This window comes from Kitasatospora sp. NPDC056531 (assembly GCF_042794375.1).
Classification (GTDB): domain Bacteria; phylum Actinomycetota; class Actinomycetes; order Streptomycetales; family Streptomycetaceae; genus Kitasatospora.
In genome coordinates, this window is sequence record NZ_JBHTTU010000004.1 from 112,903 (window position 1) to 168,912 (window position 56,010).

Below are 56,010 nucleotides of genomic sequence, written 5' to 3' on the forward strand. Positions count from 1 at the left end.
CGCTGCCGCAGCTCGTCCACCGCCGCCCGGATGCCCGCGCTGTACACGTCCTCCGGCAGCGCGTCCAGGCTCCGCACCGCCCGTTCGAGCTGCTCGCGCGCGAGGTCCGGCTCGCCGAGCTTGAGGTGGTCCGAGGCCAGGTTGAGGTGCAGCGAGGGATAGAAGGCGCGCACCTGGAGCGCCGACTCGTACGCCTGGGCACGCTCGGCGGTCAGCGAATCGGCGGCCGCGAGGGCCCGCCGGTCCCACTCCAGCTCGGCTCGCGGGTCGTCCTGCAAGTCGGCCAGATAGTGCGCCAGGACGCAGCGGTGGAACACGTCCCGCTCGCCCAGCGCCTCCCACAGCGCCTCGAAGCTGGCCCGCGCCTCGGCCGTCCGCCCGCGCTGCGCCGCCTGCACACCGTCCAGTCCGAGCGCGATCCGGGCCAACCCCGGCTCGTCCCCGCCCGGCTCCCCCGAGGACGGACCGGGCACACCCGCACCACCGAACGGACCGGACACGCCAGACACACCAGACACATCGGACATGTCCGCAGCCTAGCCGCCCACCCGCCCCCGCGCCCGGCCCGCCGGTAGGGCCACCAGCCGACGCCCGCTCAGCGCCGGTACCCGCGCTGGGGGTCCCGTTCCTCCGCGTCCTCGTACATCAGGAACCACCCCTCCGGGTGCGTCGCCGCCAGCAGCAGTTCGGTGCGCTGTTCCGCGCCCAGCTCCGGGTCCCCGTCGTCCGGCCCGTACACGCCGAACAGCTCGTCGTGGCAGCCGTCCCAGTCGTAGTCGTACAGGTCGGCCGGCAGATCGCCCATCATGTCGGCCACCGACTCGGGCTGGGAGCCCAGCAGCGCCCGGGCGTCCACCAGCGCCATCCGCAGCGCGATCTCCTCGGCCAGGCAGCGCGGCAGCGGCCACTCGCCGAGTGCGAGGTCGTCGGCCAGGTCGTCGAAGGCCCGGGCCATCGAGCGGCGCCAGCCCCGGTGGAGGCGCCAGGTGCGCTGGGGCAGCCGGGCGAAGACCGTCCAGTCGGTGTCCTCGGCCTCGACCACCGGGTCGTCCCCGTGCTCGTCGAGGTCGTCGTACGCGGCGTCACCCAGGCCGATCAGCTGGGCGTGCAGCAGGCAGGCGGTACGCGGGGTGAGGGTCCAGTCGGTGCCCGCGCCGCCGTCCTCGTCCTCGCCGTCCAGCGGGAACAGCTCGGCGAAGTCCGGCGTGAAGTCCTCGGTGACGCTGATCTCCAGGGTGCCGCCGATCGCCTCCACGCCCGGGATGGCGGCCACCAGCCGGTCGGGGTGCAGCAGCGCGCCGAGTGCCGCGTTGGCGTCCTCGGCCACCTCGCGCAGCAGTTCCCGGCGCTGGCCGGCCGGGTCGATGCCCCCGAAGTCCAGCTCCTCGACGGCCCTGATCGCGGCCGCGCGCAGCGCCGGCCAGTCGGTGATCCGCAGGCCCAGCACCACCGTCGCCTCGATCTCCGGCGCGCCGGAGTACTCCGCCGCGCCCGGCCCCTGTGGATGATCGCTTCGCTCGCCCATGGGGCTACGGTACGGCTTTTCGGCCGCCCGATCACCGGTCTGAACCAGCTTCGCGAAGCCTTCTCGGCCACGTCCCGGCCGCGCCTCTGTCACCCGGACGCACGACCCCGGCAGGATGGGCGCCATGGCTGACATCAACGAGTACGGCGGCGGGCAGGGCCCGAACGCCGACGTCCTGGTCGTGACCACCAACGACATCCCCGGCTTCCGGGTCGACCACGTGATCGGCGAGGTCTTCGGACTGACCGTGCGCAGCCGCCACATCGGCAGCCAGATCGGCGCCGGGCTGAAGTCGCTGATCGGCGGTGAGCTGCGGGGCCTGACGAAGACCTTGGTCGAGAGCCGCAACGAGGCGATGCAGCGGCTGATCGAGCAGACCAAGGCGCGCGGCGGCAACGCGGTGCTGATGATGCGCTTCGACGTGACCGAGGCGGCGGACGTGGGCACCGAGGTCTGCGCCTACGGCACCGCCGCGGTGGTCTCCCCGATCGCCTGAACCGCCGCCGGGGCGCGGCGGCACCACGGCTCCGATGGTGCCGATGATGCGCTTCGACGTGACCGAGGCGGCGGACGTGGGCACCGGGAACAGCCGCCGGCCCCCAGATGTTTCACCGGCGTGACTGTTTACGGTGCAACCAAGAGCGCCCCGCGGCTTCCCGACGGACAGCGGCCCGACGCCCCGCAGCGGCGCGTGGACGTCCTGGTGGTGGGCGCCGGACAGGCGGGCCTGTCCGCCGCCTACCACCTGCGCCGCCGCGGCTTCGCCCCCTACCGGGATGGAGCCGACGGCGGCTTCGTCGTGCTCGACGCCAACGCCTCCCCCGGCGGCGCCTGGGCGCACCGCTCGCCGTCCCTGCGGATGGCCACCGTGCACGGCTTCCACGACCTCCCGGACGCCGAGCTCCCGCCGACCGACCCGGAGGCCCCCGCACGCGAGGTGGTGCCGGGGTACTTCGCGGCGTACGAGGCCCGGCACGCGCTCCCGGTCGTGCGCCCGGTCGCGGTCCACGCGGTGCGCGCCGAGTCCGAGCGCCCCGGCTCCCGCCTGCTGGTCGAGACCGACCGGGGCACCTGGTCCACCCGCGCCCTGATCAACGCCACCGGCACCTGGACCCGCCCCTTCCTCCCGCACTACCCGGGCCACTTCGCGGGCCGTCAGCTGCACTACGCCGACTACCACGGCCCCGAGGAGTTCGCGGGCCGGCGCGTCCTGGTGGTGGGCGGCGGCGCCTCGGCGATCCAGGTGCTGTCGGAGGTGGCGGCGGTCGGCGAGACGGTCTGGGTCACCCGCTCCGAACCCGTCTACCACGAGGGCCCGTTCACCCCCGAGTACGGGCGCGCCGTGGTCGCCAAGGTCGAGGAGCGGGTCCGCCAGGGCCTGCCCGTACGCAGCGTGGTGAGCGTGACCGGCCTCGGCCCCTCGGTCGCCTACCGGCGCGCCGAGGAGTTGGGCGCGCTGCACCGCCGGCCGATGTTCGACCGGCTCACCGAACACGGGGTCGCCTGGGGCGAGCAGGAGTTGGCGGTGGACGCGATCGTCTGGGCGACCGGCTTCCGCCCCGAGGTCGGCCACCTCGTGCCGCTCGGCCTGCGTTCCCCCGGCGGCGGCATCGCGCTCACCGGGACCCGCGCCACCGCCGACCCGCGCGTCCACCTGGTCGGCTACGGCCCCTCCGCCAGCACGGTCGGCGCCAACCGGGCCGGGCGCGCAGCCGTCAACGACCTGGTCAAACTGCTCGGGGACCCGGCGAAGGAGCTCACCACCGTCTGAAGCGCGACAGCGGCTCAGCGGTCGTAGTCGACCGTCACCCGGTCGGTGAGCGGACGGGCCTGGCAGGTGAGGACGTAGCCGGCCGCCAGCTCCTTCTCCTCCAGCGCGAAGTTGCGGCGCATCTCCACCTCGCCCTCGGTGACCAGGGCGCGGCAGGTGCCGCAGACCCCGCCCTTGCAGGCGAAGGGCAGGTCGGGGCGGGAGCGCTGGGCGCCGTCCAGGATCGAACGGTCGCGCGGGAGGGTGAGGGTGCTGCCGCGGCCGTCGAGGACGACGGTGACCTCGCTGCGCTCGCCGGGCGCGCCCTCGGCGTCGCCGTCCGCGCGGTCCCAGTCCTCGTCGCGCTCGGTGAGCGGCTCGTCCTCGGCGTGGAACAGCTCCTGGTGCACCCGCTCGCCCGGCACCGCCAGCTCGGCGAGCAGCTCCTTCGCCCCGGCGACCATGCCGAACGGGCCGCACAGCCACCAGTGCCCGACGCTGCCGACGTCCACCAGCGCCGCGAGCAGGGCCCGGACCCGCTCCGGGTCCAGCCGGCCGCTGAGCAGTTCGGCGTCCCTGGTCTCCCGGGAGAGCACGTGGACCAGCTGGAAGCGGCCGAGGTAGCGGTCCTTCAGGTCGGCCAGCTCGTCCGCGAACATCACGGTGTCACTGCGCCGGTTGCCGTAGAGCAGGGTGACGGTGGAGCGGCGGTCGGCGGCCAGCACGGAGGCGGCGATCGACAGCATCGGGGTGATGCCGGAGCCGGCCGCGAGCAGCACGTGGTCGGCGGGGACGCCGAGTTCGGGGGTGAACAGGCCGGACGGCGTCAGCACCTCCACCTCCTCGCCGGGCCGGGCCCCGCGCACCAGCCAGTGCGAGAACAGCCCGCCGGGCACCTCCCGGACGGCGATCCGCAGCGGACCGCCGACGGGGGCGCAGATCGAGTACGAGCGGCGCTCGTCGGCGCCGTCCACCACCTTGCGCAGGGTCAGGGTCTGCCCGGGGCGGAAGGCGTACTCGGCCGCCAGGCCGTCCGGCACCGCGAAGGTCACCGCCACGGCGTCGTCACAGAGCCGCTCCACCCGGTCGATCGGCAGCCGGTGGAAGCTCGGGCGGCGGGCGGGGCGCACGGTGTCCGCGGCGGAGGTGCCGGACGTGGCGGACGCGGCAGGGGTGGCTGCGGGAGAGGCGGCGGGCATTCAGATCTCCTTGACGCGTTCGAAGGGCTCACGGCAGGCGCGGCAGCGCCAGAGCGCCTTGCAGGCGGTGGAGCCGAAGCGGGACAGCTCCTCCGTGTCGGTGCCGCCGCAGAGCGGGCAGGGCACGGGGGCCGCGGCTCCGGTGCGGGTGGGCCCGAGGGTCAGTGGCACCGGACCGGCCCCGGCGGCGCCGACGGCCGAGGTCGGGCGCGGCGGGGCGATGCCGGCCTCGGCGAGCTTGCGGCGGCCCTCCGCGGTGATCAGGTCGGTGGACCACGGCGGGTCCAGTCGCAGCCGCACCCGGACGTCCAGGTACCCGGCCGCGCGCAGCCGGCGGTCGACGTCGGCGGCCATCTCGGCGACGGCCGGGCAGCCCGAGTAGGTCGGGGTCAGCCAGGCGGTCACCGCGCCGCCCGCGCCGTCCACCTCGACCTCGGCCAGCACACCCAGGTCGGCCAGGGTGAGCATGGGCAGTTCCGGGTCCGGGACGGCCGCGGCGACCGACCATGCCAGGTCTCGGGTGGTGGTCACGGTGTCCGTCACCACGTCGCCCCCGGGTGTGCGCGGGCCACCACCTGCAGTTCGGCCAGCAGCGGGCCGAGCGCCTCGGTGTGCACCCCGTCCCGGCCGGCCCGGCCGAGCACGGTGGCCAGCGGCGGCACGTCCGGCACCGTCAGCCCGGCCTCGGAGATGACGGCGCCGAGCGAGCGCAGCACGGGTTCGCGCAGCTCCGCCGGGTCGACGCCCACCCGCAGCTCCGCCGGGTGCGCGGTGAACAGTTCCTCCAGCAGCGGCCAGACCGCGTCCAGCCCGGCCTGCATCCGCTCCGCCGAGTACGGCGTGCCGTCGCCGAGGCGCAGCGTCCAGGCGGTGGCGTACTCGCGGTGGTAGGCCAGCTCCTTGACGCCCCGGGTGGCGACCGCGGCCAGCACCGGGTCGGGGTGCGCGCTCAGCGCCTCGTACAGGGCACCGCGGGCGGTGGCGAACAGCAGCAGCCGGGCGATCGAGTACGCGAAGTCGCCGTTCGGGGTCTCCACCAGGCGGACGTTGCGGAACTCGTGCTCCTCCCGCCAGTACGCCAGGTCGTCCTCGGTGCGGCCGGAGCCGTCCGCCTGCCCGGCCCGGGTGAGCAGCAGCCGGGCCTGGCCGAGCAGGTCGAGGCCGAGGTTGGCGAGCGCGACCTCCTCCTCCAGCTCGGGCGCCCGGGTGCACCACTCGATCAGCCGCTGGGCGAGGATCAGTGCGTCGTCGCCGAGCATCTGGCAGTAGTCGGCGAGGTCGGCGCCGTCCAGGCCGGCGGGCAGGGCGGTGTCCACGCCGAGCAGCGGGTCGGCGAAGCCCGTCCCGTACGCCCAGCGGCCCTCGCCCTCGGGGCCGGGCGTGGCGTCGACGAGGCTGAGGTAGACGTGGTCGTCCTCGGTGGTGGACGTGGTGTGGTCGTGCACGGTGGCTCCCCCGTCAGATGTGCGGGACATCCTCGGGGATGTCGTAGAAGGTCGGGTGGCGGTAGACCTTGTCGCCGCTGGGCTCGAAGAACGGGTCGCGCTCGTCCGGCGTGGAGGCGGTGATCGCGTCCGAGCGGACCACCCACAGGCTGACGCCCTCGTTGCGGCGGGTGTACAGGTCGCGGGCGGCCAGCAGGGCCATCCGGTCGTCGGAGGCGTGCAGCGAACCGACGTGGACGTGGTTCAGGCCGCGCCGGGGACGCACGAACACCTCGTACAGCGGCCAGCCGGCCTTGGACTCAGCCGGGGACTCAGCCTTGGGCTCGGTCACTTTCCGTTCTCCTGTTCGGTGTGCTGCTCGGCGGCTGCGGTCTGTTCGGCGGCGCGCTTGGCGGCGTAGGCGACAGCCGCCTCGCGCACCCAGGCGCCGTCCTCGTGGGCGGCCCGCCGGCGGTCGATCCGCTGGGCGTTGCAGGGGCCCTGGCCCCGGATGACCCTGGTCAGCTCGGACCAGTCCGGCTCGCCGAAGTCCCAGCCGTCGCGCTCCTCGTTCCAGCGCAGCTCGGGGTCGGGGAGGGTGACGCCCAGGTGCTCGGCCTGCGGGACGGTCATGTCGACGAAGCGCTGGCGCAGCTCGTCGTTGGTGTGGCGCTTGATCCGCCAGGCCATCGAGCGGGCGGTGTTCGGCGAGTCGGCGTCCGAGGGGCCGAACATCATCAGCGACGGCCACCACCAGCGGTCGACGGCGTCCTGGACCATCCGACGCTGCGCCTCGGTGCCGCGCATCAGGGTCATCAGGAGCTCGTAGCCCTGGCGCTGGTGGAAGGACTCCTCCTTGCAGATCCGCACCATCGCGCGGGCGTACGGACCGTAGCTGCAGCGGCAGAGCGGGACCTGGTTGCAGATCGCGGCGCCGTCCACCAGCCAGCCGATCACGCCGACGTCGGCGAAGGTGAGGGTGGGGTAGTTGAAGATCGAGGAGTACTTCTGGCGGCCGCTGATCAGCTTCTCGGTGAGCTCGGCGCGGTCGACGCCGAGGGTCTCGGCGGCGGCGTAGAGGTAGAGGCCGTGGCCGGCCTCGTCCTGGGCCTTGGCGAGCAGGATCGCCTTGCGGCGCAGCGAGGGGGCCCGCGTGAGCCAGTTACCCTCGGGCTGCATGCCGATGATCTCGGAGTGGGCGTGCTGGGCGATCTGGCGGATCAGGGTGGCCCGGTAGGCGTCGGGCATCCAGTCCCTGGGTTCGATCCGCTGCTCGGCGGCGACCACCGCCTCGAAACGGTCCTCCGGTGTCTGCGCGGGGACCGGCTCGGCCACCTCTGCTGTCACCACGGTCCCCTCTCCATGTTTCCTGCTTCGGCGATCCCTGCTTCGACGCCGGGCGCCAACCGACTGACCGTTCGGTCGGTACCATTCTGCGTGGTTGGGAGGAGGGATGGCAAGGGAGGGCGAAAGACGACGAAGGACGACGAGGCACAGGCGGGACGACTGTGGGCGCGCGCCGGGTGCGAACGGGTACAGAAACAGATGACAGCTGACAGAATCTGAAATCTGTCAGCTGTCATCTGTCAGCTACTAGCTGTGCTCTGTTAGCCGTCTCCTGTCAGCCGCCCGCCAGCCGTCGCCGTCTCGACTCACCCCTCCCCGCGGTCCCGCAGCCGCGGCAGCGGCACCGCGAGCAGCGCCGCCAGCAGCGCGATCCGCGGAGCTAGCTCGTCCAGCCGGATGTACTCGTGCCGGGCGTGGGCGCCGGCGCCCACCGCACCGAAGCCGTCCAGCGTCGGCAGGCCGCGCGAACCCGGCAGGTTGGTGTCCCCGGCCCCGCCCGCCGGGGCGCCGTCCAACTGCTGCCCGAGCACCGCGGCGAGCGAACGCACGTGCCGCAGCAGCGGGTTACCGGTCCGCTCGGGCCAGGCCGGGCGGCTGGACAGCACCTCCGTCCGCACCCGGGCACCCGGGCGCAGCGCGGTCAGCCGGGCGAGGTTGTCCAGCGTACGGCGCTGCGCCTCCGCGGTGGCGAACCGCAGGCCGAGCTCCGCCTCGGCCCGACCGGCCACCACGTTGGCCCGCGAACCCCCGCTGATCCGACCGGCGTTGAGCTCGGTACCGGGCTGGCCCGCGAGGCCGCGGACGAGCACCAGCTGGTCAACGAGCTCGTCCACCGCCGACACCCCGTCGTGGGCGTCGTTGCCAGCGTGGGCCTCCCGCCCGGTCACGGTGAGCCGGACCCGGGTACTGCCGCGCCGCGCGGTCTTCAGCCGACCGTCCGGATGCGGCGGTTCCAGCCCCACCGCCGCCGCCGCGCCGCGCAGCTGGCGCTCGACCAGGCGACGTCCATCCGGGCTGCCGACCTCCTCGTCGGAGACCACGACCAGCCGCACGGTGCGGTGCGGCCGCTCCCCCAGGTCCGCGAGCAGCGCCAACGCGCCTTCCAAGATGGCGAGTCCGCCCTTCATGTCGACCACGCCGGGCCCGGTGAGCCGCCCGTCCTGCTCGGCCACCGGCCAGTCGGCCAGGGTGCCGACCGGCCAGACGGTGTCGTGGTGGCCGACGATCAGCAGGTGCGGCAGCGTCTCGTCGCACCCCTCCCACTCCAGGACGAGATGGTCACCGGCCGGCCCGGGTTCGCGGCGGGCAGTGGCCCCGGTGGCCCGGAAGCCAGCCGTCAACTCCTCGGCCAGCGCGTCGAGTCTGGGCGCGTCCCCGCTCGGCGACTCGATCCGCGCCAAGTCGGCGCAGCGCCGCCGGACGGCACCGGCGAGGGTACGGGCACGAGCACTGAGCGCCTGCGGCAGGCCGGGCAGCGCCGCAGTGGCGCCGGCGGCGGCGGACTTGGCCGTCGCGGAGGTGGTGGAAGTGCTGGAAGCCGCAGAACTGGCGGACTTGGCAGACGTGACAGACGTGGCGGTAGCGGAAGCGGTTCCGGACACAGTGCCGGAAGCGGCACCGGCGGCGACGACGAGGGCCTCGCCATCGGCGGCGGCCGGAACGGTCAGCGGTACGCGGTCGGGTTCGGCGGCGGCACCCGGCGCGGCCGGCGACCCGACGATCTGGGGACTCAACGCTCGCCTCCGCGGCCGCCGCCGGTATTCAGCGGCCGTACCGGCCGACCGCTCCCGCCCGGGCACCAGGCCCGCCCGGACCGCACCGGTCGGCCGGGATGATTCACGGCCGGTCGGAACGGCCCGTCTGGCCCAAGTGCGGTGGAACGGCTGGGCGGCGTGCTTGGCATTGCGTCCTCCTCGCTCGATCCGGTGCCCCGGTCCGCCCGGAGCCCCGTGCACGGCGGTCGCCTGGCAGCGGGCGCGGAAGCCGGACCGCCGCAGGGAAGCCGAGATGTGAGCCTAGAAGAACCGTTCGGTTTCCTGCGAGGTGGCCCTGCTCCCAGCGTGCCGGTACCGGCCCCGACCTGGGACACCCGTCGGACGACGGCGACGGGCGCTCGGCGCGCGGGCCCGGATCGGCACGCGGGCGCGGTCGCCGGATCGCGCCCATCTCCACCATGGACCCGCCGCCCGGGTTCGGCAGCGCAAACCGCCAAGGCACGGCATTTCCAGGCCGGATGGGTGACAACGGCTCAGCAGGCGGTACGAACCGGGGGCACGCGGCGGCTCAGGGAAGCCCGCCGCGACGCCCGGCCTGACCTCCGGGGAACGTCCGTGTGAACACCGTCCGACACTGCGCCCCGCCCCGCCCTCGCGCGCGCCCGTCGTCAGGCACCGTCCCCGACCACCCCCGCGTCCCGTGCGAGCAGCGCGGCCTGGACCCGGTTGCCCACGCCGAGCGCGGTCAGGATCCGACTGACGTGCGCCTTGACGGTGCTCTCCCGCATCCCCAGCACGCCCGCGATCTCGGCGTTGGACAGCCCGTCGGCGAGTTCGCGCAGCACGTCGGTCTCACGCGGGGTGAGCCCGGCGACCCGACTGCGGGCGGCTACCGACCGGGGCGCGCCGACCCGGTGGTACCGGTCGATCAGCCGCCGCGCGGCCGCCGGGTGCAGCATCCCCTGGCCCCCGGCGACCACGTGGACGGCCCGGGCGATCTCGGCGGGCGGGGTGTCCTTGAGCAGGAAGCCGTCGGCCCCGGCCGCGAGCGCCCGGTACACGTACTCGTCCAGGTCGAAGGTGGTGAGCGCGATCACCCGCGGGCCGTCGGGCAGTTCGCGCAGCCGCCGGGTGGCGGCGATGCCGTCGAGCCGGGGCATCCGGATGTCCATCAGCGCGACGTCGATCCGGTGGCCGCGGGCGAGCTCGACGGCCTGCAGCCCGTCGGCGGCCTCGGCGACCACGGTCAGGGCCGGGTCCTGGGCGAGGAGGTCGACCAGACCGAGGCGCACCAGCGCGTCGTCGTCGACCACCATCGTGCGGATCATGAGACGTCCTTCGGCTGCGAGATCTTTGGCTCCGGGGTCGGTGGCTGCGGGATCGATGGCTCCGAAGTCGGGGGCGCCGGGGTCGGACCACCGCCGGGGGCGGCGAACGGCTGCGACGGGCGGTCCGGCACGGGTAACCGGGCGGAGAGCCGGAAGCCGCCGGTGCCGTCCGGGCCCGCGTCAAGGTGACCACCCAGTGCGCCGACCCGTTCACCGAGCCCGACCAGGCCGTACCCGCCGCCGGCGCCCGACCCGTTCGGCGACGCCCCACCCGGACCGTTGCGGACCTCCACGGTGGTCGCGGGACCGCCGTAGCCGACCCGGACCGTGACGGGCGCGGCGTGCGCGTGCTTGCGGGCGTTCGTCAGCGCCTCCTGGACGACCCGGTGCACGGCCAGCCGGTGGGTGGTCGGTACGGCCTCCGGGTCGCCGGAGAGGGCGAGTTCGACCTGCTGCCCGGCCTGGATCGCCTCGCCGACCAGCTCGGTGAGGTCGCGCAGGGCGGGCGCCGGGACGCGGGTCGTGTCGGTCGGCTCGGGCCGATCGTCCCCGGCGGCGGGCCACTCCGGCGGGTCGGCACGCAGGGCGCCGAGGACGTCACGCAGGTCGTCGAGCGAGCGGGCGGCGGCGGTGCGCAGCAGTTCGAGGCGGTGGGTGAGCCGGTCCGGGTCGGCGGCGGCGGTCCCGGCGCAGGCCTGGTCGCGCAGCACCCCGGCGTGCAGCACCAGCAGACTGAGGCGGTGGGCGAGCACGTCGTGCATCTCCCGGGCGATCCGGGCGCGTTCGGCGGATCTGGCCTGCTCGGCGCGCAGCTTCCGCTCGCGGCGCAGCGTTTCGACCTGCTCGTGCAGGGTGCGGATCAGCACCCGGCGGCCGTGCAGCCACAGCCCGACGGCCAGGACGGCAGCCTGGAGGAGGAGTTGGGAGCCGGTGGTGCCCGCCCAGCCGATCAGCGAGTCGGCGCCGGTCGCGCTGAGCACCGCAAGCGCCGCACCGCCGGCCACTGCCGGTCCGATCCGGCCGAGGGAGGCGAGGTAGTAGACGCTGAACAGGGCCGGGAACGCCCGGTTGAACAGGCCGCCGGTGAGCACCGGCAGGACGGCGGAGGCCGCCGGGTAGCGGTGGGCGAACAGCAGGGACAGCGCGGCGAGCGAGGCCACGACCGTCCGGGGCAGGCGCAGCGGGTCGTCGGTGTTCAGCCACTGGACGAGGCCCTCCTCGACGGTGAGGGCGAGGACGCCGAGCAGCAGCAGTGTGTCGATCCAGGGCCGGCGGTCCGGGCCGAACCAGCCGAACAGGCCTGTGCGCATCAGGCTCCTCTCCTCCCACCCCGTCCGTCTGTCCGTCCGCCTGCCCGTCCGTCCATCCATCCGTCCATTCGCTCGCTCGATGCTAGTGCGGGCGGCGCCGCGGCGCCCCCGTCTCCCGGGTAGCCGCACCCTCGACTTTGGTCGGGGGGCGATGCCGCTCACCGGCCGATTCCCGGCCCGCGCGGCCTCCCTAACGTCGACGGCATGACGAACGGACAGCTCCGCCACCGCCCCGACTCCCTTCCGCCGCAGACCAGTTCGCACGGCGCACTCGGCTCGCCGCCCGGCGGGGACCACTTGCTGTTCCTCGCCGAGGCGCTGCGCACCTTCCACGACACCGGCGCGCTGGCACCGAGCGGCGCGGAGCTGGTGAACGCGCTGGTAGTGCCGGTGACCAGCCGTCCGGACCGGCCGATCTCGGTGCTGGAGGTGGGCGCCGGGACGGGCGTGGTGACCCGGCGGCTGGCCCAGGTGCTGCGTCCGGGCGACCGGCTGCACGTGGTCGAGGCGAACCCGCGGTTCGCAGAGCGGCTGCGGGAGGACCCGGTCCTGGCGGCGCGCCGACCGGGGGTGGGGCTGCGGCTCTCGGCCTGCCGAGTGGAGGAGCTGCCGAAGGCGGGGGCCGAGGGCGCGGGGGCCGCCCCTGGCTCCGAGGAGCGGTACGACGTGATCGTGTCCGGCCTGCCGTTCACGAACTTCGAGCCGACCCAGGTCCGGGACCTCCTCGACCTCTACCTTCGACTGCTGGCACCCGGCGGCGAGCTGACCTACTTCGGCTACCTCGGCACCACGACGGCACGCACGCTCGTCTCCGGGCCCCGCCAGAGCGCCCACCACCGGGTGGTGGCACGGCTGCTGCGACGCTTCGAGGCGACGTACGGGCTGGGCGAGCGCACGGTGTGGCGAAACCTGCCGCCCGCCCGGGCCTACCTGCTGCGCCCGCCGGGCGGACGGGAGAACTGGGCGCCGCCCCCGACCCCGACCCCGGCCCCGTCCGTCTCCGTCGCTGCCCCTGCCCCTGCCCCTGCCCTCACCCCCGCACCTGACCCGAACAGATGACAACCGACAGATTTCAGATAACAGACGACAGCGAACAGATTTTGAAATCTGTTCGCCGTCATGCCATAGTGAGACTCGGGTCACACCACCCGCGCCACGCGGCGCCGCATCCGTACCTGGAGTACTCATGGCCTCGACCACCCGCCCCGCACAGCGCGCGCTCGGCACCTCCGGGCCCGCCACCTCCGCCCTCGGCCTCGGCTGCATGGGCATGTCCGACCTCTACGGTCCGGCCGACGAGGCCGAGGGCATCGCCACCATCCACGCCGCCCTGGACGCCGGAATCACCCTCCTCGACACCGGCGACTTCTACGGCATGGGCCACAACGAGCTGCTGATCCACGAGGCGCTGCGCGGCCGCGACCGCGAGAGCGTGCAGATCAGCGTGAAGTTCGGCGCCCAGCGCGACCCGAACGGCCAGTGGCTCGGCTACGACGCGAGCCCGGCGGCCACCAAGACCGCGCTGTCCTACACCCTGCGCCGCCTGCGCACCGACCACATCGACATCTACCGCCCGGCCCGCCTCGACCCGAAGGTGCCCATCGAGGAGACCGTCGGCGCCATCGCCGACCTGGTGAAGGCCGGTTACGTCCGCCACATCGGCCTGTCCGAGGTGGGCGCCGACACCCTGCGCCGCGCCTCCGCCGTCCACCCGATCAGCGACCTGCAGATCGAGTACTCGCTGCTCTCCCGCTCGATCGAGGCCGCCGTGCTGCCCGCCGCCCGTGAACTCGGCATCGGCATCACCGCGTACGGCGTGCTCTCCCGCGGCCTGCTCAGCGGCCACTGGGACCAGGACCGCCCGCTGGCCGGCTCCGACTTCCGCGGCCAGAGCCCGCGTTTCCAGGGCGACAACCTGACCCACAACCTCACCCTCGTCGAGGCGCTGCGCCAGGTCGCCACCGCCAAGGGCGCGAGCGTCGCCCAGGTCGCCATCGCCTGGGTCGCCTCGCGCGGAGAGGACATCGTCCCGCTGGTCGGCGCCCGTCGCCGGGAGCGTCTGACCGAGGCCCTCGGCGCGCTGGACATCACGCTGACCGCACAGGACCTCGCCGCCATCGAGGCGGCCGTCCCCGCCGGTGCCGCCGCTGGCGACCGGTACGCTGCCGCGCAGATGGCGAACCTGGACAGCGAGCGCTGACCAGCGGAAACCTCCGCACCACCTGACCGCACGACCCTAAGGACGGCCCTCCCCGTGACCACGGACACCGCACTCACCGCCGAGCAGATCCTGATCGCGGCGGAGGAGGTCCTGCGTCGGTTCGGCCCGGCCAAGGCCACCGTCGTGGACGTCGCCCGCGAACTCGGCGTCAGCCACAGCAGCGTCTACCGCCACTTCCCCAGCAAGGCCGCCCTGCGCGAGGCGGTCACCCAGCGCTGGCTCGACCAGGCGCACCACGAGCTGGAGACCATCTCGACCGACGCCGGCGGCGCCGCCGAGCGCCTCAAGCGCTGGCTGAGCACGCTGTTCGCGGCCAAGCGGAAGAAGGCGCTGGACGATCCGGAGCTGTTCGCCACCTACATGGTGCTGGTCGACGAGAACAGCGGCACCGTGGCGGCACACATCGACACCCTGGTCAAGCAGATCGCGCAGATCGTCCAGGACGGCATGGACAGCAAGGAGTTCAAGCTCGCCCACATCCTCACCACCGCCCGCGCGGTCTTCGACGCCACCGCCCCCTTCCACGACCCGGCCTACGCGCCCACCTGGTCCGAGCCGACCGCGGACGAGCGCTTCGAGGCCGTCTGGAAGCTCGTTCTCGGTGGCCTGAAGGCGAAGTGACGCACGTCATCGGATCCAGGCGCCGGCCTCCGGAGTGAAATCCGGTCGCCGGCGCCTCGGCCGTCGGGCAGACTGCCACGCACAGTTGATCTCACCCGGAGGATGACATGCGTGCGGCCGGCCCGGTCCTGGACAGCCTGCGGGGGCTCTCCCTCGGCGACGCCTTCGGCGACCGCTGGTTCTCGGTCCCGGCCGACGAAACCTCCGCCGCCCCGGCCGCCCGGCTGGCCCGCCCGGCGCCCTGGCACTGGACCGACGACACCGCGATGGCCCTCGTCCTGGTCCGCCACCTGACCACCCGCGGCGAGGTCCGACAGGACGCGCTGGCCGAGGAGTTCGCGGCGGAGTACACCCGCGAGTACGCACGCAAGTACGGTCCCTCGATGCACCGGGTGCTGCGCGGGATCGGCTCCGGCGGGGACTGGCGCGCCGTCACCTCGGGCCAGTTCGAGGGCCAGGGCTCGTACGGGAACGGCGCGGCGATGCGGGTCGCCCCGCTGGGCGCCTGGTTCGCCGACGACCTGGACGAGACGGCCCGGCAGGCCGAACTCCAGGCGCTCACCACGCACTTCCACCCCGAGGCGGTCGCCGGGGCGGTGGCGGTCGCGCTCGCCGCGGCGCTCGCCGTCCGCAGCCGGGGGCAAACCCCGCCCGACCGGGCCGAGTTGCTGAGCGAGGTGGCCGGGCGACTGCCGGACAGCGAGGTCCGCTCCGGTCTGCGGATCGCCGCCCGGATGCCGGGGCACACCAGTGTCCGGCACGCCGCCGCCGTACTCGGCTCGGGGCTGATGATCTCCGCCCCGGACACCGTCCCGTTCGCCCTCTGGTCCGCCGCCGGGCACCTGGACTCGCTGCCCGAGGCGATCTGGCACACCCTGGAGGGCGGCGGCGACATGGACACCACCTGCGCCATCGCCTCCGGGGTGGTCGCCGCCCGCACCGGGCTGGCGGACGTCCCGCCCGGCTGGCTCGCCGCCCGCGAGAAGCTGCCGGACTGGGTCGCCGAGGTGTCGACCGGGCCCTGAACCGAACGGCGCCCGGACATCCAGGGAAGACGTCCGGGACGGCGCCCTCCCCGGCGGGCCGACCCGCCGGATCCGAGGCAACTCCGCGATCAGCGCCGCGAGTTGCCGAACAGCAGTCGGTAGGCGATCAGCAGCACCAGCGCGCCGCCGATCGCCGACACCCAGGTCGGCCCGTCGAAGAAACGCGCCGTGATCGACCTGTGCAGGAAGTGCGACGCGATCCAGCCGCCGACGAAGGAGCCGGCGATGCCGATCAGGGTCGTCACGATCAGGCCGCCCGGATCCCTCCCGGGCAGCAGCAGCTTGGCCAGGGCGCCTGCCACCAGGCCCAGCACGATCCACGCGATGACGCTCATCCGTCCGTCCCTCCCGTCCGCGGCGCGACGGCCCCGTCCGCCCGCCCTGCCCCGAAGGACGCCGCCTCCCGCGGGCCCGGTTCCGCCGTCCGGGCGGGGCGCGCGATCCGGCAGTCCCGAGCCGACCGGCCCACGCGTAGCGCGCCCTTCCGGAGCGCCGTCCACCTCGAAACACCGCGGCCGCCCGCATCCTGGTCGCCGATCACCCACCCGCCGCGTGGCGCCCCGCGCCCGCGCGCGGCCACCCACCGGACACCGCGCTGAGCCCCAGGTACAGCACCGACGCCGCCGCGAAGCCCACCGCCCAGCCGTAGTCGGCGAGCGGCTTGAGGAAGGGGACCAACCCGTCCACTGGGAACGGACCCTGTTTGACCCCGTGCCCGTCGACGGCCGAGTACGAGCCGCCGACCGCCAGCAGGCCGCCGAGCAGCAGTGCGGCGGCTGCCCGCCAGTTCCACCCGGCGGTGTACCAGTACGCGCCGAACGGCCGGTAGAGCTCGGCGAGTTGGAGGCGGGCACGGCGCACCACCCAGTAGTCCGCGATCAGCACCCCGGCGACCGTCCCGAGCAGGCCGCCGACCACGCCCAGCCAGACGTAGATGTAGACGTGCGGGTCGGCGGTCAGCTTCCAGGGGAAGATCGCGATCCCGACCACGCCGGTGATCAGCGCCCCGGTGCGGAAGTTGACGAACCTGGGCAACAGGTTGGCCAGGTCGTAGGCCGGGGAGACGACGTTGGCGGCGATGTTGACCGACAGCGTCGCGATCAGGACGGTCAGCAGCGCGAACAGGACGGCGACCGGGTTCTCCATCTTCGCGGCCAGCTTGATCGGGTCCCACACCGGTTCACCGTAGACCGCCTCGGAGCCCGAGGTGACCAGCACCGACAGCAGCGCGAAGAGCGTCATCGTCGTCGGCAGGCCGAGCGCCTGGCCACGGATCTGGGCCCGCTGGCTGCCGCCGAAACGGGTGAAGTCGGGGATGTTCAGCGACAGGGTGGACCAGAAACCGATCATCCCCATCAGCGACGGGAAGAAGACCTTCCAGAACCCGCCGTTCCAGCCGAGTCGGGAGGGCTGGGAGAGCAGGGGCCCCAGCCCGCCCGCCTTGACGGTGATCCACACCAGCAGGGCGAGCGCGCCGACGATGACGAACGGCGCCGCCCAGTTCTCGAAGCGCCGCAGCGTCTCCATCCCGCGGGCGATGATGGCCATCTCGATCAGCCAGAACAGTAGGAAGGAGAGCCACTGCGTCCACGGGTAGCCGCCGAACTCCGATGCCGTGCGCCAGGATTCGCCGAACAGCTTGCCCGCCAGCAGGAAGATGCCCTCGCCCCCGATCCAGGTCTGGATGCCGAACCAGGCACAGGCCACCGCCGCCCGGATCAGCGCGGGCAGGTTCGCGCCGCGGAGCCCGAAGGAGGCCCGGGCGAACACCGGGAAGGGAATGCCGTACTTGGTGCCGGCGTGCCCGGTGAGCAGCATGGGGAAGAGCACGATCAGGTTGGCGAGCGCGATGGTCAGCACCGCCTGTTTCCAGTCCATGCCGATCGCGACCAGGCCCGAAGCCAGCGTCCAGGACGGGATGTTGTGGGCCATGCCGACCCAGAGCGCCAGGAAGTTGTACGTGGTCCAGGTGCGCTGCCGTACCGGGACCGGCCGCAGGTCGTCGCTGGTGAAACCGTTGAGGGGCAACGCCCCGTCGGCCGGGTCGAGTTCGACCCGGCCGTCGGGGTGCTGCCGCTGTCTGCCGCCGCCGGTCGCGCTGTCGGCCATGGGCAACTCCCGTCTTGCGCGAAGGGATCAGAGGTGGGGGATGACGTCCGTTCCGTAGGCGTCGATGGTGGACTCGACCGCGTCGTGCATGGCGTAGACGGCGAACTGGTCGACGCCGAGCGAGCGGAGTTCCGCCAGCCGGGCACGCTGGGCCTCCACCGGCCCGATGAGGCAGAAGCGGTCGACGATCTCGTCCGGGACGAAGGCCGTGTCGGGGTTCCCGGCCCGGCCGTGGTGGCTGTAGTCGTAGCCCTGGCGGCCCTTGATGTAGTCGGTGAGCGCTTCGGGCACCAGGTCGGAGTGCTCGCCGTAGTGGCTGACCAGGTCGGCGACGTGGTTGCCGACCATTCCGCCGAACCAGCGGCACTGTTCCCGGGCGTGGGCCAGCGCGGCGGGCGAGTCGTCGGCGGTGACGTACGCGGGGGCGGCGACGCAGATGGTGAGCGAGGACGGGTCCCGGCCCGCCTCGGCGGCCGCGGCCCGGACCGCCTTGACCATGTACTCGGTGAGGTACGGGTCGGCCAACTGCAGGATGAAGCCGTCGGCCTGACGTCCGGTCAGTGCGAGCGCCCTCGGGCCGTACGCGGCCATCCAGATCGGCAGCGCCGCGCCGGGTCCCACCCACGGCAGGTGCATCTCGGTGCCGTCCACCTCGGTGGCGCGCCCCTCGGCCAACTCCTTGATGGCGTGCATGGCTTGGGAGAGCCGGTCGAGGGTGGCGGGCCGGCGTCCGGCGACCCGCATGGCGGAGTCGCCACGGCCGATGCCGCAGACGGTGCGGTTGCCGTACATGTCGTTGAGCGTGGCGAACAGGGAGGCGGTGACCTCCCAGGTGCGGGTGGAGGGGTTGGTGACCATCGGGCCGACGGTCAACCGCTCGGTCTCGGCGAGGATGCGGCTGTAGATGACGAACGGCTCCTGCCACAGCACGCAGGAGTCGAAGGTCCAGCCATGGCTGAACCCGGCCCGTTCGGCGCGGATCATCCGGTCGATGAGCAGGCGGGCGGGCGGGTCGGTCTGCAGGACGAGGCCGATGTCCATGGATGGCTCCGGGAGGGGTGGGAGGGCGACCCGGGGCCGGCGTGCGCCGCGCGGCCCCGGGCGGGAGGGGGAGGGTTCAGGTCAGGTACTGGCAGGTGTCGCGACGCAGGAAGGCGCCGTGCCCGGCCCGGCCGAGCCAGCTGCCGTCGTCCACCACGACGGCGCCGCGGGAGAGCACCGTCCGTGCCCGGCCGTTGAGTCGGCGGCCCTCGTAGGCCGAGTAGTCCACGTTCATGTGGTGGGTGGCGGCGGAGACGGTCTGCACCGCAGTGGGGTCGTAGACGACCAGGTCGGCGTCAGCACCCGGCGCGATGGTGCCCTTGCGCGGGTGCAGCCCGAACATCCGGGCCGGGGTGGTGCACGCGATCTCGACCCAGCGCCGCCGGCTGATGCGCCCGTCCACCACCGCCTGGTGGAGCAGGTCCATCCGGTTCTCCACGCCGGGAAGGCCGTTGGGGATCTTCGAGAAGTCGCCTCGGCCGAGTTCCTTCTGCCCGACGTAGCAGAACGGGCAGTGGTCGGTGGAGACCACCTGGAGGTCGTTGGTGCGCAGCCCGCGCCAGAGCGCGTCCTGGTGCTCGCGGGGCCGAAGCGGCGTGCTGCACACGTACTTGGCGCCCTCGAAGCCGTCCGTTCCCTCCTCGGCGAGGTTGTCGGTGGAGAGGAAGAGGTACTGCGGGCAGGTCTCGCCGAAGACGTTGAGCCCGGCATCGCGGGCCTGGGCGAGTTCGGCGAGGGCGGAGGCGGCGGAGACGTGCACCACGTAGAGCGGACTGCCGGCCACCTGGGCGAGCTTGATGGCCCGGTGGGTGGCCTCGGCCTCCAGCAGTTCGCGCCGGACCTCGCCGTGGTAGCGCGGGGCGGTGTGCCCGGCGGCGAGGGCCTGTTCGACCAGGACGTCGATGGCGATGCCGTTCTCGGCGTGCATCATGGTCAACCCGCCGTTGGCGGCGCCGCGTTGCATGGCGCGCAGGATGCGGCCGTCGTCGCTGTAGAAGACGCCGGGGTAGGCCATGAACAGCTTGAAGGAGGTGGACTCGCCGGAGTCGACGAGCGTGTCCATCTCCTTGAGGACGGCGTCGTTGACGTCGGAGACGATGGTGTGGAAGGCGTAGTCGATCGCGCAGTTGCCCTCGGCCTTGGCGTGCCAGGTGTCCAGGCCCTCGCGCAGCGAGCCGCCGACGGGCTGGACGGCGAAGTCGACGATGGTGGTGGTGCCTCCCCAGGCGGCGGCGCGGGTGCCGGTCTCGAAGGTGTCGGAGGCCGCGGTGCCGCCGAAGGGCAGCTCCATGTGGGTGTGGGCGTCGACGCCGCCCGGGATCACGTAGTGGCCGGTGGCGTCGATGACGGTGTCGGCGGTCCAGGCCTCGGCGGCGGCGCTGCCGGTGGCGGCGAGCGCGACGATGCGTTCGCCCTCGATGAGGACGTCGGCGTGGAGTTCGTCGGTGGCGGTGATGACGAGGCCGCCGCGGACGACGGTGCGCTGCTGCGGGTCGCGGGTGGTCATCGCGGTGCTCCTCAGGCCTCGGCGAGCGGTCCGTAGGCGTCGGGCCGGCGGTCGCGGTAGAACGCCCACTGCTGGCGGACCTGTCCGATCAGGTCGAGGTCGAGGTCACGGACGACGAGTTCCTCCTCCTTGTCGGAGGCGACGTCGCCGACGAACTGGCCACGCGGGTCCACGAAGTAGGAGGTGCCGTAGAAGTCGTTGTCGCCGTACTCCTCGGTGCCGACCCGGTTGATGGCGGCGACGAAGTACTCGTTGGCGACGGCGGCGGCGGGCTGTTCGAGCTGCCACAGGTAGGCGGACAGGCCGCGGCTGGTGGCCGAGGGGTTGTAGACGATCTGCGCGCCGGCCAGGCCCAGGGCGCGCCAGCCCTCGGGGAAGTGGCGGTCGTAGCAAATGTAGACACCGACCTTGCCGACGGCGGTGTCGAAGACGGGCCAGCCGAGGTTGCCGGGCTTGAAGTAGTACTTCTCCCAGAAGCCCTTGACCTGCGGGATGTGGTGCTTGCGGTACTTGCCGAGGTAGGTGCCGTCCGCGTCGATCACGGCGGCCGTGTTGTAGTAGACGCCGGTCTGCTCCTCCTCGTAGACCGGTACGACCATGACCAGGCCGAGTTCGCGGGCGAGTTCCCGCATCCGGCGCACGGTCGGACCGTCCGGGACGGCCTCGGCCCAGCGGTAGTGCTCGGGCTCCTGGACCTGACAGAAGTACGGGGAGTTGAAGACCTCCTGGAAGCCGATGATCTGCGCGCCCTGGGCGGCGGCCTCGCGGGCGTACCGCTCGTGGAGCGCGATCATGCTCTCCTGGTCGCCGGTCCAGCGGGTCTGGACGAGCGCGGCACGGACGATCTGCGACATGGGTACCTCCGCAACTCCGCGGTCCGGCCGTGCGGTCGGGCCCGCGGTCTGAGGGTTGACGGGGCGGGTCTCTCCTGCGGTCCGCTCAGGGAGCCGCAGGGGTCTACGTGCGTAGAAAGCGATCTGTAGACGGTAGGCCTGGCCTCGGTGGCCTGACAATACGTTGGCGGTAACGCGTCTGGGGCGATCTTGTTACGCGGACACGCGGGTGGCCCTGGGTGGGGTGAAACGCTGATCTACCCCGCACACGCGTTCCTTACTCATTCGAGTGAAAGCGGGCGCCCTGGGTGCGGAATCGGCCACCACCGGGTAAGACGCCGATGGACGTCACGACGGGCCGCCGCGTCGGCACCCGGCGGCGTGAACTCGTGGATCTGGCAGGCGAATCGAACGACGACACGGCGACGACTCGGAGTGGCATCGGGACCAAGGGGGTGGTGTGGATGGCAGCGCTCGGCAAGCGCGCGGAGCGCGCTTCGGATACGGCGGGTGCGACGGGTACTTCGAGTACTTCGGCTACGGCCGTGGGCGACGGCCCGGTGGCGGCGGGGCGCCCGCCCGCCCTGCCAGCCTGGGCCGGCCTACTGCTCGCCCTCGGAGCGGTGCTGCCGCTCGCCCTCGGCTGGCTGCTGCACCACCGCCAGGCACCGCGGGTGCCGGAGGTCGCCCTGCGGCTGGCCGGTTCCCGCACCGCCGCCGAGGCGCTGGTCGGCGGGCGCACCGGGGACTACACGGCCGCCCTGCGCGCCGAGCTCTGGCCGGTCGCCGGGTACGGGCTGACGCTGGTGGCCGCTGCGCTGCTCGGTCGGTACGTGTTCGGCCGGCGGCGCGGGCGCGCCCTGGCGCTGGCGGTCGGCGAGGCCGGTCTGCTCGCGGCCGGCTGCGACCTCACCGGCAACCTGCTGCTGCGCGTCGCGCTCGACCACCACGGCTCCGACACCCCCTTCGCGGTGGCGGCCGCGCTCGCCACCGTCGCGTGGCTGCTGCTCCTGCCCGCCGGGGTGACGGCGGCGGGCGTGCTGCTGGTGACGGCCGCGCGGGCGGTGCGCGGACTGCTGTCCTCCGTGTCGAAGCCCGCGGTCGAGACGGACAGGACGGACGAGACGGACGAGGCGGAACGCCCGGCGCTGATCCCGCCCTGGCCGACGGCCGCCCGGCACGACGGGGACGCCCGGCACGACGGCGACGGCGGGCAGTCAGCTGAGGAGCCGCCGCCCGACGCCCACACCCACTGGCGCGACGCCGCGCGGGTGCCGCCCGGCCGCGAGCCCGCCGAGCTGGGCTTCTGCGCCTCGGGCGGCGGCATCCGCTCGGCCTGCGTCACGCTCGGCGCGCTCCAGGCGCTGCGCCCATGGCTCAAACGGGCCCGGTACCTGGTCTCCGTCTCGGGCGGCGGGTACACCGTGGGCGCGCTGCAGCTCGCGCTCAGCGACTCCGCCCCCGGCAGCCCGGTGCACGCCGTCTCGGGCCTGACGGCCGACACCGTGCTGGAGCCCGGCTCCCCGGAGGAGGACCACCTCCGTCGGCACGGCAAGTTCATCGCCGACGGCGCCGGCGAGTGGCTGGTCGCCCTCGGGACGCTGCTGCGCGGTGTGCTGTCGGCGCTCACCCTGCTGCTGGCCGCCGTTCTGGTGCTCGGCCTCGGACTCAGCCGCTTCTACCGCGCCGTCCCGCTCACCGATCTGCACGCCCTGGCGGCCGTCGGTCTGCGCCACGCGGGCGCCGTGCCGGGCGAGTTGGCCTTCCGGACGCCCGCGCTGGCCGCCCTCGCGGCACTACTGGCCGCGGCGGCCGGGTGCTGGCTGCTGTGGCTACTGGCCTTCCCGCCGCTCGGCTGGCACGCGCTGCTGCCGCGCACCCTGCGCCGGCTCTACTCCGCCGCGCTCGCGCTGGCCGCCCTGCTGGTCGTCGGGGTGCTGGCGATCCCCGGGCTGGCCTGGGGCGCCGTCCGGCTCCAACAGGCCCTGGCCGCCGGTCCGCAGCTGACCGGCGCCGGGCTCAGCCTGACCGTGGTGCTCAGCTACCTCGCCCTGTTGCTCGGCATACTCTGGCGCGACCGCCGGACGATCCGCAGCGGCGCGGCCGCGTTCGCCGGGGCGCTACGCGGCGCCGGCCGGTTCGGCGGCGGCCTGACCGCCAACCTGCCGCAGTACATCGTGGTGTGGGCGGCCCTCACCACACTGACGGCCGGCGCGCTGCTGGCCCTCGGCTGGGCGGTCGCCACCGGGTACGCCTGGCCGACGGCCGTGCAGGTACTGCTGCCGCTGGTGCTCACCGCGGTCGGGCTCAACCTCGACCAGACCTGGATGAGCCTGCACCCGTTCTACCGGCTGCGGCTGGCCTCCGCGTTCGCGGTCCGCCGGGTCACCGACGGCAGCCGGTCGTTCGCCCGCCGGTACGACTTCTACCGGGAGCAGACCTGGCTGAGCCACTACGCGGCCCGGCACCCCGACTTCCCACAGGTGATCTTCTCGGCGGCGGCCAACCTCTCCGGCAACTCCCGCACGCCGCCGGGCCGTCGGGCGGTCTCCTTCTCGCTCTCCCACGACTACGTGGGTGGTCCGGACGTCGGGTACGCCCGCACCGACCTGCTGGAGCGGCGCACCCGGCGACACATCGCCCGGGACCTCACCGTGCAGTCGGCGATGGCCGTCTCCGGGGCCGCCTTCTCCTCCGCCATGGGGCGCCAATCCCGCGTCTACCAGGGGCTGTTCGCTGTGACCAACGCCCGGCTCGGGACGTGGCTGCCCAACCCCGCGGTGCTCGGGCCGGCCTGGTCCGGCACCCCGGACTGGCGCCGCGCCGCGCAGCCAGCCGTCCGCCGGCTCCCGTACCAACTGCGGGAGCTGACGGGCCGGTTCCCGGAGGACGACCGCTTCCTGCTCACCACCGACGGCGGCCACTACGAGAACCTCGGACTGGTCGAGCTGCTGCGGCACCGGGTGCGGACGGCGGTGTGCATCGACGCCAGCGGGGATTCGGGCTACGCCGCCAACCTGGCCGCCGCGATCACGCTGGCCCGCGAGGAGCTGGGCATCGTGATCACCCTGCACCGGCCGGAGCTGCTGATCCCGGGCAGCACCACCGCCGACCGGAACGGCGGCGGAGCGCCCCTGCGCGGTCTGGCGGCCCAGCTCTCCGACCGGCTCTCCGCCCGCGGGGTGATCACCGGCGACATCCTCTACCCCCGCACCGACGGCCTCCCGGAGTCCGACCGGCACGGCACGCTGATCGTCCTCCAGGCTGTGCTGACCGCTGACATGCCGTACGAGCTGCACTCCTACGCGGTGGCCAACCAGGCCTTCCCGAACGACGGCACCAGCGACCAGTGGTTCAACCACCAGCAGTTCGACGCCTACCAGACGCTCGGCCGCTACCTGGGCGAGCAGGCCGGGCCGGTGATCGAGCAGGCCCTGTCGGCCGCCGCGGACGACTCCGCGGCGCCCGTCCCCGCACAGTCGCCGGGCGGCGCGTCCTCGGCGTCGGGCGGCGCGTCCTCGGCGCCGTCCGAGCACTCGGCTGCGGCGCCGCCGGCCGCGGCTCCCCTGGCTCCGCGCCGTCCTGCCGAGAGTTAACAGGGCGCAACAGACGGGCGCCCCGGCTTGACTTCGTCCGACCGGCTCGGAAAAGATCCGGTGCATGGACTCCGGCGCCACTCTGGTCTGCCGCCTGCACGTCGATCTGCGACGCCAGGCGAGTTCCATCTGTTCCTGTTGACCTTGCTCCTCCCCGCCGGTCCCGCCCTGTGACGTCTGCCAGGGCCCGCGCCGCGCACCCGTACCCGCAGTTCTGACTCCTGTCGTACTCCCGCCTCGCCCGACGGCACCGTGCGCGCCGTGCCGGGTCGCTCCGCCGACTCGCGCCCGCCCGGCACCACCGCAGCCGCCGGACCCGGCCACACCCCGCCGACGTTCCCGCCGCACCCGAGGACGCCCCATGAGCCTGGACCTCGTCTCCGAGACCTCGACGCACACCCCCGAGACATCCACCACCGAGCGCGCCCGCGCTCCACTGACCCCGAACTCCCTGCGGAGCATCGTCCGCGAGCTGGCCGAGCAACCCGAGCAGTGGATCCACCTGGTCCGCCTCTCCACCGAGGAGCGCTGGTACCAGCGCCTGGTGGCCGAGGACGACCACGAGGTGTGGCTGATCAGCTGGCTGCCCGGTCAGTCCACCGGCTTCCACGACCACGGCGGCTCGCGCGGCGCTTTCACCGTCGCGCTCGGCGAGTTGGAGGAGCTGTCACTCGGCGGCCCGGAGCAGGGCCTGCTGATCCGCCGGGTCCCGGTCGGCACCGCCCGCGCCTTCGGCCCCGAGTACGTGCACGACGTCCGCAACACCGCCTCCGGCCCGGCCGTCACCCTGCACGCCTACTCGCCCCCGCTCAGCTCGATGGCGCACTACGACCTGCGGGCCGGCGGGCTCGTCCGTACCTCGGAGGAAGGACCGGAGCAGTGGTGACCACGATCGACGACCTGGTGGCACGGGCCCGCGAGGGCGTCCACCGCCCCCGCGCCCAGGAGGCGTACCGGGCCCAGCTGGCGGGCGCGCTGCTGGTGGACATCCGTCCGGCGGCGCAGCGGGCGGCCGAGGGCGAGATCCCCGGCTCACTGATCATCGAGCGCAACGTCCTGGAGTGGCGGCTCGACCCGACCGGCAGTCACCGCATCCCCGAGGCCTCGGGTTACGACGTCGAGCTGATCGTGCTCTGCTCCGAGGGCTACGCCTCCAGCCTGGCCGCCGCCTCGCTGCGTGAGCTGGGGCTGTACCGGGCGACCGACCTGGACGGCGGCTTCGTCGGCTGGGCCGCTGCCGGGCTGCCGACCCGTCCGGGCGGCTGACGCCGAGGCCCCGACAGGGGCGGGTACGAAGGGCTCAAGCCGGGCCTGAGCCGGGCTCCACGGCGCGTGCCGGACGGTAAATCACAGACAGGAGATGATGCAGGTCATAGTCTTATCGGAGTTTCCGCCGGTCCGAAGCTGGGCAGCCACGCGGGCGGAAGAACGCCCGGGCGGTTGGACCCGCCGTCATACGAACGACCCGACCGAACGACCGACCGACACAGGCGCCGCCTCCCCGGGACGCCCTGACGAGGAAACACCCCGTGATCAGATTCGAGGGCGCAGGCAAGCGCCACCCCGACGGCACGATCGCCGTCGAGGGCCTGGACCTGGAGGTCCCGACCGGTCGGATAACCGTCCTGGTCGGACCGTCCGGCTGTGGAAAGACCACGCTGCTGCGCATGGTCAACCGGATGGTCGAGCCCACCTCCGGCCGGGTGCTGCTGGACGACACCGACGTCGCCCAGCTGGAACCCGCCAAACTGCGCCGCGGCATCGGGTACGTGATCCAGCAGGCCGGGCTCTTCCCGCACCGCAAGGTGATCGACAACATCGCCACCGTCCCCTACCTGCTCGGCTGGGACCGCAAGAGGGCCCGCGCCCGAGCCGCCGAACTGCTGGAACTCGTCGGACTCGCCCCGGAGACCGCCAGGCGCTACCCGTTCCAGCTGTCCGGCGGCCAGCAGCAGCGGGTCGGAGTGGCCCGCGCGCTGGCCGCCGACCCACCCGTGCTGCTGATGGACGAGCCGTTCAGCGCGGTCGACCCGGTGGTGCGCGCCGGGCTCCAGGACGAGCTGCTGCGGCTGCAGTCCGAGCTGCACAAGACGGTGCTGTTCGTCACCCACGACATCGAGGAGGCCGTCCGGCTCGGCGACCAGGTCGTGGTGCTGCGCGAGCACGGCCGGATCGCCCAGCTGGCCGACCCGCACACCTTGCTGACCACACCCGCCGACGACGGCGTGGCCGCCTTCCTCGGCCGCGACCGGGGCCTGCGCGGCCTCGGGCTGCGCCCCGCCAGCGCCGTCCCGCTGCGCCCGGTGGGCGAGGGAGTCCGTTACGGGGGCTGGGAGTTGGCCCTGGACGACGAGCGCCGCCCGATCGGCTGGATCGACCGCAACGCCGTCACCGCCGAGCTGCAGCCGGTGGCCGGATACCGCCCGGACACCGACACCCTGCGCACCGCCCTGGACGCCGCCGTCCTCTCCCCCGCCGGGGTCGCGGTCGCGCTGGACGGCGAGGGCCGGGCCGTAGGCACCGCGAGCCGCGAGGTGATCCTCGCCGCTCTCGCGCCGGCCGACCGAACCACCGACGCCCTCAAGAAGCGCGTCAGCCCCGACAAAACCCTCGACACCGACAAGACCCAAGGCAGCGGCAAGACCCTCAGCACCGACCGGACGGACGGAGCCGACGGTGGACGATGAACCGATCGTCCGCTGGTACTGGATCGGCGACCACCTCGGCTACCTCGGCCACCTGCTCGCCGACCACGCCCTGATCGCGCTGCTCCCGGTGCTCATCGGCCTGCTACTGGCCGTCCCGCTCGGACTGGCCTGCGCCCGGTTCCCCCGGCTGTACCAGCCGCTGTCGGCCGTGTTCAACATTGTCTACGCGCTGCCCTCGCTGGCCGTGTTCGTGGTGCTGATCCCCTACACCGGGCTCGCCACCCAGGCGACCGTGATGATCCCGCTCGCCTTCTACGCCCTCGCCGTCCTCCTGCCGACCACCGTGGACGGGCTGCGCGCCGTCCCGGAGTCCGTCCGGCAGGCCGCCACCGCGATGGGGTACGGGCCGTGGCACCGGCTGACCTCGGTCGAACTGCCCGCCGCCGTGCCGTACCTGATCGCCGGATTGCGGGTCGCCGCGGTGTCCAGCATCTCGCTGGCCAGTGTCGGCGCGCTGGTCGGGCGCGGCGGGCTCGGCTACCTGTTCATCGACGGCTTCCAGCGCACCTTCCCGACCCCGATCGTGGCCGGCATCGTGCTGATCGCCGCGCTCGCGCTGGTCGTCGACCTGCTGCTGGTGGCCGCCCGGCGGCTGCTCGCGCCGTGGGCCGTCCGGGAGAAGGGAGCGGGCTCGTGAACTGGCTCAACTGGCTGAGCGACTTCTTCTCCGCCCCGGACCGCCGCAGCGGCCCGGACTCGATCGTGCACCGGGTCTCCGAGCACCTGCTGCTCTCCGGCGAGGCCCTGCTGTTCGCGACCGTCCTGGCCGTGCCGGTCGGGCTGCTGATCGGCTACACCGGGCGCGGCGTCACCGCGGTCACCGCGCTGGCCGGTGCCGCCCGCGCCCTGCCCACCCTCGGGCTGGTGACACTCGCGGTGCTGCTCGCCGGGGTCGGCGACACCGCCGTGCTGATCCCGCTGGTCGCGCTCGCCGCGCCGCCGTTGCTGGTGGCGGCCGTCGAGGGGGTGCGGGGCACCGACCCGGACGTCCGGGACGCCGCGCGCGGCATCGGGCTGACCCACCCCCAGGTGCTCTTCCAGGTCTGCCTGCCGTCGGCCGCGCCGACCCTGCTGGCGGGCTTCCGCACCGCGACCGTCCAGGTGATCGCGACCGCCACGGTGGCCGCCTACGTCGGGCTGGGCGGCCTCGGCCGCTACGTCATCGACGGCCTGGCCACCCGCCAGTACGCGGTGACCGTGGGCGGCGCGCTGCTGGTGGTGCTGCTCGCGGTCGGCGCCCAGCTGTTCTTCGCCCTGCTCGCCCGGTTCGCGCTCCCGCCCGGGATGCGCGCCCAGCGCCGGGCCCGCTGAAGCCCTCCTCTCCCATCCGCTCCGGAAGGACAACTGTCACCATGTCGACATTGAAGAGAAGCAGGCGTGCCGTCCTCCTCGGCACCCTCGCCGCGCTCGCCCTGGGTGCGACCGCCTGCAGCTCCTCCAGCAGCAACCCGCTCGACGGGGGTTCGACCGTCGCGGCGGGCACCAGCGCCTCCGGGGGCGCCACGGCGGCCGGCGGCGGCTCCGGGTCGACGGTCGTCGTCGGCTCGGCGAACTTCCCGGAGAACGTCCTGCTCGGCTCGATCTACTCGCAGGCGCTCAAGGCCAAGGGCGTCAAGGTCGAGGAGAAGTTCAACATCGGCAGCCGCGAGGTGCTCTACGGGCAGCTGCAGAGCGGCAACCTGACGGTCCTGCCCGAGTACAACGGCGCGCTGCTCGCCTACCTGGACTCCAAGGCCACCGCCGTCACCACCCAGGACGTGAACGCGGCGCTGACCAAGACGCTGCCCGCCTCGCTGGCGATCCTCGACTCCTCGCCCGCCGAGGACAAGGACTCGCTCAGCGTCACCCAGGAGACCGCCGACAAGTACGGCCTCAAGAGCATCTCCGACCTGACCGCCAAGGCCGGCGAGTTCACCATCGGCGGCCAGCCGGAGTTCAAGTCCCGCCGCGAGCAGCAGTTCAAGGACGTCTACGGGCTTACCTTCAAGGAGTGGAAGCCCACCGCAGACACCACCGCGAACGCGCTCAAGGACGGCAGCATCCAGGTCGGCAACGTGTTCACCACCGACCCGAAGATCGTCCAGTACAAGCTCGTCCCGCTGACCGACCCGAAGAACGTCTTCGGCGCACAGAACATCACCCCGCTGGTCAACAAGGCGGGCGTGGACGCCACCGCGACGGCGGCGCTCAACGCGGTGTCGGCCAAGCTGGACACCGCCGGGCTGACGGGGCTGATGAAGCGCGTCGCGATCGACAAGGAGGACCCGTCGGCGGTGGCCAAGGACTGGCTGAAGGCCAACGGGCTCGGCTGACGACCCGTACGACGAATGAGCCGGACGGCGAACGGCTCGTGCGGTGGACGGCGGCGCGGAGGCAACGGCTTCCGGGCCGCCGTCCGCCGTCAGGCGGGACCTTCCCTTCGGCGCCGCGAACATGACAGTGTGGCGCCATGCGCACTCGTCTCCTCGCCGCCACCCTCACGGCACTCGCCGCGGTGAGCCTCGCTGCCTGCTCCAGCTCGGGATCGAGCTCGAGCAAGGCCACCACTGCGGCCGGCTCCCCCACCACCGCCGCCGCCACCGCCACCCCCTCCGACGCCTCGACCGGTTCGGCCGCCGCAACGCCCGCCGCCTCCGCGCCCGCCGCGACTGCTACCGCCGACGGCGCCACCGGCGCGCCCGCGGGCTCCTCGCCCGGCACGGACGGGTCGGCCCCCGCCAAGCCCGCACCGCCCGTCGATGCCGGACTGCCCGCCAAGCCGGACGCCGACCTGACCGGCAAGGTGGTCGCCGCGCTGAACGCCATCGACCCGGCGATCGTCGGCGGCAAGCCCGACCAGGTGGTGGAACAGGCCCGCAAGCAGTGCCAGTCGATGTACCAGTTCCCCAAGGACAAAGCAAAGCTGATCGAGCTGGCCAACCAGCACTTCACCTCGCCCGACCACCCGCAGGGCTTCGGCCCCGACACCGCCGCGAAGATCAACGACGCGCTGCGCACCACGCTCTGCCCGTCGCCGCGCTAGCGCGATCCGCACCCCCGAACCGCCCGGCGTCCTGAGCTCCGGGCAGCCGTGGCCGCGCCCCGCCCGTCGGGAGCGCGGCCATCGGCGTTCACGGACTCGGACTCACGGTTCACCCACCATCACGCCCAATACCCCGGCGGCCAATCCGTTCCCTTCGGCAGCCTGGGCCGTATGCTGACGAACAGTTAGGACCCTTGACAGACCAGTGGTCTAGTCCAAACATAAGCATGTCGATCCGACCGGGATGCACTGTGGGGGTGTGACCACCGGCGGCTGAGGCACCGCCCTGCCCTGCTCCGCTCCACCCCCGCTCCGTACGGCGTGCGCACGTCCACACCGTCGCCCGCCTCCACGCGAGTCGGTGGGTTCCGCACGCCCTTGTGTCCGCACCGCACTCCCCGGACCAGGGCCCACGCGGCCGACCCCACACGGCCGCCGATGCCCCGGACCGCTCCGACCTCCCCAACATCCCTCCCCACCACTCCTGTTGGAGAATCCATGCGTCTTCGCAGAACCGTCCAGGCCGTGCTGACAGCCTGTGTCACCCTGGCCGCCTCGGCCGGCCTGGTCGCCGCCGGGACGGGCACCGCCCAGGCCGCGACCCCGCTGCCCAGCCGGGTGTTCGCCCCCTACTTCGAGTCCTGGACGGGCCAGAGCCCCGCCACGCTGGCCGCGCAGTCCGGCGCCAAGTACCTGACCATGGCCTTCCTGCAGGCCGCCACCAAGGGCTCCTGCACCCCGTACTGGAACGGCGACACCTCCAAGCCGGTCTCCTCCTCTACCTTCGGCGCCGACATCGCCACCATCCGGGCCAACGGCGGGGACGTGATCCCCTCCTTCGGCGGCTACACCGCCGACAACACCGGCACCGAACTGGCCGACAGCTGCACCGACGTCAACCAGATCGCGGCCGCCTACGAGAACCTCATCACCACCTACGACATCAGCCGGATCGACCTCGACATCGAGGACAACTCGCTGACCAACATGGCCGGGATCGACCGCCGCAACAAGGCGATCAAGACCGTGCAGGACTGGGCCGCCGCCAACGGGCGCAACGTCCAGTTCTCCTACACGCTGCCGACCACCACCAGCGGGCTGGCCGACAACGGCCTCGCGGTGCTGCGCAACGCGGTCAGCAACAACGCGCGGATCGACGTCGTCAACATGATGACCTTCGACTACTACGACGGCGCCACCCACGACATGGCCGCCGACACCCAGACCTCCGCGCAGGGCCTGCACGACCAGCTGGCCAAGCTCTACCCGTCCAAGACCCCGGCACAGCTGTGGGGCTCGATCGGGATCACCGAGATGGTCGGCATCGACGACTACGGCGCGGCCGAGACCTTCACCGTGGCGAACGCCACCACGGTCTACAACTGGGCGGTGTCGAAGGGCATCAACACCCTTTCCTTCTGGGCGCTCCAGCGCGACAACGGCGGCTGCGTCGGCAAGGGCGGGGACGACTCCTGCTCCGGCGTCGCCCAGAACACCTGGGACTTCAGCCACATCTTCGCGCCGTTCACCAGCGGCTCGACGGTGACCAACGACTTCTCCGTCGCGGTGAACCCGAACTCCGGTACGGTGTCGCCCGGTTCGTCCACCTCAGCGAGCATCGCGACGGCGGTGACCGCCGGTTCGGCGCAGAGCGTCAACCTCTCGGTCAGCGGCGCCCCGGCGGGCGTCACCGCCACCGTCACCCCCGGCAGCGTCACCGCCGACGGCAGCGCCACGCTCGACATCTCCACCACCTCGGCGGTGGCGCCCGGGAGTTACCCGCTGACCGTGACCGCCACCGCGCCCTCCGGCACCCACACCGCGACCTACTCGCTGGCCGTCACCGGGACGGCTCCGTCGACCGGCCTGGTCAACGGCGACCTGGAGACCGGGAGCCTGGCCCCGTGGACCTGCCAGAGCGGCGGCGCCGTGGTCTCCACCCCGGCCCACTCCGGCTCCCACGCGCTGCAGGCCGCGCCCGGCGCGAGCCGGACCGGCGAATGCACCCAGACCGTGACGCTGAAGCCCAACACCAGCTACACCCTGAGCGGCTGGGTGCAGGGCAACTACGCCTACATCGGCGTCAGCGGCGGTGCCACCGCGAGCACCTGGGCCAGTTCCTCGGGCTGGACCAAGCTGTCCGCCCCCTTCACCACCGGCACCTCCGGCACCGTGACGGTGTACCTGCACGGCTGGTACGGGCAGGGCAATGTCTACGGGGACGACTTCTCGATCTCCTAGTGGCTGTGGACTGACGGCAAACGCGCAACAGATAACGGCTGACAGATTTCAACATCTGTCAGCCGTTATCTGTTCGCCGACAGCCGTCACCCCGCCGTGGTCCGCAGGCGCCCCGGCCGGCACATCGTCACGTACGCCACCAGCGCCAGCACCCCGCACCCCAGCACCACCACCGCCAGCAGCACCGCCGACGGCCGTCCGCCGAGGCTGCTCAGCGGCGCGACCAGCGCGCCGCTGAGGAAGTTGCCGGTGCCCAGCAGCGCCGAGGCCGTACCCGCGACCTGCGGCTCGACCAGGCTCAACGCCTGGGCCGCCGTGTTCGGCAGGACCACCCCGAGGCTGCCCATCAGCACGAACAGCGGCGGGCAGAACCCGGCCAGCCCGAAGTCCCAGACCGTTGTCAGCAGCACCAGCGCCACCCCCGCCGCGACCGCCGTGGCGAGTCCGCCCAGCATCAGTGCCCGTGCCGTGAAGCGCGGGGCCAGCACCCGCCCGTTCAGCTGGGTCATCACCACGATCGACAGCGAGTTCAGCCCGAACAGCAGACTGTAGGTCTGCGGCGAGACCTGGTACACGTGCTGCAGCACCGTCGACGACCCACTGATGTAGCCGAACAGCGCACCGAAGGACAGCGAGCTGGTCAACGCCAGCCCCAGGAAGGGCAGCCGGCGCAGCAGCCGCCCCATGGTGCGCAGCGCCGCGCCCGCCCCGCCGCCGTTCCGGGCCTGCGGCGGCAGCGTCTCGCGCAGCGCGCCGAACGCGGCCAGAGTGAGCAGCAGTCCGAGCGCGGTCAGCGCGCCGAAGGTGCCGCGCCACGAGGTGAACCGCATCAGCTGCGCGCCGATGATCGGGGCGAGGATCGGCGCCAGCCCTGATATCAGCGCGATCGAGGCGAGGAAGCGCAGCATCGCCACGCCCTGGAAGCGGTCCCGGGCGACGGCGCGCCCGATGACCAGCCCCGCCGACCCGGCCGCGCCCTGGACGAAGCGGGCGGCGATCAGCACCGACAGGTTGGGCGAGAACACGCACACCACGCTCGAGACGGTGTAGACGACCAGCCCCACCAGCAGCGGCGGGCGGCGCCCGAAGCGGTCACTGAGCGGCCCGAAGAGCAGCTGACCGGCCGCGACCCCGAACATCGAGAAGGTGAGGGTGAGCTGAACGGCCGCCGGTTCGGCCGTCAGATCCTGGGCGATCGCCGGCAGACCGGGGAGGTAGAGGTCGGTGGTGAGTGGGCCGAGCGCGGTGAGTCCGCCGAGGACCGCGATCGTCGCCCGGCCGGCACCGGCCCGGCCGACGACGGGCGAGGTGCCGGATGCCGGTGCGGTCGATACGGGTGCGGTCGATGCCGGGACGGTCGATGTGGGAGCGGTCGACGTGTCGTCGGCGGGGCCGACGGTCGGGCCGGGCATGGCTCTCCTAACGGACGCGGTGACGTGGGTTCGTTCGCGCTCCGTCCTATCGCAGCCCGACGAGGGGAACGACGGCAGGGGTGCGCCCGGGCGGATCCGCCCACCGGTCGGTCGCGGCGCGCGCACGACTCTCGACACGCGCACGACGACGGCCCGCCCGCACCTTCCGGTGCCCGGCGGGCCGTTCCACTCCCTGGTCAGGACGGCTGATCCGGGATCAGCGCCCGGTCAGCACCCTCAGTGCTTGGCGACGTGCTCGGCTCGAAGGGCCGCCTGCAGCGCCGCGCCGTCCTGCCACGCGTAGAGCTGGTTGCCGGTGAGCGTCACATTGTAGTGCCCGCAGGTGCCGCTCGCCTTGGTCGCGATGCTCTCCGGGAACCAGCCCGCCTTCAGCGAGAGCGGCACCGGGTGCGGGCCCTTGCCCGGCAGCCCGGCGGTGCAGCCGGCGGGCAGTCGGCCCTCGGGGAGGGTGGCGCGCAGCAGGCGGTCGTCGCCCGAGGTGGACATCACGTACTTCACCGAGGAGGCGTTGTCGGGCAGCCAGGTGGGCATCGAACGGCGGTCGGCCTTGGCCTGGGACCCGCTCTCGTACGAGGCCTGCTCCTGATGACGCCCGTCCCACCACTCGGACACCCGCGGGCCGATTGCCACGGCGGCCACGGCAACGGCCATGCCGGTGCCCGCGACTCCCAGCGCGACCTTGCTCACGATGCCCTTCATACCCGACTTCCCTCTCCGTGTCCGGTGCCGATGTGTCGGTTGCCGGAGCGACCGTGCTCGGTCCGTCCGGACCGTCCGGCGGAGCGGTCCGCCGTCCGGGTGTATCCATCCTGGCCCGGACCGCCCCGTCGGATCGTCACCACGAGGTCGCGATCTTGCACCCAACCCACGGGGTACCGTCTCCACCTTCAGGCGTATGTCCGGCGGCCCGGTCCCCGAGGTAGTGGGTTCGGGCCTGCGATCGAGCGTGACTCAATCGCGGGCCCGCCGCAGTACGGCCTGCTGCACCCGGGGGGAACGGACCGCCCCGAACGGACCGCCCCGGACACGCTGCCGGACGGTGCAGCGGCAGGTCAGACCGTTGCGGGCACCGGCCGAGCGACCGGGAAGGGGCGCCCGTCGAGGGTCCAGTGCGGGTCGATGGGACGCAGCAGCGAGGCGTACACCTGGGCGGCGACGTCGGGGTGCCGGATCTCGCCGGTGGGCGGGCCGGCCGGGATGTCGTGGCCGGCGCAGGCGACCCAGGCGGTCCGCTCCTCGACGGTGCGGCCGCCGTGACCGCCGGCGTCGACGTGCCCGTGGTCGGTGACGACGATGACGGTCCACTGCTCCTCGGCGTAGCTCGCCCGGCCGCGGACGGCGTCGAGCAGACGGCCGAGGCGCTCGTCGGCGGTGCGCATCGAGGCGCGGTACTCCTCGCCGCAGCCGAGGAAGTGGGCGGTCTCGTCCACGGCGCCGAGGTAGACGAAGGAGGCCTCGGGGTCGGCGGTGGAGAGGACGTGGACGGCCTCCCGGGTGACCTCCTCGTCGACGGTCTCCCAGGCCTCGGGGGTGTCCTCGGCCGGGGCTGTGTAGGAGAGCCGACCGGGGGCGCGGAAGAGCGGGCCGCCGGACTCGTTGATCATCAGCGGGTCCCAGCCGGCCGCGACGAAGGTGCGGCGGCGGTCGCCGCGGTTGAGGCGGGTGGCGAAGTCGGGGAAGACGTCGAGCCGGTTGCCGCCCAGGTGGTTGCCCCAGACACCGTGCTTGGCGGGCTCGACGCCGGTCACGATGGTGGCCCAGCACGGCCCGGACATGGTGGGCGTGGTGTCCGCGACGGTGACCGGCACCAGGAACCCGGCTTCGGCGACCTCCTGGAGGCGCGGCATCGCCACCTCGGCCAGGTAGTCGTGGCGGACTCCGTCGATCCCGACGACGAGCACGCGGGGGCGGGGCCACTGAGCTGGGGACATGGCGGGGCTTCCTTTCGGTCGTGCGCACCCGGCCGCGCCCGCCGAGGGCGCCGCCGACCGCGCCATGCTTCACCGCCCGCCGTACCGTTCGGCGTCGTCCCGTCGAACGGAGGGTGTCTGCGAGGTGTCGGGGTCTGTCGCGTCAGCTTTCGGTCGGCCGTCGGTCGGCCGTCGGTCAGGCCGGCTTTCGGTCAGCCGTCGGTCGGCGGGCGGACGAAGCGGCGGTCGGCCTCGGCGAGTTCGGCGGCCGGTCCGGCGGCACGCAGCACCACGTCGAGCACCCGCTCCGGGTCGGCGGCGTAGCAGTGCGCGAACCAGGGCAGGTTGGCCTCGACCACGGCCCAGTGCTCGGCCGGGTCGTACGGGTCGGCGACCGGACCGACGTCCAGGGCGACGGCGCTGGGCAGGGTGTCGCCGATGGCGTCGAGCAGGCGGCGGGCGAAGGCGGCGGCCCCGTCGGTCAGCGGCGCCGGGTCGAGCCGGCCGAAGCGGGCGTAGCGGCTACCGGTGAGCACCTCGCCGTCGCGGACGAACAGCCGGTACTCGGCGGCGAAGGTCACCGGTGCGCTGACCAGGACGGGGGTGTCGGGGCCGATCCGCTCGCCGGTGCGCGGCAGCCGGGAGCCGTCCGGGTAGACGGCGGGCGGGATCGACTTGTCGGCAGGCGGCTTGACGAAGACCGGGTGGCGCAGCGTCCAGGCCTCGGCGAGGGTGGTGAGTTCGATCCGGCGGCGGGTGAACTCCTCGGGGAGGCGGGCGAGCCAGTCGTCCTCGGGTTCGAGCAGGGCGAGGCCGAGCGGCGCGGCGATCCGGGCGGCGGCGAGCGGGCCGCCGTACCAGTGGACTGGCCGCCCGGCGAGCCGCCCGACCGTGCCCGGGCCGTCCAGGACGGCGGTGGTCAGTCCGCGCCGGACGGCGGCCTCGGCGAGCAGGGCGGTGGTGCTGGTCCGCTGGGCGGAGGTGAGCAGGACCCGCCCCACCGCATCCGTACCGGCCGTGCCGGAACGCGCCGTGCCCGGACGCGGCGCACCCGTGCGCGGTGTCACGGCTGTGGCCGGAACTCGTGGACGACCTCGATCCGGCCGACGATGTGCCGGTTGAACTCCGCCAGCTCCTCGGCAGGCACCCAGAGTTCGAGGATGGTCCGGCCGCCGGCCTGCTGCACGGGGTAGCGGGCCAGGAAGGCGGTCTCGACCTTGAAGCGGGTCACGTAGCCGACGCCGGAGGCGGGCACGTTCCAGTCGCGGGCGATCCGGATCGCGTAGTCCTCATTGAGGACGGGGTAGAAGATCGGCTGCTCGGGCAGCCTCGGCGGCCAGGCGCGCCAGTCGGCGGTCTCGACCAGCGCCAGCTCCTCGGGCCCGGTGGGGCGCCAGAGGGTGGTGGTCGGGGGCGTCCGGGTCGTCCCGGTGGTCTGGCCGTTCATGGCGGGAACGGTAGCCGGGCCGCAAGGGGCCCGGCTACCGGATTTCCGCTGGTCGACGGGGCGGACGGGCCGTCAGCGGTAGGCGGACTCGCCCGTGATGGCCTCACCGAGGACCAGGGTGTGGATCTCGCTGGTGCCCTCGTAGGTGAGCACCGACTCGAGGTTGTTGGCGTGCCGCAGCACCGGGTACTCGGTGGTGATGCCGTTGGCGCCGAGGACGGTCCGGGCGCTGCGGGCGATCTCCAGCGCGGTGCGGACGTTGTTGAGCTTGCCGAAGCTGATGTGCGGCGGGCGGGCCGCACCCTCCTCCTTGAGCCGGCCGATCCGCAGCGCCACCAGGTAGGCCTTCTCGACCTCCAGCATCATCTCGACCAGCTTCTGCTGGGTGAGCTGGAAGCCGGCGATCGGGCGGTCGAACTGGATCCGGCTCTTGGCGTAGTCGAGGGCCGCGGTGTAGCAGTCGCGGGCGGCGCCGACGGTGCCCCAGAGGATGCCGTAGCGGGCCTCGTTGAGGGAGGAGAGCGGTCCGCGTAGGCCGGTGACCCCGGGCAGCACGGCGTCGGCGGGCAGCACCACCTCGTCGAAGGCGAGCTCACTGGTGACCGAGGCGCGCAGCGAGAGCTTGCCGTGCACGTCGGTGGCGGTCAGGCCGCGGGTGCCGCGCTCGACCAGGAAGCCGCGCACGCCCTGCTCGGTCTGCGCCCAGACCACGGCGACGTCGGCGATGCTGCCGTTGGTGATCCACATCTTGCTGCCGGACAGTACCCAGTCGCCGCCCTCGCCGCCCTTCTGGACCGCCCGGGTGCGCATGTTGGCCGGGTCCGAGCCGAAGTCGGGCTCGGTGAGGCCGAAGCAGCCGATCAGCTCGCCGGCCGCCATGCCGGGCAGCCAGCGCTGCTTCTGCTCCTCGGAGCCGAAGGCGTGGATCGAACGCATCGCCAGGGAACCCTGGACGGACACGAAGCTGCGCAGTCCGGAGTCGGCCGCCTCCAGCTCCATGCAGGCGACCCCGTAGGCCACGGCGTCGGCGCCCGCGCAGCCGTAGCCGTCGAGGTGCATGCCGAGCACACCGAGGGCGCCGAGTTCGGGGGCGAGTTCACGGACCGGGAAGACGCCGCGCTCGAACCAGTCGCCGATGTGCGGGCGGATCCGCTCCTCGGTGAACTTGCGGACGGTGTCACGGATCAGCCGCTCCTCGTCGGAGAGGAGGTCGCCGACGGCGAGCAGGTCGGACGGGTCGATCCGGGGCGGCTTCGTCATTGAAGCTCCTTAATACTCTCGGCAGAATGTGGCGGAATATGCGGGATGTTCGGTGGTCGGCCGGGTGCCGGGTACCGGGAGTATCGCGCACGCGGCCGGGCGTCGGACGGACGCGAAGGCGTGAGGAAAGCGACACGGGGAGGCGGGACATGGCGCGTTGGGCGCTGGTGGTCGAGGAGACGGTCGGCATCGGCAGGGACCGGACCTGGGGCACCAAGGTGCTCGGCGAGGTCGAGGGCACCCGCGAGGAGGCCGTCGCGGAGCTACGGCGGATCGTGCCGACGTACACCCCGGATCACCCGATGAGCACCCGGCGGAGGACGCTCCTCCGGGACGGGGACACCTATCTGCTGATCTCGCAGGGGAGCATGCGCAACTACCACTGCGTGTTCAAGGTGTGGGAAATGCTGTGGGACAGCAAGCGGCCGGAGGTGCAGGCGGAGCGGTTGACGGAGGAGTGACCGGCGCGGTTGGGGCGCACAGCGTCGGCGAACGGACGACAGCGAACGGATGACAGATTTCGAAATCTGTCATCCGTTCGCTGAAAGTTGTCAGCTGTTCGCCGCCGGCCGTCTGCGACCCGCCGTCACGCCACCCCGCACAGCCGCAGCAGCGCCGTGGTCGCCGCGCCCGCGACGACCACCACCGGGAAGGGCGCCCGACGCCAGGCGAGCACCCCGGCGACCAGCACTCCCGCCGGGCGCGCCCACCCCGCGAAGCCGTGCCCCTGGGTCAGCGCGCCGGTCGCCACCAGCGCGACCAGCAGCACCGCCGCCGCGACGGCCAGCAGGTGCCGGAGCCGATCCGAGAGCGCGAGCCGGTGCCCCAGCAGCGGCCCGGCCGCCCGGTAGGCGTACGCCCCGACCGCCAGCAGCAGGATGGCGTAGAGCGGCATCATCGGACGTCCTCCTTCACAGCCACGACGGCGGCCTCCGGCCCCTCCGCCTCCTTCACTCCCGGCCGGCCCGCGAACAGCAGCCCGACCAGGGCGAGCAGCACGGGCACCCCGGCCGGCACGAACGGCGTGGCCGCGACGGCCACGACCGCGCCCGCCACCGCCGCCGTACGAGTCCCACGGTCCGCGAGCGAGGGCAGGCAACCCCAGCGTGGAGACGCTCTGGGCGCTCGGGGTCGCACTGAACGTGCCCTTCAGCCGACTGGTCGACCCTCCGCGCCCGACGGTCAAGGTGCTCCGGGCCGGGGAGGGCCCGGTGACCCACTCCGAGCAGGCCAACTACGCGGCCACCGTGCTCTCCTCCTGCCCGCCGAACGCCCGGCGCGACATCTACCGGATCGAGGCCCAGCCCGGCGAGACCAGGGCCTCCGACCCGCACGTGTCCGGCACCGTCGAGCACGTGATGATCGGCTCGGGCCGGGCCCTGGTCGGCCCGACCGAGGCACCGGTCGAGCTGGGCCCGGGAGACTACATCAGCTACCCGGGCGACGCTCCGCACCTGTTCCGCGCCCTCGCGCCGGACACCCTCGCGGTGATCGTGATGGAGCACATCTGACGAACCACCGCCCACCTCCCTCCCCCGGACGACCCGGGCCGGCTTACTTCAACAGCCCGTCCAGAAACGGGTTTCCGAACACCCGGTACGGGTCGTACCGGTCCAGTACGGCGACCGCCTCGTCCCAGCCCGGCCCACCCCCGGCGCGCAGGCTGTCGGGGATGACCCGGCCGAGCAGGTCCGGGTCGGACCAGGCCGCGTCGGCGGTGTAGGCCCAGCCCTTGGACCACTCGACCCGCACGCCCGCCCGGGTGCCGTCGAAGGTGCGCAGCAGCCACTGCTCCAGGTCCCGGGCGAAGCGTTCCAGGCCGGGGGTGCCGGGGAAGGCGAGCACGTCGAGCCAGACCGCGGTGTCCCACTCCGGCCGGTCGGCCCGGGGCCGCAGCGCGGACAGCAGTGGGGGCCGGGCTCCGGGGACGCCGGCGTACGCGGGGTCCTCCAGGCCGGTGACCCGGATCTCCACCGCGCCGTTCACCGGGAACTCGCCCCTGGCCTGGTACTCGCCGAGCAACTGCCGGTAGTAGGCGGCGAATTCGCTGACCACCCACTGCAGGTCGGATCGCTTGGCCAGGACCGCGTAACCGTTGGCGGTGACCCGCAGCGTGGTGGGCCGAACGTACTGCAGCAGGGTGCGCGAGGGGCCCCAGAGGTCGGAGCACAGGCCGCCGGCGAGCAGGTGGGTGATCAGGTCGCCGGTGAGCAGGTCGCGCAGCAGTCCGCCGGAGAGCAGGACGTCGGTGAGGTCGCCGGTGAGCGCCACCTTGGCGATGAGGTACTGGAGTTGGCCGAACAGCGGGGCCGATCCCCAGGCTCCGCTGACGATTTGGCCGGCCAGCTGGGCGACCGGTTCCGGAACGCTGTCCGAGAAGGGGTAGTTGTAGGGCTGGTCGACGGCCTTCGAGGCGAGCGGCTTGGTCGGGGTGACGGTCCAGGTCTTGAGCCACGGGTACTCGGTGTAGGCGAACCAGATCGCCTCGACCCGGCCGTCGCGCTCGACGAAGTCGGCGAGGGTGCGCGGACCGCCGCCGCCCAGCAGCCCTCCGAGAAGTCCGCCGCCGCTGCCGCTGCCGCTGCCGGGACGGGCGAACAACTCGGTGGCCGGGATGTCGAGTCGACTGACGCAGCGCAGCGGCCGGTCCGCCCCGGCCCGCAGCACCACCTCGGTGAGGAAGGCCCGGCCCAGGTGCACCAGGAAGGCGGCGCTGTCGGCCTCGGCGCGGTCGAAGGTGCGCAGCGTGTAGCGGCCGGTGGCCGGGTCGAGGACGACGGCGGTGAGCCGGACCACCTGGTTGCTGACCGAGCCGTAGCCGTGCCCGTCCGGCCGCTGTTCACCGGCCGCGGGGGCGGCCGTGCCGTGGCCGCCGATGGCGAGCACGCCGCCGACGGTGAGGTCGCCCGGGGCCGGGCAGGCCGTCAGGCCGAGGCCGCGGTCGGCCAGGTGGGCGAGCAACGCCTCCATGCTCGCGCCGGTCTGCGCCCGGACGGTGGTGGGCGAGTCGGCGGTGAGGGCGGTGAGGTGGCGGCTGGTGTCCAGGAGCAGGACGCGGGCGCCGTCCGGGGTCCCGTTGGCGACGGTGAGCGGCGCCCAGGTGTGCCGGTAGCCGGTGGCACGCAGCCGCCAGCCGTTGGCGTGCGCCCAGTCGGCCAGCGCCGGGACCTCCTCGGGGGTGCGCGGCGCGCAGGTCCACAGCTGGTCGGTGCGGATCTCGCCGGACCAGTTCTGGAAGACCCGCTGGAAGAGTTCGGTGCCGGCGGGCAGGCCGGGCGGTACGGGCGTGGCGGCCTCGGCACTGTCCGGGCCGACGGTGCCGCGCAGCAGCCAGGCCGCGCCGCCGAGTGCCGCCGAGGCGCCGAGCAACTGCCGTCTGCTCAGACCGCTCCCCCGGCCGCTCCCCGGCTCATTCCCCGCTCCGCCGTTCACACCGTGTCCTGTGGTCATCCTGGTCCGCCCCCTGCGCCTGCGCCGGTGTCCCCCGGTCCGTCCTGCGGCGTTCCGGGGCGGGCCGGTGTCCGCCCGGCCCCGGTCAGGAGCGTACGAAGCGCCGTACGGCCGTTTGAAGCGATCCGGCCGGGATCTCACTCCTTCGAGTGATCACAGCCCGAACGGCTGCGGACCTCCCCGGCGGCGGTGCTCAGCGCGGCGCCGCGAGGGCGGCCTCCGCGCAGCGCTGCCACCGGTCGGCCGCCGAGCCGGGCACGCAGACCCAGTCCTTCATCGGCCGCCCGCCCGCCGGGTCGAACAGGTGCGCCCCCGTCAGCGCGAGGGCCTCCGCATGCTCCGCCGAGTCCCGGCCGAGCCGGCAGACCAGCTCGTCCCCGTTCAGCCCGGCGAAGGCCTTGCCGTCGGGGTCCTTCAGGCAGGGCATGCCGAACATCTGCGAGCGACGGGCACCGCGGGGCGCGAGTTCCTCGGCGATCGCCTCGTAGTGGGCGACGGCGTCATCGTTGCTGGTCATGCCGCCATGGTGGAGCCCGGCCGGGCGGGCGGCCACCGCAGCCGCCCCGGGTTCCCGGTCCTTGCCGGGCTCATCTGCGGACGCATAGGTTGATCTTGACCACCGACTCCCACCGCCCGGAGGCCCCGCCTTGCCCTCGTCCTCGTCGCTGACCGTCACCGTCGCCCAGCCCGTCTGCGCCGAGCCCGGCCGCCCGGACACCGTGTCCGTCAACGTCGAGCGGCACGCCGAGGCGGTCCGCGCGGCCGGGACCCGCCTGGTGGTCTTCCCCGAGCTGTCGCTGACCGGCTACGACCTGGCCGCCCCCGCCGTCGACCCGGCGGACCCTCGGCTCGCCCCGCTGGTCGAGGCCTGCGCCGCCGCCGGCGCCCTCGCCCTGGTCGGCGCGCCGGTCGCGGAGGCGGACGGGCGCGAGGCCATCGCCACCCTGGCGGTCACCGGCGAGGGCGCCACCGTCGTCTACCGGAAGATGCGCCTGCACGGCGAGGGAGAACCCGACCGCTTCGCCCCGGGCGAGAAGCCCGTCGTGCTGGAGCTGGACGGCCTGCGGCTCGGCCTCGCGGTCTGCGCCGACGCCGCCGACCCGACCCACGCCGAGGAAACGGCCGCGCTCGGCATCGACGCCTACGTCGCCTCCGCCCTGTACGGCCCGGGCGCCGCGCAGGCCGAGCGGCGGGACGCTCACTGCCGGGCCCGCGCCACCGCGCACGGGATCCAGGTCGTGCTGTCCACCAGCGCGGGGCTGACGGGCGTGTTCCCGGACAGCTCGGGCGGTTCCGGCGTCTGGGCGGCGGACGGGTCGCTGGTCGTCCAGGCCGGCACCGAGCCGGGCGAACTGGTCCGGGCCGAGCTGACCCGGCTGTAGCGGCGCCGCCGGCGGATCACCGGTGGATCATTCGGCCCCGGGTGGAAATACCCGGGGCCCGCGCGCGGCTGTCGTGATCGGTGAATCAGTGGATCGGCGGATCAGTACCGGATCGGCGGATCGGTGGACCCGTGACCGGGCCGAGCGGGCCCGTACAGGAGGTGCAGCGCGCGATGGGTGACGAGCGGGAGAAGTCGCAGGACTACCGGGTCGAGCACGACTCGATGGGCGAGGTGCGGGTGCCGGCCGACGCGAAGTGGCAGGCGCAGACCCAGCGGGCGGTGGAGAACTTCCCGGTGTCCGGCCAGCGGCTGGAGCGCGCGCACATCGCCGCGCTGGCCCGGATCAAGGCGGCCGCGGCCCGGGTGAACGCCCGCCTCGGGGTCCTGGACGAGGAGACGGCCGGGGCGATCGCGGCGGCGGCCGAGGAGGTCGCGGAGGGCCGCTGGGACGACCAGTTCCCGGTGGACGTGTTCCAGACCGGTTCGGGCACCTCGTCCAACATGAACGCCAACGAGGTGATCGCCACCCTGGCCGGTGAGCGGCTGGGACGGCCCGTCCACCCGAACGACCAGGTGAACGCGAGCCAGTCGTCCAACGACGTCTTCCCCTCCTCGATCCACATCGCCGCGACCGCCGCCGTCACCCACGACCTGATCCCGACGCTGGAACACCTGGCGGAGTCGCTGGAGCGCAAAGCGGCCGAGTTCGCGCAGGTGGTCAAGTCGGGCCGCACCCACCTGATGGACGCCACGCCCGTCACGCTCGGCCAGGAGTTCGGCGGCTACGCGGCGCAGGTGCGGCACGGGCGGGAGCGACTGCTGGCGACGCTCCCCCGGGTTGCCGAACTGCCGCTCGGTGGAACGGCGGTGGGCACCGGCATCAACACCCCGCCCGGCTTCCCGGCGGCGGTCATCGAGGAGGTGGCCCGCGCCACCGACCTGCCGCTGACCGAGGCCCGGGACCACTTCGAGGCGCAGGGCGCACGGGACGCGCTGGTCGAGCTGAGCGGTCAACTGCGCACGGTGGCGGTCGGGTTCACCAAGATCGCGAACGACCTGCGGTGGATGGGGTCCGGCCCGCGCACCGGCCTCGGCGAGATCAACCTGCCGGACCTGCAGCCGGGTTCGTCCATCATGCCGGGCAAGGTGAACCCGGTGCTGCCCGAGGTGGTGCTGATGGTCGCCGCCCAGGTGGTCGGCAACGACGCGACGGTGACGCTGGCCGGCGCGAGCGGCAACTTCGAGCTGAACGTGATGCTCCCGGTGATCGCCCGCAACGTGCTGGAGTCGGTGCGGCTGCTCGCCAACAGCGCGCGACTGCTGGCCGACCGGACGGTGGACGGCATCACCGCCAACGTCGAACGGGCCCGCGAGTACGCGGAGTCCTCGCCCTCGGCGGTGACGCCGCTGAATCGGTACATCGGGTACGAGGAGGCGGCGAAGGTCGCCAAGCAGGCACTGGCCGAGCGGAAGACGATCCGTCAGGTGGTGCTGGAGCGCGGGTACGTCGAGCAGGGCAAGCTCACCGAGGAGCAGTTGGACCAGGCGCTGGACGTGCTGCGGATGACGCACCCGTAGGCGCTTGCGCAGGCGCGCCCGTCGGACGTGCGCCGGGGCGCGGCGGGCTCACACCCTCCGCGCCCCGGACACGGGCTGTGGGGAAGATCAGCCCTTGGCACGGCCGGCCCGGCCGAGCCGCATCGCTGCTCCGTTCGCTGTGATCGTGGCCATCGAGATCGCCGCGAGGCCGAGCAGGAACATCACGGCACCGACGATGACGCAGGTGACGATGTTCCTGCCGATCGCGACGGACCCGGAGACGGCCCAGGGGGAGATGATCGTCCAGACACCGAGCGCGGCGGCCGCCCAGGCCCGCGCGTGCGTCCGTTCGTAGGCCGATCCGTAGCCGGCCATCAGCGCCGTGTAGGCCAGACCCACGATCAGGCTGGTCACGGTCAGGGTGGTGAACGCGTTGAAACCGACGATCCACGGCGATGCCGCCAGGAAGAGGCCGGCCAGTACGGCCAGGGCTTCGACGCCCTGGGCGCGGGGAGTCAGGGTGACCCGCTCGTAGTGCTCCCGGAGTTCGACGATGTCCGGGTGGTGCTCCATGCCCGTAGGCATATGGGTTGCCACCGATACCACCTCCATGTGGTTCGGACCAGGGAAGGGGCTTGCCCCGTACCTATTCTGGCGCTTCTCCACCGTTTTGCACCCGATGGTCGGGAATGACCGATAACCATCCGATCACGCCGGTGACCTGCGTCTCAACACTCCAAGGGCCCATTGCCTATGCAACTCGTTGCATAGCAGGATGCGGGCATGGCACTGGAGCACGCGATCCTCGTCTCGCTGCTGGAGCAGCCCGGCTCCGGCTACGAGCTGGCCCGGCGCTTCGACCGCTCCATCGGACGCTTCTGGACCGCCACCCACCAGCAGATCTACCGGGTGCTGCGGCGGATGGAAGCGGACGGCTGGATCGCGGCGGAGGAGGTCGCACAGGACGGCCGACCGGACAAGAAGGTCTACTCGGCGGCCGAGCCGGGCCGGGCGGCACTGGCCGACTGGCTGCGCGAGCCGGTCGAGCCGGAGACCGTACGGCACGAACTCGCGGTCAAGATCCGCGCCGCCGCCTTCGACGACCCGGCCGCGTTGGTCTCCGAGGTCGAGCGGCACCGCGAGAGTCACGCCGCCCTGCTCGCCCGCTACCTGCACGGCGAGCAGCGGGACTTCCCCGACCTCACCGCACTCGACACCCGGCAGGAGCTCCAGCACGTGGTGCTGCGCGGCGGCATCGAGTACGAGCGGATGACCCTCGCCTGGCTCGACGACGTGCTCGCCACGCTGCGCCGGCTCGCGGGCGAGGGGGAGCGCGGCGGGGAACAGGGTTCAGATGACAGAGCCTGAAATCTGTTATCTGAAATCTGTCTTCTGAACTCCGACTGCTGAATTCCGTTCGCTGAACTCTGTCCGCTGAACTCCGTCCGCTGAATTCTGTTCGCTGAACTCCGTTCGCCGAGTCCTCACACCCTCGACCCCCGGGAGCCCCCGATGCTCTTCAACCCGCGCACCTACGACCCCGCGCAGTTCGACGAGCCGACCCGCCGTCTGCTGCGCGCGACCGTCGACTGGTTCGAGTCCCGCGGCAAGAAGGCGCTCATCGACACCTACATCGACCGCAGCTGGTACGCCGACTTCCTCGAATTCGCCGCCCAGGAAGGCCTGTTCGCGGAGTTCCTGACGCCGGCCACGGCCGACCCCGCCAAGCGCTGGGACACCGCGCGGATCGCCGAGCTGAACGAGATCCTCGGCTTCTACGGCCTCGGCTACTGGTACACCTGGCAGGTCACCATCCTGGGCCTCGGCCCGGTCTGGCAGAGCGAGAACGAGGCCGTCCGCGCCCGCGCCGCCAAGCTCCTCGCCGAGGGCCACGTGATGGCCTTCGGCCTGTCCGAGCGCACCCACGGCGCCGACATCTACTCCACCGACATGATCCTCACCCCGGACGGCGAGGGCGGCTTCACCGCGACCGGCCCCAAGTACTACATCGGCAACGGCAACGTGGCCGGCCTGGTCTCGGTCTTCGGCCGCCGCTCGGACGTCGAGGGCCCGGAGGGCTACGTCTTCTTCGCCGCCGACAGCCGCCACGAGGCGTACCACCTGGTCAAGAACGTGGTGAACGCCCAGATGTACGTCAGCGAGTTCCGACTGGAGGACTACCCGGTCCGCGCCGAGGACGTGCTGCACACCGGCCAGGCCGCCTTCGACGCCGCGCTGAACACCGTCAACGTCGGCAAGTTCAACCTCTGCACCGCCTCGGTCGGCATCTGCGAGCACGCGATGTACGAGGCCCTCACGCACGCCCACAACCGGGTGCTGTACGGCAAGAAGGTCACCGACTTCCCGCACGTGCGGCGGGAGTTGACCGACGCCTACGCCCGTCTGGTGGCGATGAAGCTGTTCAGCGCCCGGGCCGTGGACTACTTCCGCACCGCCTCCCCCGAGGACCGCCGCTATCTGCTGTTCAACCCGATGACCAAGATGAAGGTCACCACCGAGGGCGAGAAGGTCATCGACCTGATGTGGGACGTCATCGCGGCCAAGGGCTTCGAGGCGGACACCTACTTCGACAAGGCCGCCAAGGACATCCGCGGCCTGCCGAAGCTGGAGGGCACCGTCCACGTCAACCTGGCGCTGATCCTCAAGTTCATGGGCAACTACCTGTTCGCGCCCGCCGATTACGCCCCGGTGCCGACCCGCCTGGACGCCGCCGACGACGCCTTCCTGTTCCGCCAGGGCCCGGCCCGCGGCCTCGGCGCGATCCGCTTCCACGACTGGCGCGCCGCCTACGACCGCCACGCGCACCTGCCGAACGTTGCCCGCTTCCGCGAACAGGCCGACGGCTTCTGCGAGTTGCTGCTCAAGCACGCGCCGGGCAAGGAGCAGCAGGCCGACCTGGACTTCCTGCTGGAGATCGGCCAGCTGTTCGCGCTGATCGTCTACGGCCAGCTGGTGCTGGAGCAGGCCGAGTTGACCGACCTGCCGGCCGACGTGCTGGACCAGATCTTCGACGCCCTGGTCCGCGACTTCTCCGCGCACGCCACCGAGCTGCACGGCAAGGCCTCCACCACCGAGGAGCAGGCCGCCTGGGCGCTGGCGAACGTGCGCCGCCCGGTCGCGGACGCCGAGCGCGCCGCGAAGGTGTGGGCGCGGGTCGAGGCGCTGTCCGGCGCGTACGAGATGCAGCCGTAGGACCGGGTGCACCGGAAGTACCAGTGAGACCCCGGGGGTGCCGGTCGGCGGACCGGCACCCCCGGACCAATCCGAGCGGGCTCGGCCGCCCCGAGCCCCATGTCGGGTGCCCGCGCGACCGCCTCGGCGAGCGGTGTCCCGGGCCGGATGCGAGACCGGTGCCTCAGGCGCCCGGGACACGGGGTTGCCGAGACTGGTACCCGAACACGCGGCACAGGCCCTCGACCGGGATCCCGGCCCGGCGCCCACCGTGTCCCGGGGCTCGACGGGCATGGCCCCGGGAGTCCGCCAGGGCGGTCCCGCCCCGTTCCGGCCCGGCGCCCACGTCCGTCCAGACCCCCCGCAGGTCCCGGCCCCGTCCCGGCCCGGCGCCCACGCCCATCCCGGCCCGATGCCGGCGCCCGTACCGGCCCCGTCGTGACGGGCCCGGGAGCGGCGTGGCGGATCGGCGTACGGTGGTACTCGGAGGCCGTGTCATGCACGTCACCGGAACCCACTTCACCGACCGCACCGACGCGGGCCGGCGCCTGGCCGCCCGCCTCGGCCACTTGGGCGGTGCCGACACCGTGGTGGTCGCGCTGCCGCGCGGCGGGGTGCCGGTGGCCGCCGAGGTGGCGGCGGCGCTCAACGCGCCGCTGGACATCTGCGTGATCCGCAAGCTCGGGGTGCCGTACCAGCCCGAGCTGGGCATGGGGGCGATCGGCGAGGACGGCGTGCGGGTGCTGAACGAGCACGTCATCCGGCTCGCCGGGATCACCGACGACCAGCTGGCGGCGGTGGAGCGGAGCGAGCGCGCCGAGCTGGAGCGCCGGGCCCTCCGCTACCGGGGCGACCGTCCGGCCGCCGACCTGCGCGGGCGCACCGTGGTCGTGGTGGACGACGGCATAGCCACCGGCTCCACCGCCAAGGCCGCCTGCCGGATCGTCCGGGCTCGCGGCGCGGCCCGGGTGGTGCTCGCCGTGCCGGTGGCGCCCCCGGACTGGACCGAGCGCCTGACCGAGGTCGCCGACGAGCTGGTCTGCGTCGACACGCCGTCCCCGTTCTTCGCGATCGGTGAGTTCTACGCCGACTTCTCGCAGACCGGCGACGAGGAGGTGCTGGCGCTGCTGGCCGAGGCCAGGGGCGAGCAGTCCCCGGCGCCCGCCGGGGTCGACCGCGAGCTGGTGCTGCCGGCCGCCGGGGTCCGGCTCGCGGGCCGGCTGACCGTCCCGGGCGGGGCGCGCGGCATCGTGGTGTTCGCGCACGGCAGCGGCAGCGGGCGGCACAGCCCGCGCAACCGGCACGTCGCCCGGTACCTGAACCGCGCCGGGCTGGGCACGCTGCTGTTCGACCTGCTCACCGAGGCCGAGGAGCCGGACCGGCGCAAGGTGTTCGACGTCGACCTGCTGGGCTCGCGGCTGACCTCCGTCGCCGGTCGGCTGGGCGGGCTCACGGAGACCCGTGGCCTGCCGCTGGGCCTGTTCGGTGCCAGCACCGGCGCCGCCGCCGCGCTGCACACCGCCGCCACGCTGGGCCCGGCGGTGCGCGCCGTGGTCTCCCGGGGCGGGCGCCCGGACCTCGCCGGGCCGCAGGTGCTGGGCGAGGTGAGCGCGCCGACGCTGCTGCTGGTCGGCGCGCTGGACACCGTCGTGATCGACCTCAACCGGCAGGCCCGGGCCCGGCTGCGTTGCGAGAGCGAGCTGGTGGTGGTGCCGCACGCGAGCCACCTGTTCGAGGAGCCGGGCACGCTCGACCGGGTCGCCGAGCTGGCCGGGGACTGGTTCCTGCGCCACCTCCCGTTCGCCGAGTCACCCGGGGATTCACCTGCGGACTCACCTGGCGGCTCACCTGCTGACTCACCTGACGAGAGCCCGTAGCGGCCGGTGCGCAGAATTCGCGCGACAACTGCTGCAGGGCAGCACATTTTGCGCAGCCCGAGGCGGGATTTCCTGTTCAGCTTGTACACATTGAGCAGTGAAAAATCGACCTGTTGCCCAACCACCCCGACAGGAGCAAGCTCTGCGCCATCCGCACCGCGCATCCGTTCGCCGTGCGGCCACGATCCACGCGATCCAGCAAAGCCTCAACGCCGAGGCCCAGAGTGGAGGAACGAGCGATGACCACGCAGTCCCACGCCCTTGAGTTGACCCCCGAGGAGCGCGAGGCCGGTCTCGACACCGACCAGCTGCGCCGCCTCGTCGGCCTCGTCGAGCACGACGCCAGCACCGACCCGTTCCCGGTCACCGCGCAGGACGCGGTCGTCTTCGTGGTCGGCAACGCGACCCAGACCGCGCAGTTCTACCAGGTCGTGTTCGGCATGGAGCTGGTCGCCTACTCCGGTCCGGAGACCGGCCGCCGCGACCGCAAGGCGTACGTGCTCCGCTCCGGCTCCTGCCGCTTCGTGATCAAGGGCGGCGTCCAGCCGGACAGCCCGCTGCTGGACCACCACCGCCGCCACGGCGACGGCGTGGTCGACCTCGCCCTCGAGGTCCCGGACGTCGACAAGTGCATCGAGCACGCCCGGGCGACCGGCGCCACCGTCCTGGAGGAGCCGAACGACGTCTCGGACGAGAACGGCACCGTGCGCCGCGCGGCCATCGCCACCTACGGCGAGACCCGCCACACCCTGATCGACCGGTCCCGCTACAGCGGCCCGTACCTGCCGGGCTACGTCACCGCGAAGAGCGGCGTCACCCACCCGGAGGGCTCGCCCAAGCGCCTGTTCCAGGCCCTCGACCACGCCGTGGGCAATGTCGAGCTGGGCCGGATGGACGAGTGGGTCCAGTTCTACAACCGGGTCATGGGCTTCGTGAACATGGCCGAGTTCGTCGGCGACGACATCGCCACCGAGTACTCCGCCCTAATGTCCAAGGTCGTCGCCAGCGGCAACCACCGGGTGAAGTTCCCGCTCAACGAGCCGGCCATCGCCAAGAAGAAGTCCCAGATCGACGAGTACCTGGAGTTCTACACCGGCCCCGGCTGCCAGCACATGGCGCTCGCCACCAACGACATCCTGACCACCGTGGACGTGCTGCGCTCGCGCGGCGTGGAGTTCCTCAACACCCCGGACGCCTACTACGACGACCCGGAGCTGCGCGAGCGGATCGGCAAGGTCCGGGTGCCCATCGAGGAGCTGAAGAAGCGCGGCATCCTGGTCGACCGCGACGAGGACGGCTACCTGCTGCAGATCTTCACCAAGCCGATCGGCGACCGCCCCACCGTCTTCTACGAGTTCATCGAGCGCCACGGTTCGCTGGGCTTCGGCAAGGGCAACTTCAAGGCGCTGTTCGAGTCCATCGAGCGCGAGCAGGACCGTCGCGGCAACCTGTGAGCGTCGGCCTACCCTGATTGACGGCGGCCCTGACGGACGGTCGAAGAGGAGCACGGAGATGGCGTACTACCGGCAGCTGGGCAACATCCCGCCCAAGCGGCACACCCAGCACCGCACACCCGAAGGCGGGCTGTACTACGAGGAGTTGATGGGCGAGGAGGGGTTCTCCTCCGACTCGTCGCTGCTCTACCACCGGGGCATCCCCTCGGCGGTGGTCAACGCGGTGCCCTGGGAGCTCCCGGACCAGTCCACGGTGCCCAACCATCCCCTGCTCCCCCGCCACCTCAAGCTGCACGAGCTGTTCGCGGGCCAGGAGTGGAAGTCCGCGGACGTCGTGAACAGCCGCCGCCTGGTCCTCGGCAACGGCGACGTGCGGATCTCGTACGTCGCCGCCGGGGCCCCGAGCGAGCTGTACCGCAACGGGCTCGGCGACGAGTGCGTGTACGTGGAGTCCGGCTCGGGGACGGTCGAGACGGTCTTCGGCTCGATCGAGGTCGGCCAGGGCGACTACGTGATCATCCCTCGGGCCACCACCCACCGCTGGGTGCCCTCCGGGGACGAGCCGCTGCGCGCCTACTGCATCGAGGCGAACAGCCACATCACCCCGGTCAAGCGCTACCTGTCCAAGTACGGGCAGCTGCTGGAGCACGCGCCGTACTGCGAGCGGGACTTCCGCGGGCCGGTCGGGCCGCTCGTGGTCGACACCCCCGGGGACGTCGACGTGCTGGTCAAGCACCGTGGCCCGAACGGGGTTTCGGGCACCCGCTACACCGTGCCGCACCACCCCTTCGACGTGGTGGGCTGGGACGGCTGCCTGTACCCGTACGCCTTCAACATCCGGGACTTCGAACCGATCACCGGCCGGATCCACCAGCCGCCGCCGGCCCACCAGGTGTTCGAGGGCAACAACTTCGTGATCTGCAACTTCGTCCCCCGCAAGGTGGACTACCACCCGCTGTCGGTCCCGGTGCCGTACTACCACGCCAACGTGGACAGTGACGAGGTCATGTTCTACTGCGGCGGCGACTACGCGGCCCGCAAGGGCTCGGGCATCGGCCAGGGCTCGATCTCGCTGCACCCGGGCGGGCACACCCACGGACCGCAGCCGGGCGCGTACGAGCGCAGCATCGGCGTGGACTTCTTCGACGAGCTGGCCGTCATGGTGGACACCTTCCGGCCGCTGGAGCTCGGCGAGGGCGGACGGGCCAGCGAGGACGACAACTACGCCTGGACCTGGGCCGGTCGGGGGCCCGGGCGATGAGCGCTCCGGTCTCCACGGGTGTGATCCCCGAGCTGTTCCGCGGGCTCTTCGACGACGCCGCGGTGTTCCCCCCGGGGAACCTGCCGGTCGCCGAGGCGGTGCCCGCGCACCGCGTCCACCGCACGGCCTGGTACGCCGAGGCGGTCGGCCCGCTCCTCTGCGGGGCGGGCCGGCTGGGCGAGTTGGCCGCCGTGCCCCCGACCTCCGGGGCTGTGGGCGGCGCGCAGGAGGCGGGCGCCACGCCGCTCAGGGTCGGGCTCGTGCTGCCGGGGGGCAGCGCGGAGCTCGCCCCGGCGCTCGCCGCCGCCGCGCCGTTCGAGCTGGCCGGTGTCGAACTGGCCACCCGGGACGCCGCCGAGGCGGTCGCCGAACTGGACCGGCTGCTGCCGCCGCACGTACCGGCCGCCGTCGAGCTGCCGCGCGAACTCCTGCGCGGGGACGGACTGGACGCGGTGCTGGACGTGCTGGTCGACAGCCCCTACCGGGCGAAGTTCCGCACCGGCGGGCTGGTCGCGGAGGCGTTCCCGGACGAGGACGAGCTGGCCGCCTTCCTCACCGGCTGCGCGCTGCGCGGCCTGCCGTACAAGTGCACGGCCGGACTGCACAACGCCGTCCGGCACACCGACCCGGAGACCGGCTTCGAGCACCACGGCTTCCTGAACGTGCTGCTGGCCGCGCGGGAGACCGACCGGGCGGCCGCGGCGGCGGTGCTGGCGGAGCGGGACGGCGAGGTACTGGCCAAGGCCGCACGCTCGCTGACTGATCGTCAGGTTACGGTGATCCGCAACTCGTTCACCGCGTTCGGCACCTGCAGCATCGCCGAGCCGCTGGGCGACCTGGCCGCACTCGGCCTGCTGTCGTCGCCCGATCCACTGCCCCAGGAGGACCGTTGAGCACCACCCCCAGCAGCCCGCGCAGCTGGCTCGCCAGCGCCCAGGACTCGCCGTTCGGCGTGCACAACCTGCCGTACGGCGTCTTCACCGCCGCCGACCAGCCCGGCCGGCGCCGGATCGGCGTGCGCGTCGGGGACTTCGTGCTGGACGCCGGGGCGGCCGCCCGCGCCGCCGGGGCGCCGTCCGTGCTGCTGGAGGCGGACTCGCTCAACCCGCTGATGGCGGCCGGACGCCCGGTCTGGACGCAAGTGCGCTCCGACCTGACCACCTGGCTGACTGACGAGTCCTTCCGCGAGGCGCTCTCGCCCGCGCTGCTGCCGGCGGACGAGGTCGAGCTGCACCTGCCGTTCGAGGTCGCGGACTACGTCGACTTCTACGCCTCCGAGCACCACGCCAGCAACCTGGGCCGGATCTTCCGCCCGGGTACGGAGCCGCTCACCCCCAACTGGAAGCACCTGCCGATCGGTTACCACGGCCGGGCGGGCACCGTGGTGGTGTCCGGTACGCCGGTGGTGCGTCCGCACGGGCAGCGCAAGGCGCCGACCGACGCCGCGCCGACCTTCGGGCCGTCGCGCCGGCTGGACATCGAGGCCGAGGTCGGCTTCGTCGTCGGCACGCCCTCGCAGCTGGGGCGGCCGGTCGTGCTGGACGACTTCCGCGAGCACGTGTTCGGCGTCTGCCTGCTCAACGACTGGTCGGCGCGCGACATCCAGGCCTGGGAGTACGTGCCGCTCGGCCCCTTCCTCGGCAAGTCCTTCGCCACGTCGGTCTCGCCGTGGATCGTGCCGCTGGACGCCCTGCAGCACGCCCGGGTCGCACCGCCGGAGCGCGACGTCGAGCCGCTGCCGTACCTCGACGACCGGGGCAACGAGCCCTGGGGCCTGGACCTGGCGATGGAGGTCCGGCTGAACGGGCACCCGATCTCCCGGCCGCCGTTCGCCGCGATGTACTGGACGGCGCAGCAGCAGCTGACCCACATGACCGTCAACGGCGCCTCACTGCGCACGGGCGACCTGTTCGCCTCGGGCACCGTCAGCGGGCCGCAGCCGGACACCCGGGGCGCGCTGATCGAGCTGACCTGGAACGGCGAGGAGCCGGTGAAGCTGCCGGACGGGACGACCCGGACCTTCCTGGAGGACGGCGACGAGGTCACCATCACCGCCACGGCCCCGGGGCCGGACGGCGCGGTGGTCGGGTTCGGCGAGGTGACCGGGCGGGTGCGGGGGTAGTGGTGCGCACCCTTCGCGACGGATGACAGACAACAGCTAACGGATGACAGCTGACAGATTTCACCATCTGTCAGCTGTCACACCGCCGCCACCAACGTCACCCCGCAGGACGCCGAGGTCCAGGCGCACCTGCGCGAGCTGCGCGACCGGAACAAGCCGGTCTTCGAGGACCGTCTGCGTACCGCGCGGCACGACGGCGAACTGCCGCCCGAGGCCGATCCGAAGGCCCTGGCCGGATACCTCGCCGCGGTGATCCAGGGCATGTCCCAGCAGGCCCGCGACGGCGCCACCGCCGACGACCTGGCCCGCACCGCCGAACTCGCCCTGCGCGCCTGGCCGTAGCCGAGCCACCCGGTCCCGGCCCGGCGATCAGGACCACCCGCGCGCCCCGGTACGGTGGAGCACGGAAGTCCACATCACCGAGGGACGGGAGCGGGTCCGATGAGCGCAGAGGTGGCGGAGGTCCAGGCCTTCCTGGACGAGAACGGCGACGGCGGCCTCGGCCGGATCGTGCTCAACCGCCCGCGGGCGCTCAACTCACTGACCCACGGCATGATCACCGCCCTGCGCGCGACCCTGGACGACTGGGCCGCAGACGGCCGGGTGCGCGCGGTCGTGCTGACCGGCGCCGGCGAGCGCGGCCTCTGCGCCGGCGCGGACATCCGCGCGATGCACGACGACGCGAAGGCGGGCGGGGCCGGCACCCGCGCCTTCTTCCGCGACGAGTACCGGCTGAACGCGCTGATCGCCGACTACCCGAAGCCGTACGTCGCAGTGATGGACGGCATCACCATGGGCGGCGGCGTCGGCCTGTCCGCGCACGGCGCGGTGCGGATCGTCACCGAGCGCTCCGTGGTCGCGATGCCCGAGACCCGGATCGGGCTCGTCCCCGACGTCGGCGGCAGCCGCCTGCTCGCCCACGCCCCGGGCGAGCTGGGCACCCACCTCGGGCTCACCTCGGCCTCGATGGGCCCCGGCGACGCCCTGCTCTGCGGCTTCGCGGACCACTACGTCCCGTCCGCACGCCTCCCCGAGCTGCTCGACGCCCTCGCCGGCAGCGCCGACCCGACCGCCGCCGTCGCCGCGCACGCCGAGCCCGCGCCGCCCGCCGAGCTCGCCGCCCGGCGCGAGTGGATCG

At 73.0% G+C, this 56,010-nt stretch carries 54 protein-coding genes and 1 pseudogene (2 of these 55 cut by a window edge); 29 read left to right on the plus strand and 26 right to left on the minus strand.

Annotated elements, in window-relative coordinates; translation table 11 throughout:
* Positions 1 to 527: the 5' portion of a hypothetical protein gene (locus tag ACFQ87_RS06760; protein WP_380609496.1), read on the minus strand. Its footprint begins 10 nt before the window's first position; only the first 527 of its 537 coding nucleotides appear in the window; its start codon is at positions 525 to 527; its stop codon lies beyond the left edge, outside the window.
* A gap of 68 nt (positions 528 to 595) precedes the next feature.
* Positions 596 to 1,525 carry a hypothetical protein gene (locus ACFQ87_RS06765; protein ID WP_380609497.1) on the minus strand — a complete coding sequence of 310 codons (930 nt, stop codon included), beginning with the start codon at positions 1,523 to 1,525 and terminating at the stop codon, positions 596 to 598.
* A 124-nt stretch (positions 1,526 to 1,649) separates the two neighbouring features.
* Here ACFQ87_RS06765 and ACFQ87_RS06770 point away from each other — a divergent pair, with 124 nt between their 5' ends.
* Together ACFQ87_RS06770 and ACFQ87_RS06775 are read left to right on the plus strand one after the other, a co-directional pair.
* On the plus strand, positions 1,650 to 2,021 hold the full coding sequence (locus ACFQ87_RS06770; protein ID WP_380609498.1) for a YbjQ family protein: 372 nt from the start codon (positions 1,650 to 1,652) through the stop codon (positions 2,019 to 2,021).
* A 195-nt stretch (positions 2,022 to 2,216) separates the two neighbouring features.
* A complete protein-coding gene (locus tag ACFQ87_RS06775; RefSeq protein WP_380609681.1) occupies positions 2,217 to 3,296 on the plus strand; it encodes an NAD(P)-binding domain-containing protein in 1,080 nt (359 codons plus the stop codon).
* A gap of 14 nt (positions 3,297 to 3,310) precedes the next feature.
* On the opposite strand, the gene paaE is transcribed toward ACFQ87_RS06775, so the two are convergent.
* From paaE to ACFQ87_RS06815, 8 genes are all read right to left on the minus strand, one after another.
* Positions 3,311 to 4,474, minus strand: a complete 1,164-nt coding sequence (gene paaE / locus ACFQ87_RS06780) for a 1,2-phenylacetyl-CoA epoxidase subunit PaaE (RefSeq protein WP_380609499.1) — start codon at positions 4,472 to 4,474, stop codon at positions 3,311 to 3,313.
* Complete coding sequence (gene paaD / locus ACFQ87_RS06785) at positions 4,475 to 5,005, minus strand: 1,2-phenylacetyl-CoA epoxidase subunit PaaD (RefSeq protein ID WP_380609500.1); 531 nt, start codon at positions 5,003 to 5,005, stop codon at positions 4,475 to 4,477.
* Between the two features lie 8 nt (positions 5,006 to 5,013).
* Positions 5,014 to 5,949: a 1,2-phenylacetyl-CoA epoxidase subunit PaaC gene (paaC, locus tag ACFQ87_RS06790; RefSeq protein WP_380609501.1), complete on the minus strand. Its 936-nt coding sequence runs from the start codon at positions 5,947 to 5,949 to the stop codon at positions 5,014 to 5,016.
* The gene (gene paaB / locus ACFQ87_RS06795) at positions 5,933 to 6,250 is read right to left on the minus strand and encodes a 1,2-phenylacetyl-CoA epoxidase subunit PaaB (RefSeq protein WP_355670425.1); all 318 of its coding nucleotides are present in this window, start codon (positions 6,248 to 6,250) and stop codon (positions 5,933 to 5,935) included. Before paaB ends, paaC begins: the two co-directional genes overlap by 17 nt.
* Positions 6,247 to 7,233, minus strand: coding sequence for a 1,2-phenylacetyl-CoA epoxidase subunit PaaA (gene paaA, locus ACFQ87_RS06800; RefSeq protein ID WP_380609682.1), 987 nt, complete (start codon positions 7,231 to 7,233; stop codon positions 6,247 to 6,249). The genes paaB and paaA overlap by 4 nt, the downstream gene beginning before the upstream one ends.
* A 317-nt stretch (positions 7,234 to 7,550) precedes the next feature.
* Positions 7,551 to 8,978, minus strand: a complete 1,428-nt coding sequence (locus ACFQ87_RS06805) for a M20 family metallopeptidase (protein WP_380609502.1) — start codon at positions 8,976 to 8,978, stop codon at positions 7,551 to 7,553.
* A gap of 650 nt (positions 8,979 to 9,628) precedes the next feature.
* Positions 9,629 to 10,288, minus strand: a complete 660-nt coding sequence (locus ACFQ87_RS06810; protein ID WP_380609503.1) for a response regulator — start codon at positions 10,286 to 10,288, stop codon at positions 9,629 to 9,631.
* A complete protein-coding gene (locus tag ACFQ87_RS06815; protein ID WP_380609504.1) occupies positions 10,285 to 11,598 on the minus strand; it encodes a sensor histidine kinase in 1,314 nt (437 codons plus the stop codon). The genes ACFQ87_RS06810 and ACFQ87_RS06815 overlap by 4 nt, the downstream gene beginning before the upstream one ends.
* A gap of 204 nt (positions 11,599 to 11,802) precedes the next feature.
* Between ACFQ87_RS06815 and ACFQ87_RS06820 the strand changes: the two genes are divergently transcribed.
* The 4 genes from ACFQ87_RS06820 (at position 11,803) to ACFQ87_RS06835 (ending at position 15,465) form a co-directional block, all read left to right on the plus strand.
* Positions 11,803 to 12,657 (plus strand): class I SAM-dependent methyltransferase, encoded by an 855-nt coding sequence (locus tag ACFQ87_RS06820; RefSeq protein ID WP_380609505.1) that lies wholly within the window; start codon positions 11,803 to 11,805, stop codon positions 12,655 to 12,657.
* Positions 12,658 to 12,784: 127 nt separating this feature from the next.
* Positions 12,785 to 13,798: an aldo/keto reductase gene (locus tag ACFQ87_RS06825; RefSeq protein ID WP_380609506.1), complete on the plus strand. Its 1,014-nt coding sequence runs from the start codon at positions 12,785 to 12,787 to the stop codon at positions 13,796 to 13,798.
* 54 nt (positions 13,799 to 13,852) lie between these two features.
* Positions 13,853 to 14,440 carry a TetR family transcriptional regulator gene (locus ACFQ87_RS06830; RefSeq protein ID WP_380609507.1) on the plus strand — a complete coding sequence of 196 codons (588 nt, stop codon included), beginning with the start codon at positions 13,853 to 13,855 and terminating at the stop codon, positions 14,438 to 14,440.
* A 107-nt stretch (positions 14,441 to 14,547) separates the two neighbouring features.
* Positions 14,548 to 15,465: an ADP-ribosylglycohydrolase family protein gene (locus tag ACFQ87_RS06835; protein WP_380609508.1), complete on the plus strand. Its 918-nt coding sequence runs from the start codon at positions 14,548 to 14,550 to the stop codon at positions 15,463 to 15,465.
* An 89-nt stretch (positions 15,466 to 15,554) separates the two neighbouring features.
* Here the strand turns inward: ACFQ87_RS06835 and ACFQ87_RS06840 are convergent, their stop codons facing one another.
* The 5 genes from ACFQ87_RS06840 to ACFQ87_RS06860 all read right to left on the minus strand — a co-directional run bounded on the left by ACFQ87_RS06840 (position 15,555) and on the right by ACFQ87_RS06860 (position 20,997).
* Entirely contained in the window at positions 15,555 to 15,821 is a 267-nt protein-coding gene (locus ACFQ87_RS06840) for a GlsB/YeaQ/YmgE family stress response membrane protein (RefSeq protein ID WP_380609509.1), read from the minus strand.
* 202 nt (positions 15,822 to 16,023) lie between these two features.
* Positions 16,024 to 17,595, minus strand: a complete 1,572-nt coding sequence (locus tag ACFQ87_RS06845) for an NCS1 family nucleobase:cation symporter-1 (RefSeq protein ID WP_380609510.1) — start codon at positions 17,593 to 17,595, stop codon at positions 16,024 to 16,026.
* Positions 17,596 to 17,622: 27 nt separating this feature from the next.
* Positions 17,623 to 18,636, minus strand: coding sequence for a TIGR03842 family LLM class F420-dependent oxidoreductase (locus tag ACFQ87_RS06850; protein WP_380609511.1), 1,014 nt, complete (start codon positions 18,634 to 18,636; stop codon positions 17,623 to 17,625).
* A gap of 76 nt (positions 18,637 to 18,712) precedes the next feature.
* Positions 18,713 to 20,143, minus strand: a complete 1,431-nt coding sequence (gene hydA, locus ACFQ87_RS06855; protein ID WP_380609512.1) for a dihydropyrimidinase — start codon at positions 20,141 to 20,143, stop codon at positions 18,713 to 18,715.
* Between the two features lie 11 nt (positions 20,144 to 20,154).
* On the minus strand, positions 20,155 to 20,997 hold the full coding sequence (locus tag ACFQ87_RS06860; protein WP_380609513.1) for a nitrilase-related carbon-nitrogen hydrolase: 843 nt from the start codon (positions 20,995 to 20,997) through the stop codon (positions 20,155 to 20,157).
* A gap of 524 nt (positions 20,998 to 21,521) precedes the next feature.
* Between ACFQ87_RS06860 and ACFQ87_RS06865 the strand changes: the two genes are divergently transcribed.
* From ACFQ87_RS06865 to ACFQ87_RS06910, 10 genes are all read left to right on the plus strand, one after another.
* Entirely contained in the window at positions 21,522 to 24,572 is a 3,051-nt protein-coding gene (locus tag ACFQ87_RS06865; protein ID WP_380609514.1) for a hypothetical protein, read from the plus strand.
* A gap of 64 nt (positions 24,573 to 24,636) precedes the next feature.
* Positions 24,637 to 24,714 carry a putative leader peptide gene (locus ACFQ87_RS06870; RefSeq protein ID WP_380609683.1) on the plus strand — a complete coding sequence of 26 codons (78 nt, stop codon included), beginning with the start codon at positions 24,637 to 24,639 and terminating at the stop codon, positions 24,712 to 24,714.
* Between the two features lie 219 nt (positions 24,715 to 24,933).
* The gene (locus tag ACFQ87_RS06875) at positions 24,934 to 25,458 is read left to right on the plus strand and encodes a cysteine dioxygenase (protein ID WP_380609515.1); all 525 of its coding nucleotides are present in this window, start codon (positions 24,934 to 24,936) and stop codon (positions 25,456 to 25,458) included.
* Positions 25,452 to 25,838 carry a rhodanese-like domain-containing protein gene (locus ACFQ87_RS06880; RefSeq protein ID WP_380609516.1) on the plus strand — a complete coding sequence of 129 codons (387 nt, stop codon included), beginning with the start codon at positions 25,452 to 25,454 and terminating at the stop codon, positions 25,836 to 25,838. The genes ACFQ87_RS06875 and ACFQ87_RS06880 overlap by 7 nt, the downstream gene beginning before the upstream one ends.
* A gap of 263 nt (positions 25,839 to 26,101) precedes the next feature.
* A complete protein-coding gene (locus ACFQ87_RS06885) occupies positions 26,102 to 27,259 on the plus strand; it encodes an ABC transporter ATP-binding protein (protein ID WP_380609517.1) in 1,158 nt (385 codons plus the stop codon).
* Complete coding sequence (locus tag ACFQ87_RS06890) at positions 27,249 to 27,917, plus strand: ABC transporter permease (protein WP_380609518.1); 669 nt, start codon at positions 27,249 to 27,251, stop codon at positions 27,915 to 27,917. The genes ACFQ87_RS06885 and ACFQ87_RS06890 overlap by 11 nt, the downstream gene beginning before the upstream one ends.
* Positions 27,914 to 28,591: an ABC transporter permease gene (locus tag ACFQ87_RS06895; RefSeq protein WP_380609519.1), complete on the plus strand. Its 678-nt coding sequence runs from the start codon at positions 27,914 to 27,916 to the stop codon at positions 28,589 to 28,591. The genes ACFQ87_RS06890 and ACFQ87_RS06895 overlap by 4 nt, the downstream gene beginning before the upstream one ends.
* A gap of 41 nt (positions 28,592 to 28,632) precedes the next feature.
* Positions 28,633 to 29,592: an ABC transporter substrate-binding protein gene (locus tag ACFQ87_RS06900; protein WP_380609520.1), complete on the plus strand. Its 960-nt coding sequence runs from the start codon at positions 28,633 to 28,635 to the stop codon at positions 29,590 to 29,592.
* A gap of 137 nt (positions 29,593 to 29,729) precedes the next feature.
* Entirely contained in the window at positions 29,730 to 30,302 is a 573-nt protein-coding gene (locus ACFQ87_RS06905) for a hypothetical protein (protein ID WP_380609521.1), read from the plus strand.
* Positions 30,303 to 30,800: 498 nt separating this feature from the next.
* On the plus strand, positions 30,801 to 32,543 hold the full coding sequence (locus ACFQ87_RS06910; RefSeq protein ID WP_380609522.1) for a glycosyl hydrolase family 18 protein: 1,743 nt from the start codon (positions 30,801 to 30,803) through the stop codon (positions 32,541 to 32,543).
* 86 nt (positions 32,544 to 32,629) lie between these two features.
* On the opposite strand, the gene ACFQ87_RS06915 is transcribed toward ACFQ87_RS06910, so the two are convergent.
* From ACFQ87_RS06915 to ACFQ87_RS06940, 6 genes are all read right to left on the minus strand, one after another.
* Positions 32,630 to 33,955, minus strand: coding sequence for a multidrug effflux MFS transporter (locus tag ACFQ87_RS06915; protein ID WP_380609523.1), 1,326 nt, complete (start codon positions 33,953 to 33,955; stop codon positions 32,630 to 32,632).
* Between the two features lie 237 nt (positions 33,956 to 34,192).
* Complete coding sequence (locus ACFQ87_RS06920; RefSeq protein WP_380609524.1) at positions 34,193 to 34,675, minus strand: hypothetical protein; 483 nt, start codon at positions 34,673 to 34,675, stop codon at positions 34,193 to 34,195.
* A gap of 353 nt (positions 34,676 to 35,028) precedes the next feature.
* Positions 35,029 to 35,907, minus strand: coding sequence for an alkaline phosphatase family protein (locus tag ACFQ87_RS06925; protein ID WP_380609525.1), 879 nt, complete (start codon positions 35,905 to 35,907; stop codon positions 35,029 to 35,031).
* Between the two features lie 191 nt (positions 35,908 to 36,098).
* Complete coding sequence (locus ACFQ87_RS06930) at positions 36,099 to 36,887, minus strand: ATP-grasp domain-containing protein (protein ID WP_380609684.1); 789 nt, start codon at positions 36,885 to 36,887, stop codon at positions 36,099 to 36,101.
* A gap of 62 nt (positions 36,888 to 36,949) precedes the next feature.
* A complete protein-coding gene (locus ACFQ87_RS06935) occupies positions 36,950 to 37,333 on the minus strand; it encodes an ADP-ribosylation/crystallin J1 (protein ID WP_380609526.1) in 384 nt (127 codons plus the stop codon).
* A gap of 72 nt (positions 37,334 to 37,405) precedes the next feature.
* Positions 37,406 to 38,593, minus strand: a complete 1,188-nt coding sequence (locus ACFQ87_RS06940; RefSeq protein WP_380609527.1) for an acyl-CoA dehydrogenase family protein — start codon at positions 38,591 to 38,593, stop codon at positions 37,406 to 37,408.
* 149 nt (positions 38,594 to 38,742) lie between these two features.
* Here ACFQ87_RS06940 and ACFQ87_RS06945 point away from each other — a divergent pair, with 149 nt between their 5' ends.
* Positions 38,743 to 39,054 carry a hypothetical protein gene (locus tag ACFQ87_RS06945; protein ID WP_380609528.1) on the plus strand — a complete coding sequence of 104 codons (312 nt, stop codon included), beginning with the start codon at positions 38,743 to 38,745 and terminating at the stop codon, positions 39,052 to 39,054.
* A gap of 125 nt (positions 39,055 to 39,179) precedes the next feature.
* Here ACFQ87_RS06945 and ACFQ87_RS06950 read toward each other — a convergent pair whose 3' ends face one another.
* Both ACFQ87_RS06950 and ACFQ87_RS06955 read right to left on the minus strand, forming a co-directional pair.
* Positions 39,180 to 39,488 carry an AzlD domain-containing protein gene (locus ACFQ87_RS06950; RefSeq protein ID WP_380609685.1) on the minus strand — a complete coding sequence of 103 codons (309 nt, stop codon included), beginning with the start codon at positions 39,486 to 39,488 and terminating at the stop codon, positions 39,180 to 39,182.
* On the minus strand, positions 39,488 to 39,649 hold the full coding sequence (locus ACFQ87_RS06955; RefSeq protein WP_380609529.1) for a hypothetical protein: 162 nt from the start codon (positions 39,647 to 39,649) through the stop codon (positions 39,488 to 39,490). Before ACFQ87_RS06955 ends, ACFQ87_RS06950 begins: the two co-directional genes overlap by 1 nt.
* Before the next feature lie 50 nt (positions 39,650 to 39,699).
* On the opposite strand from ACFQ87_RS06955, the gene ACFQ87_RS06960 reads away from it, so the two are divergent.
* The gene (locus ACFQ87_RS06960) at positions 39,700 to 40,104 is read left to right on the plus strand and encodes a cupin domain-containing protein (protein WP_380609530.1); all 405 of its coding nucleotides are present in this window, start codon (positions 39,700 to 39,702) and stop codon (positions 40,102 to 40,104) included.
* A gap of 43 nt (positions 40,105 to 40,147) precedes the next feature.
* Here ACFQ87_RS06960 and ACFQ87_RS06965 read toward each other — a convergent pair whose 3' ends face one another.
* Entirely contained in the window at positions 40,148 to 42,043 is a 1,896-nt protein-coding gene (locus ACFQ87_RS06965; protein WP_380609531.1) for a cholesterol oxidase substrate-binding domain-containing protein, read from the minus strand.
* 193 nt (positions 42,044 to 42,236) lie between these two features.
* Positions 42,237 to 42,560, minus strand: coding sequence for a hypothetical protein (locus ACFQ87_RS06970; RefSeq protein ID WP_380609532.1), 324 nt, complete (start codon positions 42,558 to 42,560; stop codon positions 42,237 to 42,239).
* Between the two features lie 130 nt (positions 42,561 to 42,690).
* Between ACFQ87_RS06970 and ACFQ87_RS06975 the strand changes: the two genes are divergently transcribed.
* Both ACFQ87_RS06975 and ACFQ87_RS06980 read left to right on the plus strand, forming a co-directional pair.
* Entirely contained in the window at positions 42,691 to 43,425 is a 735-nt protein-coding gene (locus tag ACFQ87_RS06975) for a carbon-nitrogen hydrolase family protein (protein WP_380609533.1), read from the plus strand.
* Between the two features lie 173 nt (positions 43,426 to 43,598).
* Complete coding sequence (locus tag ACFQ87_RS06980) at positions 43,599 to 45,005, plus strand: class II fumarate hydratase (RefSeq protein ID WP_380609534.1); 1,407 nt, start codon at positions 43,599 to 43,601, stop codon at positions 45,003 to 45,005.
* Between the two features lie 87 nt (positions 45,006 to 45,092).
* Here the strand turns inward: ACFQ87_RS06980 and ACFQ87_RS06985 are convergent, their stop codons facing one another.
* The gene (locus tag ACFQ87_RS06985) at positions 45,093 to 45,539 is read right to left on the minus strand and encodes an SPW repeat protein (RefSeq protein WP_380609535.1); all 447 of its coding nucleotides are present in this window, start codon (positions 45,537 to 45,539) and stop codon (positions 45,093 to 45,095) included.
* Positions 45,540 to 45,749: 210 nt separating this feature from the next.
* Between ACFQ87_RS06985 and ACFQ87_RS06990 the strand changes: the two genes are divergently transcribed.
* The 9 genes and pseudogenes from ACFQ87_RS06990 to ACFQ87_RS07030 all read left to right on the plus strand — a co-directional run.
* Positions 45,750 to 46,334, plus strand: a complete 585-nt coding sequence (locus tag ACFQ87_RS06990) for a PadR family transcriptional regulator (protein WP_380609536.1) — start codon at positions 45,750 to 45,752, stop codon at positions 46,332 to 46,334.
* Positions 46,335 to 46,478: 144 nt separating this feature from the next.
* Positions 46,479 to 48,179, plus strand: a complete 1,701-nt coding sequence (locus ACFQ87_RS06995; RefSeq protein ID WP_380609537.1) for an acyl-CoA dehydrogenase family protein — start codon at positions 46,479 to 46,481, stop codon at positions 48,177 to 48,179.
* A gap of 476 nt (positions 48,180 to 48,655) precedes the next feature.
* Positions 48,656 to 50,035 (plus strand): phosphoribosyltransferase family protein, encoded by a 1,380-nt coding sequence (locus tag ACFQ87_RS07000; protein ID WP_380609538.1) that lies wholly within the window; start codon positions 48,656 to 48,658, stop codon positions 50,033 to 50,035.
* Between the two features lie 239 nt (positions 50,036 to 50,274).
* Entirely contained in the window at positions 50,275 to 51,489 is a 1,215-nt protein-coding gene (hppD, locus tag ACFQ87_RS07005; RefSeq protein ID WP_380609539.1) for a 4-hydroxyphenylpyruvate dioxygenase, read from the plus strand.
* A gap of 58 nt (positions 51,490 to 51,547) precedes the next feature.
* The gene (locus tag ACFQ87_RS07010; RefSeq protein WP_380609540.1) at positions 51,548 to 52,750 is read left to right on the plus strand and encodes a homogentisate 1,2-dioxygenase; all 1,203 of its coding nucleotides are present in this window, start codon (positions 51,548 to 51,550) and stop codon (positions 52,748 to 52,750) included.
* Positions 52,747 to 53,643, plus strand: coding sequence for a hypothetical protein (locus tag ACFQ87_RS07015; protein WP_380609541.1), 897 nt, complete (start codon positions 52,747 to 52,749; stop codon positions 53,641 to 53,643). The genes ACFQ87_RS07010 and ACFQ87_RS07015 overlap by 4 nt, the downstream gene beginning before the upstream one ends.
* Entirely contained in the window at positions 53,640 to 54,872 is a 1,233-nt protein-coding gene (gene fahA, locus ACFQ87_RS07020) for a fumarylacetoacetase (RefSeq protein WP_380609542.1), read from the plus strand. The genes ACFQ87_RS07015 and fahA overlap by 4 nt, the downstream gene beginning before the upstream one ends.
* Positions 54,873 to 55,010: 138 nt before the next feature.
* Positions 55,011 to 55,106: pseudogene (locus ACFQ87_RS07025) on the plus strand (hypothetical protein); the annotation flags it as partial.
* A gap of 207 nt (positions 55,107 to 55,313) precedes the next feature.
* Positions 55,314 to 56,010, plus strand: the 5' portion of a protein-coding gene (locus ACFQ87_RS07030) for an enoyl-CoA hydratase/isomerase family protein (protein WP_380609543.1). The gene runs 362 nt beyond the window's last position; 697 of the gene's 1,059 nt are visible here — the first part of the coding sequence; the start codon lies at positions 55,314 to 55,316; the stop codon falls past the right edge of the window.

Coding starts and splice junctions, on each gene's coding strand:
- ACFQ87_RS06765 (WP_380609497.1), bottom strand. CDS start 1,525: ATGGGCGAGCGAAGCGATCATCCACAGGGGCCGGGCGCGGCGGAGTAC.
- ACFQ87_RS06770 (WP_380609498.1), top strand. CDS start 1,650: ATGGCTGACATCAACGAGTACGGCGGCGGGCAGGGCCCGAACGCCGAC.
- paaE (WP_380609499.1), bottom strand. CDS start 4,474: ATGCCCGCCGCCTCTCCCGCAGCCACCCCTGCCGCGTCCGCCACGTCC.
- paaC (WP_380609501.1), bottom strand. CDS start 5,949: ATGTCCCGCACATCTGACGGGGGAGCCACCGTGCACGACCACACCACG.
- ACFQ87_RS06810 (WP_380609503.1), bottom strand. CDS start 10,288: ATGATCCGCACGATGGTGGTCGACGACGACGCGCTGGTGCGCCTCGGT.
- ACFQ87_RS06815 (WP_380609504.1), bottom strand. CDS start 11,598: ATGCGCACAGGCCTGTTCGGCTGGTTCGGCCCGGACCGCCGGCCCTGG.
- ACFQ87_RS06820 (WP_380609505.1), top strand. CDS start 11,803: ATGACGAACGGACAGCTCCGCCACCGCCCCGACTCCCTTCCGCCGCAG.
- ACFQ87_RS06825 (WP_380609506.1), top strand. CDS start 12,785: ATGGCCTCGACCACCCGCCCCGCACAGCGCGCGCTCGGCACCTCCGGG.
- ACFQ87_RS06835 (WP_380609508.1), top strand. CDS start 14,548: ATGCGTGCGGCCGGCCCGGTCCTGGACAGCCTGCGGGGGCTCTCCCTC.
- ACFQ87_RS06840 (WP_380609509.1), bottom strand. CDS start 15,821: ATGAGCGTCATCGCGTGGATCGTGCTGGGCCTGGTGGCAGGCGCCCTG.
- ACFQ87_RS06845 (WP_380609510.1), bottom strand. CDS start 17,595: ATGGCCGACAGCGCGACCGGCGGCGGCAGACAGCGGCAGCACCCCGAC.
- ACFQ87_RS06850 (WP_380609511.1), bottom strand. CDS start 18,636: ATGGACATCGGCCTCGTCCTGCAGACCGACCCGCCCGCCCGCCTGCTC.
- hydA (WP_380609512.1), bottom strand. CDS start 20,143: ATGACCACCCGCGACCCGCAGCAGCGCACCGTCGTCCGCGGCGGCCTC.
- ACFQ87_RS06860 (WP_380609513.1), bottom strand. CDS start 20,997: ATGTCGCAGATCGTCCGTGCCGCGCTCGTCCAGACCCGCTGGACCGGC.
- ACFQ87_RS06870 (WP_380609683.1), top strand. CDS start 24,637: ATGGACTCCGGCGCCACTCTGGTCTGCCGCCTGCACGTCGATCTGCGA.
- ACFQ87_RS06875 (WP_380609515.1), top strand. CDS start 24,934: ATGAGCCTGGACCTCGTCTCCGAGACCTCGACGCACACCCCCGAGACA.
- ACFQ87_RS06900 (WP_380609520.1), top strand. CDS start 28,633: ATGTCGACATTGAAGAGAAGCAGGCGTGCCGTCCTCCTCGGCACCCTC.
- ACFQ87_RS06905 (WP_380609521.1), top strand. CDS start 29,730: ATGCGCACTCGTCTCCTCGCCGCCACCCTCACGGCACTCGCCGCGGTG.
- ACFQ87_RS06910 (WP_380609522.1), top strand. CDS start 30,801: ATGCGTCTTCGCAGAACCGTCCAGGCCGTGCTGACAGCCTGTGTCACC.
- ACFQ87_RS06915 (WP_380609523.1), bottom strand. CDS start 33,955: ATGCCCGGCCCGACCGTCGGCCCCGCCGACGACACGTCGACCGCTCCC.
- ACFQ87_RS06920 (WP_380609524.1), bottom strand. CDS start 34,675: ATGAAGGGCATCGTGAGCAAGGTCGCGCTGGGAGTCGCGGGCACCGGC.
- ACFQ87_RS06925 (WP_380609525.1), bottom strand. CDS start 35,907: ATGTCCCCAGCTCAGTGGCCCCGCCCCCGCGTGCTCGTCGTCGGGATC.
- ACFQ87_RS06935 (WP_380609526.1), bottom strand. CDS start 37,333: ATGAACGGCCAGACCACCGGGACGACCCGGACGCCCCCGACCACCACC.
- ACFQ87_RS06940 (WP_380609527.1), bottom strand. CDS start 38,593: ATGACGAAGCCGCCCCGGATCGACCCGTCCGACCTGCTCGCCGTCGGC.
- ACFQ87_RS06945 (WP_380609528.1), top strand. CDS start 38,743: ATGGCGCGTTGGGCGCTGGTGGTCGAGGAGACGGTCGGCATCGGCAGG.
- ACFQ87_RS06950 (WP_380609685.1), bottom strand. CDS start 39,488: ATGCCGCTCTACGCCATCCTGCTGCTGGCGGTCGGGGCGTACGCCTAC.
- ACFQ87_RS06965 (WP_380609531.1), bottom strand. CDS start 42,043: ATGACCACAGGACACGGTGTGAACGGCGGAGCGGGGAATGAGCCGGGG.
- ACFQ87_RS06970 (WP_380609532.1), bottom strand. CDS start 42,560: ATGACCAGCAACGATGACGCCGTCGCCCACTACGAGGCGATCGCCGAG.
- ACFQ87_RS06980 (WP_380609534.1), top strand. CDS start 43,599: ATGGGTGACGAGCGGGAGAAGTCGCAGGACTACCGGGTCGAGCACGAC.
- ACFQ87_RS06985 (WP_380609535.1), bottom strand. CDS start 45,539: ATGGAGCACCACCCGGACATCGTCGAACTCCGGGAGCACTACGAGCGG.
- ACFQ87_RS06990 (WP_380609536.1), top strand. CDS start 45,750: ATGGCACTGGAGCACGCGATCCTCGTCTCGCTGCTGGAGCAGCCCGGC.
- ACFQ87_RS06995 (WP_380609537.1), top strand. CDS start 46,479: ATGCTCTTCAACCCGCGCACCTACGACCCCGCGCAGTTCGACGAGCCG.
- ACFQ87_RS07000 (WP_380609538.1), top strand. CDS start 48,656: ATGCACGTCACCGGAACCCACTTCACCGACCGCACCGACGCGGGCCGG.
- hppD (WP_380609539.1), top strand. CDS start 50,275: ATGACCACGCAGTCCCACGCCCTTGAGTTGACCCCCGAGGAGCGCGAG.
- ACFQ87_RS07010 (WP_380609540.1), top strand. CDS start 51,548: ATGGCGTACTACCGGCAGCTGGGCAACATCCCGCCCAAGCGGCACACC.
- ACFQ87_RS07015 (WP_380609541.1), top strand. CDS start 52,747: ATGAGCGCTCCGGTCTCCACGGGTGTGATCCCCGAGCTGTTCCGCGGG.